The sequence below is a fragment of the Rhodothermus bifroesti genome, assembly GCF_017908595.1.
GTDB classification, from domain to species: Bacteria; Bacteroidota; Rhodothermia; order Rhodothermales; family Rhodothermaceae; genus Rhodothermus; species Rhodothermus bifroesti.
Window position 1 is genome coordinate 690,524 of record NZ_JAGKTL010000002.1, and the last position, 47,623, is coordinate 738,146.

38 protein-coding genes (1 of these 38 only partly in view) are annotated in these 47,623 nt (G+C 56.6%); 21 read left to right on the top strand and 17 right to left on the bottom strand.

The genetic code is table 11. The features are described 5' to 3' along the window. On the bottom strand, window positions 1-3,342 hold the 5' portion of the coding sequence (locus J8E65_RS06710) for a hypothetical protein (protein ID WP_210374863.1). It extends 117 nt beyond the left edge of the window; the window shows 3,342 of its 3,459 coding nt (coding positions 1-3,342); the start codon lies at window positions 3,340-3,342; its stop codon lies beyond the left edge, outside the window. 214 nt (window positions 3,343-3,556) lie between these two features. On the opposite strand from J8E65_RS06710, the gene J8E65_RS06715 reads away from it, so the two are divergent. Continuing rightward, window positions 3,557-3,766, top strand: coding sequence for a hypothetical protein (locus tag J8E65_RS06715; protein WP_210374864.1), 210 nt, complete (start codon window positions 3,557-3,559; stop codon window positions 3,764-3,766). Here J8E65_RS06715 and J8E65_RS06720 read toward each other — a convergent pair. The 4 genes from J8E65_RS06720 to mutS are packed head-to-tail and all read right to left on the bottom strand — an operon-like array spanning window position 3,739 to window position 9,136. Next, entirely contained in the window at window positions 3,739-4,500 is a 762-nt protein-coding gene (locus J8E65_RS06720) for an NHL repeat-containing protein (RefSeq protein WP_237181720.1), read from the bottom strand. The two genes, J8E65_RS06715 and J8E65_RS06720, sit on opposite strands and share 28 nt — an antisense overlap. Before the next feature lie 43 nt (window positions 4,501-4,543). After that, window positions 4,544-5,842 (bottom strand): phosphoribosylamine--glycine ligase, encoded by a 1,299-nt coding sequence (gene purD, locus J8E65_RS06725; RefSeq protein ID WP_210374866.1) that lies wholly within the window; start codon window positions 5,840-5,842, stop codon window positions 4,544-4,546. A gap of 38 nt (window positions 5,843-5,880) precedes the next feature. After that, window positions 5,881-6,450: a gamma carbonic anhydrase family protein gene (locus J8E65_RS06730; protein WP_210374867.1), complete on the bottom strand. Its 570-nt coding sequence runs from the start codon at window positions 6,448-6,450 to the stop codon at window positions 5,881-5,883. After that, on the bottom strand, window positions 6,440-9,136 hold the full coding sequence (gene mutS / locus J8E65_RS06735) for a DNA mismatch repair protein MutS (RefSeq protein ID WP_210374868.1): 2,697 nt from the start codon (window positions 9,134-9,136) through the stop codon (window positions 6,440-6,442). Before mutS ends, J8E65_RS06730 begins: the two co-directional genes overlap by 11 nt. Before the next feature lie 214 nt (window positions 9,137-9,350). Between mutS and paaA the strand changes: the two genes are divergently transcribed. From paaA to paaD, 4 genes are read left to right on the top strand one after another with little or no spacing between them, the layout of a single operon-like run. Further along, a complete protein-coding gene (paaA, locus tag J8E65_RS06740; protein ID WP_210374869.1) occupies window positions 9,351-10,301 on the top strand; it encodes a 1,2-phenylacetyl-CoA epoxidase subunit PaaA in 951 nt (316 codons plus the stop codon). Further along, window positions 10,294-10,587, top strand: a complete 294-nt coding sequence (paaB, locus tag J8E65_RS06745) for a 1,2-phenylacetyl-CoA epoxidase subunit PaaB (protein ID WP_210374870.1) — start codon at window positions 10,294-10,296, stop codon at window positions 10,585-10,587. Before paaA ends, paaB begins: the two co-directional genes overlap by 8 nt. 5 nt (window positions 10,588-10,592) lie before the next feature. After that, window positions 10,593-11,375, top strand: a complete 783-nt coding sequence (gene paaC / locus J8E65_RS06750) for a 1,2-phenylacetyl-CoA epoxidase subunit PaaC (RefSeq protein WP_210374871.1) — start codon at window positions 10,593-10,595, stop codon at window positions 11,373-11,375. Window position 11,376: 1 nt separating this feature from the next. After that, window positions 11,377-11,880 (top strand): 1,2-phenylacetyl-CoA epoxidase subunit PaaD, encoded by a 504-nt coding sequence (gene paaD / locus J8E65_RS06755; protein ID WP_210374872.1) that lies wholly within the window; start codon window positions 11,377-11,379, stop codon window positions 11,878-11,880. An 11-nt stretch (window positions 11,881-11,891) separates the two neighbouring features. On the opposite strand, the gene J8E65_RS06760 is transcribed toward paaD, so the two are convergent. Both J8E65_RS06760 and J8E65_RS06765 read right to left on the bottom strand, forming a co-directional pair. Beyond that, the gene (locus tag J8E65_RS06760; RefSeq protein ID WP_210374873.1) at window positions 11,892-13,574 is read right to left on the bottom strand and encodes a Rossmann-fold NAD(P)-binding domain-containing protein; all 1,683 of its coding nucleotides are present in this window, start codon (window positions 13,572-13,574) and stop codon (window positions 11,892-11,894) included. 16 nt (window positions 13,575-13,590) lie between these two features. After that, on the bottom strand, window positions 13,591-15,657 hold the full coding sequence (locus J8E65_RS06765) for an alpha-ketoacid dehydrogenase subunit alpha/beta (RefSeq protein WP_210374874.1): 2,067 nt from the start codon (window positions 15,655-15,657) through the stop codon (window positions 13,591-13,593). 193 nt (window positions 15,658-15,850) lie between these two features. Between J8E65_RS06765 and J8E65_RS06770 the strand changes: the two genes are divergently transcribed. From J8E65_RS06770 to J8E65_RS06800, 7 genes are all read left to right on the top strand, one after another. Beyond that, window positions 15,851-16,642: an enoyl-CoA hydratase-related protein gene (locus J8E65_RS06770; RefSeq protein WP_210374875.1), complete on the top strand. Its 792-nt coding sequence runs from the start codon at window positions 15,851-15,853 to the stop codon at window positions 16,640-16,642. A 4-nt stretch (window positions 16,643-16,646) separates the two neighbouring features. Beyond that, a complete protein-coding gene (locus J8E65_RS06775) occupies window positions 16,647-17,831 on the top strand; it encodes a 3-hydroxyacyl-CoA dehydrogenase NAD-binding domain-containing protein (protein WP_210374876.1) in 1,185 nt (394 codons plus the stop codon). Between the two features lie 20 nt (window positions 17,832-17,851). Beyond that, window positions 17,852-18,292 (top strand): PaaI family thioesterase, encoded by a 441-nt coding sequence (locus J8E65_RS06780; protein WP_210374877.1) that lies wholly within the window; start codon window positions 17,852-17,854, stop codon window positions 18,290-18,292. Window positions 18,293-18,330: 38 nt separating this feature from the next. Further along, entirely contained in the window at window positions 18,331-19,536 is a 1,206-nt protein-coding gene (gene pcaF, locus J8E65_RS06785; RefSeq protein ID WP_210374878.1) for a 3-oxoadipyl-CoA thiolase, read from the top strand. A 24-nt stretch (window positions 19,537-19,560) separates the two neighbouring features. Then, the gene (gene paaZ / locus J8E65_RS06790; RefSeq protein WP_210374879.1) at window positions 19,561-21,633 is read left to right on the top strand and encodes a phenylacetic acid degradation bifunctional protein PaaZ; all 2,073 of its coding nucleotides are present in this window, start codon (window positions 19,561-19,563) and stop codon (window positions 21,631-21,633) included. A gap of 60 nt (window positions 21,634-21,693) precedes the next feature. Then, the gene (locus J8E65_RS06795; RefSeq protein WP_210374880.1) at window positions 21,694-22,248 is read left to right on the top strand and encodes a hypothetical protein; all 555 of its coding nucleotides are present in this window, start codon (window positions 21,694-21,696) and stop codon (window positions 22,246-22,248) included. 77 nt (window positions 22,249-22,325) lie between these two features. Beyond that, the gene (locus J8E65_RS06800; protein ID WP_210374881.1) at window positions 22,326-22,721 is read left to right on the top strand and encodes a YbaN family protein; all 396 of its coding nucleotides are present in this window, start codon (window positions 22,326-22,328) and stop codon (window positions 22,719-22,721) included. A 9-nt stretch (window positions 22,722-22,730) separates the two neighbouring features. Here the strand turns inward: J8E65_RS06800 and J8E65_RS06805 are convergent, their stop codons facing one another. The 3 genes from J8E65_RS06805 to J8E65_RS06815 all read right to left on the bottom strand — a co-directional run bounded on the left by J8E65_RS06805 (window position 22,731) and on the right by J8E65_RS06815 (window position 27,770). Beyond that, complete coding sequence (locus J8E65_RS06805; RefSeq protein ID WP_210374882.1) at window positions 22,731-24,161, bottom strand: polysaccharide deacetylase family protein; 1,431 nt, start codon at window positions 24,159-24,161, stop codon at window positions 22,731-22,733. Between the two features lie 22 nt (window positions 24,162-24,183). After that, window positions 24,184-27,042, bottom strand: coding sequence for an alanine--tRNA ligase (alaS, locus tag J8E65_RS06810; RefSeq protein ID WP_210374883.1), 2,859 nt, complete (start codon window positions 27,040-27,042; stop codon window positions 24,184-24,186). A 110-nt stretch (window positions 27,043-27,152) separates the two neighbouring features. Then, complete coding sequence (locus tag J8E65_RS06815; protein ID WP_210374884.1) at window positions 27,153-27,770, bottom strand: DNA-3-methyladenine glycosylase; 618 nt, start codon at window positions 27,768-27,770, stop codon at window positions 27,153-27,155. Between the two features lie 52 nt (window positions 27,771-27,822). On the opposite strand from J8E65_RS06815, the gene J8E65_RS06820 reads away from it, so the two are divergent. Beyond that, the gene (locus J8E65_RS06820; RefSeq protein ID WP_210374885.1) at window positions 27,823-28,413 is read left to right on the top strand and encodes a tetratricopeptide repeat protein; all 591 of its coding nucleotides are present in this window, start codon (window positions 27,823-27,825) and stop codon (window positions 28,411-28,413) included. On the opposite strand, the gene J8E65_RS06825 is transcribed toward J8E65_RS06820, so the two are convergent. Together J8E65_RS06825 and J8E65_RS06830 are read right to left on the bottom strand one after the other, a co-directional pair. Beyond that, window positions 28,414-29,607: a thiolase family protein gene (locus J8E65_RS06825; protein WP_210374963.1), complete on the bottom strand. Its 1,194-nt coding sequence runs from the start codon at window positions 29,605-29,607 to the stop codon at window positions 28,414-28,416. Window positions 29,608-29,984: 377 nt separating this feature from the next. Further along, complete coding sequence (locus J8E65_RS06830; protein ID WP_210374886.1) at window positions 29,985-30,197, bottom strand: cold-shock protein; 213 nt, start codon at window positions 30,195-30,197, stop codon at window positions 29,985-29,987. A 153-nt stretch (window positions 30,198-30,350) separates the two neighbouring features. On the opposite strand from J8E65_RS06830, the gene J8E65_RS06835 reads away from it, so the two are divergent. Beyond that, on the top strand, window positions 30,351-31,082 hold the full coding sequence (locus J8E65_RS06835) for a DUF72 domain-containing protein (protein WP_210374887.1): 732 nt from the start codon (window positions 30,351-30,353) through the stop codon (window positions 31,080-31,082). Between the two features lie 20 nt (window positions 31,083-31,102). Here J8E65_RS06835 and J8E65_RS06840 read toward each other — a convergent pair whose 3' ends face one another. After that, the gene (locus J8E65_RS06840; RefSeq protein ID WP_237181723.1) at window positions 31,103-33,976 is read right to left on the bottom strand and encodes an SLBB domain-containing protein; all 2,874 of its coding nucleotides are present in this window, start codon (window positions 33,974-33,976) and stop codon (window positions 31,103-31,105) included. A 328-nt stretch (window positions 33,977-34,304) separates the two neighbouring features. Between J8E65_RS06840 and thiE the strand changes: the two genes are divergently transcribed. The 3 genes from thiE to J8E65_RS06855 are packed head-to-tail and all read left to right on the top strand — an operon-like array spanning window position 34,305 to window position 37,620. Further along, entirely contained in the window at window positions 34,305-34,961 is a 657-nt protein-coding gene (gene thiE, locus J8E65_RS06845; protein WP_210374888.1) for a thiamine phosphate synthase, read from the top strand. 59 nt (window positions 34,962-35,020) lie between these two features. Next, window positions 35,021-36,121: a DHH family phosphoesterase gene (locus J8E65_RS06850; protein ID WP_210374889.1), complete on the top strand. Its 1,101-nt coding sequence runs from the start codon at window positions 35,021-35,023 to the stop codon at window positions 36,119-36,121. Next, window positions 36,118-37,620 (top strand): leucyl aminopeptidase, encoded by a 1,503-nt coding sequence (locus J8E65_RS06855; protein ID WP_210374890.1) that lies wholly within the window; start codon window positions 36,118-36,120, stop codon window positions 37,618-37,620. Before J8E65_RS06850 ends, J8E65_RS06855 begins: the two co-directional genes overlap by 4 nt. 158 nt (window positions 37,621-37,778) lie before the next feature. Here the strand turns inward: J8E65_RS06855 and J8E65_RS06860 are convergent, their stop codons facing one another. From J8E65_RS06860 to J8E65_RS06875, 4 genes are all read right to left on the bottom strand, one after another. Continuing rightward, window positions 37,779-38,822, bottom strand: a complete 1,044-nt coding sequence (locus J8E65_RS06860) for an Acg family FMN-binding oxidoreductase (RefSeq protein ID WP_237181724.1) — start codon at window positions 38,820-38,822, stop codon at window positions 37,779-37,781. A gap of 138 nt (window positions 38,823-38,960) precedes the next feature. Then, window positions 38,961-39,872 (bottom strand): universal stress protein, encoded by a 912-nt coding sequence (locus J8E65_RS06865; RefSeq protein WP_210374892.1) that lies wholly within the window; start codon window positions 39,870-39,872, stop codon window positions 38,961-38,963. Between the two features lie 24 nt (window positions 39,873-39,896). Next, complete coding sequence (locus J8E65_RS06870) at window positions 39,897-40,679, bottom strand: energy transducer TonB (protein ID WP_210374893.1); 783 nt, start codon at window positions 40,677-40,679, stop codon at window positions 39,897-39,899. Between the two features lie 17 nt (window positions 40,680-40,696). Continuing rightward, window positions 40,697-41,659 (bottom strand): universal stress protein, encoded by a 963-nt coding sequence (locus J8E65_RS06875; protein WP_210374894.1) that lies wholly within the window; start codon window positions 41,657-41,659, stop codon window positions 40,697-40,699. A 146-nt stretch (window positions 41,660-41,805) separates the two neighbouring features. Between J8E65_RS06875 and J8E65_RS06880 the strand changes: the two genes are divergently transcribed. The 4 genes from J8E65_RS06880 to J8E65_RS06895 all read left to right on the top strand — a co-directional run. Continuing rightward, on the top strand, window positions 41,806-44,703 hold the full coding sequence (locus J8E65_RS06880) for a sensor histidine kinase (protein WP_210374895.1): 2,898 nt from the start codon (window positions 41,806-41,808) through the stop codon (window positions 44,701-44,703). A gap of 45 nt (window positions 44,704-44,748) precedes the next feature. Continuing rightward, window positions 44,749-45,396, top strand: a complete 648-nt coding sequence (locus J8E65_RS06885; protein WP_210374896.1) for a response regulator transcription factor — start codon at window positions 44,749-44,751, stop codon at window positions 45,394-45,396. A 63-nt stretch (window positions 45,397-45,459) separates the two neighbouring features. Continuing rightward, the gene (locus J8E65_RS06890; protein ID WP_210374897.1) at window positions 45,460-46,461 is read left to right on the top strand and encodes a T9SS type A sorting domain-containing protein; all 1,002 of its coding nucleotides are present in this window, start codon (window positions 45,460-45,462) and stop codon (window positions 46,459-46,461) included. 88 nt (window positions 46,462-46,549) lie between these two features. After that, on the top strand, window positions 46,550-47,623 hold a 1,074-nt coding region (locus J8E65_RS06895; protein WP_210374898.1), incomplete at its 3' end, for a hypothetical protein.

Below are 47,623 nucleotides of genomic sequence, written 5' to 3' on the forward strand. Positions count from 1 at the left end.
AACGCCGGCAATGAGGTTCCAACCATCGGCCAAACCGTCGGTCAGTAGATACCGTGCCAGTCCACTTGGGGGGCCGTTGGCCCATACATGGGCTGGCTCCAAGCGCAACAGGAGACGCCCTTGTCTGGCTTGAGACAGTTCGGCCGTTAGCGGCATGCGCAGCATCCACACCACCAGCCTTGCCTCATGCTCAGTGCCCTGGCTAAGCGCCACAGCCCCTGACAGCTGGCGTTGCGCCTCCAGGGTGTAGGTCGCCTCAAGCCGAAGGCGCCTTTGCATCAGGCGATAGGTGCGGCTGCTTAGCCCTTCGCTCATCTGACGGTCACGTTGCACTTCGGCCGTAAAACTAAGCTGCCAGGGGGCCAAAACCCGATAGCGCACGCCTATACGGCCATCAAGCCGGTGCTGCTTTTCTAATCCAATGGCCCGTCGGGCTAGGGTGCGCAGGCCAGCGATGGACAGCTCGGCACCATAATCTGGATGCAGGCGCCATAGGTACACCTCTTGCGCTAGGCGTAAGCGCCCCTCAAGGGTACGCGATGGATCCAGAAGAGAAAAGCGTTTGGCTGCAACGTCTTGGCTGCGATCATGAAGCTCTAGCGTTGTGACCAGCGTGAGCGGCCGCAACGTTGCCCATTGGCGGCCAGGCATCAGCTCTAGTCGCACCCTGGTCTCAAGCGCCGTCGCTGCCATGAACGTATCTGAAGGGATCAAGACGCGCTCATAAACGCCTTCGTCCGGTAGCGTCTCCGGCACGAATTCATCCACCTGCGGTAGCCCGTCGCCGTTAAAATCTATCCATATATACTGGCCGAATTCTGGACCCGTACGCACGTACACTTCTTGCAAAACCGGCGTGCGCTCGCTGCGCACCGCATAGCGCCAGGTTAACCGGGCAAACTGCCGAGGACTTTGGAAAAAGCCATCCCAGTGCAATGCGATCGTCTCTGTTAAAGGATAGCGAGCTGCAAAACGTGGGGGGGTCTGACGGTGCCGATAGCCTAGTTCGACCGCTGTCCGAAATTGCGGCCCTGGCGTATATTGCAGCCGTCCTTCAAGGGTCCATGCCTGTCCTGCAGCCTGTCGCGTCCCTTCCCAAACGTCTTGTTCCCAGCGCCATCCTAGGCCCACGTTTGCCTCAAGTTGCGGGCGCTGCCAAGAAAGGCCGGGTTGCAAGGCTACGTAAGCGATAGAGCCTACCCTTAAAGTGTCGCTCCCTTGAAGCCTTTGGCGGCGGTCCTCGTGCAAGACCTCCATGTAGGGCGTCCACCCCTCCCCAAGGGGCACGGCCAAGTGCCCTTCCTGCCGAACCCATCGGCCGATCTCCGCCCTTACCCAATCCCTGCTCTGGATATGCTCTATCTGGTAGCGAAGCTGCGCTAGGTCCGCTAGACCGAGCTGAAGCCCCATCGCCTGTCGGGTTCCACGAAACGTACCCTGCTGGCTTAGCCTTCCTAACTCGAAGGCAAGCTGGTTTTTATCGTTTATGTGCAGCACCAGTTGTCCTTCGTCGACTATTTGCGTCGTGGGTTGCAGAAAAACGCCACTGCTTTCTGCCTCATCTCGAAGAGCAACATTCCAGCGACGAGCAAACTCAACTGGCTGCACGCGGCTAAACGTGGCAAAGCGCGCTCCAAGATACTGCCGCTGCCAAGCCATTGTCACGTTTCCTAAAGGCACATGCAGCGTGTCGAGCTGGACCCGAAAGCGATAGGCATCAGCAACGCTGCGAGCAGCATCACGTAAAGAGAGGCGGTTAGCGTCGTAACGAGAGCGAGCCCATTCTCCCTCGAACGCCAGCCTTGGCAAAGGCTTTAAGCCTGCCCGCAGTCCGATCATTTGTTGGCGCATTGGCGTTGGGAGAAGCCGTACAGGTTCGTAATCGCCTAAGCCCGGACCGCGATAGCTATAGACCATGCCGTTGAGGGTCTGTCCAACCCGCACGTAACGCCCCTTGCCTGCGCCCACCCAGCTAAACGTGACGCGGTAGACGGTTTCGCCTGGCGGTGGTGCTGCCTGAAGCGCTACATAGACGGTATCCATCGAACCATCGGCAAGCTGGCGTACCTCGCGGGTATACAAGACGTAAGGAGCTTCGGGGTCAAATGGAACCGGTTCGGCACCAGGCCGCGTAGCCAATCCGTCTCCAGCAAGGCGGAGGGCCAGCGTGTCGGCGGCGGTCAAGCCAAAGGTTTTGCCGAAAGCGCGGCCATCACCCTCTTGCAAGAACGTTGCTTCCAGAAAGCCCACCTGTCGGCCTGCGCCCAATGCAAGATGCGCTTGGGTAGTTAAAAAGGTACGCGCACTGTTCCCCGTCGTGTACTCAAACTCCACGCTGATGCGTCGTTCTGCCGTTATCAGCCGCCGTGCAGTAAAGGTCAATGTGCCGGTAGCATAATCGATTAGGTAGTCGGTCCCCCGCACGAGCGGTTGGCCATCGAGATATACCGTTTCTGAGCCCGGCACCACCAAAATAAACGGCTCGCCTACAGCACCTGTTAATCGATAGGGCCCTTGGACGCCTTCGATAGGCACAATGACCTGTCGCCGGTACGTACCCCGGGCCACAGCGCCTGAGGTCCGTAGGGTCATGCCCTGTAGCAGTCCCTGGCCAGGAAGGTGGACCTCCAGCATGGCCCCTTGCAGCTTACGCCGCACTGCCATCAACGTGGTTTCTCCCAGCTGCAGCTGGTAGTCCCCCAGCTGCAGTTGCCCATGCTGGTTTTGAAGTCGCACGTAGATTTGGTCGAACGCTCGCAGCCGCTGTGTAGTCCCTTCAGGACTAAGCGGCACGTCGGCATCGCTCAGCAATGCCTCTAGCGTGAGTCCATCGGTTACTTCGCCCCGCAAAGCAAGTTGCAGCGCCGAAGCAATGGTTACGTCCTGCCGATTTCCAGTAACCACGCCACGCGTGATCCGTCCCTCAACGTTGAGCGATGTCTCTGGTGGGCTTACCGGTGCTTTGGCGGCTGCAGGCGCTTTTTGCTCTGAGTGAACCACTGCAGCGGGCACAAAGGGTAAGGCTTCATAACGTTGGTAAACAGGATTCAAGCGAAACGGCAGTGTACGGTAGCTTACGACAAGCTGCTGGCCTTGCACGCTATCGGCCAAGACAAGCACTCCTTGTACGGCATCAAGGTGATAGGCTGTGCTGTCGAGTGCTGCGCCGTCTAGCCAAACGCGCACCGTAGGCATCAGCATAAACGGGCGCAACACAAAAACCCGTGTGGTACCTACAGCAAGCGTGTCTTGCCAGAGGCCAACCGGCGGGAAAGGTTGCCCCTGCGCTACGGCGGCCCACAATAAACCAAGGAGCCCGACCAATACACCCGCACGCCACACAACGTCTCGCTTTGGATTCCAAAGATTCCTTTTGATGTAGTAGCCTTCTCCTCCACTAAGGTTTTGGGAAAGTGTCAGGCTCCGGATGACTACGCAGAATATCGTAAACGTAAGCACCTCACATCAAGAAACCGCAAAGCCTTTCTTTTCCGGCATACATCTTGTTTTGAAGAGAAGGCGGGCATTTGCTCCACCATTGGTTCATTTTGGGTCTATGAAGCCGGATATAGGAGAGCTGGCGCTGAAGGCGGCCGAACGTCAGATTCAAGAAAACCTTCGACTGTTGCAAGCTCAGCTGCGCAGCTTAAAAGACCGCATGCGTGCGCTGCGACGAGCCGGACTACTAACGCCTAAACGCAAGTATAAAATTACGGCTGAGATCCTTAGCACAACGGCTTACCTGCGTCCTGGAGTTTTAAACTGACGCCCCTGATACAAACGTGTGGGGGTAAGCACGTACACGATCCCCTGATGTACAGCAAGGCCCACCACATGGGGCATTGCTGTGCCCCATATTTCGAGTCCCATGGTCGGCACGTGACGGTATAGCCGGTGGTCGAGCACCATCCATAGCGTATCCCCAAGAGCAGTTAGGGCTTGGGGTTTAGCTGGAAGAGTTTCAATCCAGAGGCGCTCCACTACACCTAAGGCATCGTAAGCCAGCACCTTATTTTGACCGGCATCGGCCACAAACAGTCGGCCGCCACTGCCTGGAGCTAGGGCGATAGGCTGATGCATCCCCTGTGCCATTTTTTGCCAGCGGCCATCGGATAGGCGTTGCCACAAGGCAGCCCCTTGGGCATCCAGCACCCATACTTGCCTTCCTTGGGCACAAACTCCTGTAGGCATGACGCCCTCGGGTAAAGGGATAACCTCAAGGGGCGTGCCTTGCCAGGTTAGCCGTTGCAAGCGGTGGTTTCCTGCTTCAGCCACCCAGAGCCTTAATCCAGCCCCAACGTACAGGGCCACAGGCGTATCGAACTGTCCTGGTGCACTGCCGGGCCCACCTATGATGGCTTCGATTTGCCCTTCGGGCGAAAGGCGTACGACCACGTGACGTCCGGCATCGGCAACGTAGAGGCGGCCCTGCGGATCTACAGCAAGCGCCTGCGCCTGCACAAAGCTAGCTAGGGATTCCCATTGGAGCGAGTCTGGCACGTTGGTTTTTGCCACCCTCGGTCCAAGGGACGTGCCTAAGAAGCTAAGCATCCAGTAGAGCCAGGCGCAGCAGACCTTTCTGGCCAATGTCACGTCGTAAATATCGACCTTCGAAGTGAATCTGTTCGGCAGCGGCATAAGCGCGTTGCAGTGCCTCGGCCAGCGTAGCCCCTATAGCCGTTACGCCCAGCACACGACCGCCTTGCGTCACCAGCTGTCCTGTTTCCGTTCTGCGCGTGCCTGCATGAAACACGAGGACATTGGGCAATGCTTCGGCCGCCTCGAGGCCCTCGATAGGATGTCCCGTAGTGTACGTTCCGGGATACCCCGCGGAGGCTAAAACCACGCAGGCTGCAGCTCTACGGACGGGCGGCATCGTAAAACCGTGCAGCCGACCTGAAGCTGTCCGTTCGAACAGCTCAACCCAGTCCACTTCAGCCACGGGCAACACGACCTGCGCTTCCGGATCGCCCAGACGGCAGTTGAACTCTACCACTTTAGGTCCTTCGGCGGTAATCATAAGCCCGCAATAGAGCACGCCTTGGTAAGGATGACCTTCCGCTTCCATGCCGGCGAGCACTGGCTCAATAATCTCCTGGGCTACCCGTTTCAGCACGGTCTCATCCACGATGGGGGCAGGGGCATAAGCGCCCATACCTCCTGTATTCGGACCCGTATCCCCTTCGCCGATGCGTTTGTGGTCCTGTGCCGGAGCCAAAAGCACGTAGTCGCGACCATCGGTAAGTGCAAACACACTGGCCTCTTCCCCTTCCATAAAGGCTTCTACCACCACCTCGCTGCCTGCTTTGCCCAAGCCGCCTTCCTCGAGCATCCAGCGAAGCACACGTTGGGCTTCTTCGCGCGTGGCGCACACGACGGCCCCCTTTCCAGCTGCCAGACCACTGGCCTTGACCACCAACGGTTCTGGATGGGCTGCAACGTACGTCAGCGCTTCATCGAGCTGCGCGGCACTAAACGTCCGATAGAGGGCCGTTGGAATGCCATGCCGCCGCATGAAGGCTTTAGCAAAGGCTTTACTGCCTTCCAAGCGGGCTGCAGCTGCCGAAGGGCCGAGCACACTCACGCCTTCGGCACGCAAGGCCTCAGCCATCCCTTCGACCAATGGCTGCTCAGGACCGACAACCACCAGGTCGATATGCTGCTCCCGAACCAATTTACGCAAATTGGCCGCATCCGTAGCTGCAATTGGTACGTTCGTTCCTAACTGGGCCGTTCCCGGATTCCCCGGTGCGATGAACAGTTCTGGCTGCTGTGGACTTTGGGACAAGGCCCAGGCAAGTGCATGTTCACGTCCACCACTACCTAAAATTAAAATACGCATACGTGCTTCCTAACCGGTGATCCCTGTTGCGGTCTGCCCTAACGGAATCGATCTGGAGGAGTTTCCAAAGGGGTGTAAAACGGGTTGTGCTCAGGCCGCACCTCGCCTCGATAGATAGCACTGTACTCCAAATAGTTTTGAGCATAGCGGGCGATGCTCGCCACCTCATCGTCGCGCAGCGTGCGTACCACCCGGCCTGGAACGCCCAGCACCAACGACCGAGGCGGTACCTGCATGCCCGGGGGCACAAGCGCCCGCGCTCCAATCAGGCTATCGCGCCCGATCACCGCGCCATCGAGCACCACAGCCCCAATGCCAATCAGTACGTTCTCTTCTATAGTGCAGCCATGAAGCACAGCCCCATGACCTACGGTAACGCGTGGGCCAATTTGCGTAGGGGCTGTACCACGGGTTACATGGATGATGGCGCCGTCTTGAATGTTTGTAGCTTCACCGATGCGGATCCAGTTTACGTCTGCCCGCACCACAGCACCAAACCAGATGCTGGCATACGGCTCTAGCGTCACATCGCCAATGATAACAGCATTCGGTGCAATAAAATTGGTTGCGTCAAAACGCGGATACGCACCTAAAAAATCACGAATCATGTTGCATAACCAAGCGCTTAAGTTCATCCACTAAAAGCAAGGCTTCAATCGGCGTAAGGCGGTTGGGATCGATGCGGCGCAGGCGCTCTTTAAGCGCTTCTGTCACGGGATCAGGGGGTGTCGTTGCAAACAGCGACAGCTGCCAGATGCCTGGTTCGGCTGGAATGCGTGTGCGGCGCGGCACAGGCACTGCACGCACCGATTGTTCATCGCCAACAGGCGCTTCAACCATTAGGTGCTGGGCCTCTAAGTGCTGCAAGATTTCACGAGCACGCAGAACCACCGGCTCTGGGAGCCCAGCCATACGTGCGACCTCGATGCCATAGGAATGGTCGGCTCCTCCTGGCACAAGCTTATGCAGAAAGATCACCTTCCCCTCGTGCTCTTCCACTTGTACACGGTAGTTTTTCACGCGCGGCAAACGCTCGGCAAGCTCGTTCAGCTCATGATAGTGCGTGGCAAACAGCGTGCGGGCTGCCACCGAAGGTGTCTCGTGCAGATACTCCACCAAAGCCCAAGCAATCGATAACCCATCAAAGGTCGACGTCCCCCGTCCCACTTCGTCGAGCAAAATTAGCGAGCGGGGTGTAGCATTGTTGAGAATGTTTGCCGTTTCGTTCATCTCCACAAGAAACGTGCTTTCTCCCGCAGCCAGATTATCCGAAGCGCCCACGCGGGTAAAAATGCGGTCAACAATGCCAATGCGGGCGCGCCGGGCCGGGACGAACGAGCCAATTTGCGCCAAAAGTACAATTAGGCCTGTTTGACGCAGCACCACGCTTTTGCCCGCCATGTTGGGACCTGTGATGATGAGAATTTGCTGCGAGGTGGTATCCAGGTAGATGTCGTTCGGGATGAACGGCTCACCAGGAGGCAGCGTCCGCTCGACAACCGGATGACGCCCTTCTTCAATGAGCAACTCGGTACCTTCGTGGAGTTCAGGACGTCTGTAGCCGTAACGGTCGGCCACTTCGGCTAGGCTGCAAAATACGTCCAGCATCGCCAGCAGCGAAGCATTTAGCTGCAACTCGGCCGTAGCCTCGGCTACCTCAAGCCGCAACCGGTTAAACAATTCCCCCTCCAAGCTGACTATCTTCTCTTCGGCCGAAAGAATTTTTTCTTCGTACTCTTTAAGCTCGGGCGTAATGTAGCGCTCGGCATTAACGAGCGTTTGCTTACGGATGTAGTGCGCTGGGATTTTGTGGCGATGGGTGTTGGTGACCTCAATGTAGTAGCCAAACACCTTGTTAAAGCCCACCTTGAGCGAGGGAATACCCGTACGTTCAATTTCCTTTTGCTGTAGCCGTGCGACAAAGTCTTTCCCAGAGCGGGCAATTTCACGTAATTCGTCGAGCTCTGGACAAAAACCATCGCGAATCACACCTCCCTCACTAAGGGTAGCCGGTGGATCATCGACAAGGGCCTGCCGAATACGCTCAGTCACCTGCGCACACAGCGTGAGTTGCTCGGCCAAACGACGTAGCGTATCGCAGGCAACATCGGCCAAAGCTTGCTTGATTGGAGGAATTTGCTCAAGTGTAAGGCGCAGGTGCATCAAGTCACGTGGGGTAGCCCGACCAGTACAGACGCGCGCTGCCAGCCGCTCCAGGTCGCCTACCTGGCGCAGTTCTTCACGCAGCCGTTCCCGAAGCCGACGGTCTCGCACAAGCGCTTCGACAGCATCAAGGCGTTTCTCGATCTGACGAACGTTTTTCAACGGCCGCAGTAGCCAACGCCGCAAAAGACGCCCCCCCATCGGGGTGAGCGTCTCATCGAGGATTTGCACCAGTGATCCCTCCTGACGGCCATCCTGCAGCGAAGCGACCAACTCCAGGTTGCGCTTCGTCTGCGGATCGAGCACCATGAACTCTTCACTAGCGTAACGCGTCAGGCGACGTACATGCGGCAACCGGCCTTGTTGCGTTTCGTTCAGGTAGTGCAATGCTGCACCTGCTGCACGCAACCCCAAACGCAAATCGTCAACCCCAAAGCCTTTGAGCGAGTGCGTTTTAAAATGGCGCAGCAGCACTTCGTAGGCATACTCAAAACTAAACACCCAATCCTCAAGCGGCGTGAGCACAAACGCAACTCCCTTGACCCCCTGCAGGCGTTCACGCTGACGCTTATCAACAAGTACTTCGGCTGGACTAATCGTCTGCAGGAGCTCCTCCAGGCGTTGCACCGGGACCTCGGTTACCGAAAACTCGCCTGTTGAAGCATCCAAAAAAGCAAAACCTACCTGATCCCGCTCATGTCGCTCCGTACCCCAGACAACCGCTGCCAGATAGTTCGACCGCTTAGGATCCAGCAGATGCTCGTGAAGGGATACCCCCGGGGTAACAACCTCAACCACATCGCGCTTAACCACCTTGCGCGCCAACTTGGGATCCTCGAGCTGCTCACAGATAGCCACCCGGTAGCCCGCCCGGACCAGCTTAGGCAGGTAGTTATCTAGTGCATGATACGGGAAACCCGCCAGCGGCACATCAGCCGCCTGGCCATTGGCTCGCTTGGTTAGCGTAATGCCCAGTACGCGGCTGACAATCTGCGCATCCTCCTCAAAGGTCTCATAGAAATCCCCCATCCGAAACAGCAAAATGGCATTCGGATAGCGGGCTTTAATTTTGTAGTATTGCCGCATTAGCGGCGTCTGACCAGCCACTTTGTCCTCCCGTGCTGTGGCCATCCGCGGTAACCTGTTATCTCAAGCACTCTATTAAGGTAGCACGACCACGTTGGGCCCCGCAACGCATCCGGATTTATTTCAGCATTGGAACCCCTCGAGCCTCAACCGGTTCATACTTTTGGCAACGTATCTTCGCCTAATCTTAACAGGCGGAACCCTCAGTCAAAAGATCGCGCAAAGCGCTAGGATTTTTCACCTATTCGGAAGCGGTTTCATGATGGATCAACACCTGCACGCCTTTGAGGCACGCATTGCTGCGGGAGAAAAAATTGAACCGCGCGACTGGATGCCCGAGCGCTACCGCCAGCAGCTCATCCGCATGATATCACAGCACGCGCACTCCGAAATCGTGGGCATGCTCCCCGAAGGCAACTGGATCACGCGAGCGCCAACGTTGCGTCGCAAGATGGCGCTGCTGGCCAAAGTGCAGGACGAAGCTGGCCATGGCCTTTACTTGTACAGTGCTGTAGAAACCTTGGGCGCAGATCGAGAAGCCCTCATCCAAGACCTTCTTGCAGGTAAGGCCAAATATTCTAACGTTTTTAACTACCCTACGCTCACCTGGGCCGATGTAGGGGTGATCGGTTGGTTCGTGGATGGTGCGGCCATTGTCAATCAGACGATGCTAGCCAAATCGTCCTACGGCCCCTATGCCCGTGCCATGATCCGCATTTGTAAAGAAGAGGCCTTTCACAAACGCCAAGGCTACGAGATTTGCGTCACGCTGGCCCAGGGTACGCCAGCGCAGCGACAAATGCTTCAGGACGCCATCAACCGCTGGTGGTGGCCCACGCTGATGATGTTTGGTCCACCCGACGACCAATCGCCCAATAGCGCTGAACTCCTGCGCTGGAAGATAAAGCGTAAAACCAACGATGAGCTGCGCCAGCACTTTATCAACATCACGGTTCCTCAAGTGCTGGCCTTGGGCATGACACTGCCTGATCCACAGCTGCGCTACGATGAGGCGACAGGCAACTGGTGCATCGGACCTATCGACTGGGATGAATTTTGGCGCGTTATCCGCGGCTACGGCCCTTGCAACCGTGAACGGCTCGAGGCGCGTCGAGCCGCTTATGCAGAGGGCGCCTGGGTCCGCGCAGCTGCTCAGGCCTATGCCCGCAAATATGCTACCCGGCAAACAACCACGGTAAGCCATGCCTGAAGAGACCAACGGACTCAGGCTCTGGGAAGTATTTGTGCAGCCTCGTAGCGGAGCGCCCCACGAGCATGCCGGCAGCATCCGCGCTGCAAATGCTGCAATGGCACTTGAGCATGCCCGCGATGTGTATGCCCGGCGTGGACCCGTTGTAAGCCTTTGGGTCGTGCCCACCGATGCCATTCACGCTACTAGGCCCGAAGACGTGGGACCGTTCTTTGATCCGGCCGACGACAAACCCTACCGGCACCCCTTGTTTTACAAAGTGCCACACGGTACGCAAAACGTCTAGGCCTCATGGAAACGCCCGCTTTAGACGATACCCTGCGGGAGGCACTCTTTACCTACCTGTTGCGCCTGGGGGATGATGCGCTCATTTTAGGGCACCGGCTGTCGGAGTGGTGCGGCCACGGTCCATACCTCGAAGAGGATATTGCGCTGGCTAACCTGGCACTGGACTATCTGGGGCATGCCGAAGCGCTGCTCACGCTGGCCGGCGAGATCGAAGGCGCTGGCCGCACAGCCGATGACCTGGCCTTTCGCCGCGATGCCTTGGCGTTTTGCAATGTGCAACTGGTTGAGCTACCCCGGGGAGACTTTGCCTTCACCATCGCGCGACAGTTTTTGTTTTCTGCCTATGCCCACTTGCTCTACGGTGCCCTGCGTGCGAGCCGTCTTCAGCCGCTGGCCGGCATAGCGGCCAAAGCCCACAAAGAACTGACCTATCACCTGCGCCACAGCCGTACATGGATACAATGCCTAGGTGAAGGCACTGAAGAAAGCCACTGCCGCCTGCAGCGCGCTTTAGACACCTTGTGGATGTATACCGGAGAGCTCTTTGAAGTCGACGGCACACTGCAGGCGCTCATCACAGTCCACATTGCCCCCGACATGGCGACCCTCTACCCGCAATGGAAAGCAGTGGTTGAAACAGCGCTTCAGGAAGCTACCCTCAACATCCCAGACCCCCCTCCTTACATGGCTACTGGTGGGCGCCGAGGCCATCACACCGAGCACCTAGGGCATCTGCTCGCTGAAATGCAGTTTCTTCCCCGAGCTTATCCAGATGCCAAGTGGTAATATGACAGCAGCCGAAGTGCTCAACGTGCTTGAAGCAGTTCAGGACCCTGAGATTCCGGTCTTGAACATCGTAGAACTGGGCATCGTGCGCAACGTGCACCTGGAAAACAACAGGGTGCAGGTGGATATTACCCCAACGTACAGCGGCTGCCCAGCCCTGCAGGCAATCGAAGAAGCGATCGTGCGCCTACTCCAGGAGCAAGGATTCCAGCAAGTCATCGTACGCAAAGTGTTTCAGGAGCCCTGGACTACCGACTGGATGACCGAGAAGGCCCGTGAAAAGCTCCGTGCCTACGGCATCGCGCCCCCTGCACCACACCACGAGGAAGCACCTGATTTCATACCGCTCCCTTTTCTCAGCAAGCACACGCTTTCTGCTATTCCTTGTCCTTTTTGCGGTGCTACACAAACACGCCAGACCAGCGCCTTCGGCTCCACAGCTTGCAAAGCTCTCTTTTTCTGCGAAGCCTGCCAGCAGCCTTTTGAGTACTTTAAGGCCTGCTAGAAAGCTAGCCGCTACTTAATGCGATACCCCCCTTCTTCGTTAGCAAAGATCCAAGCCACAACTTCGCCGATCTCAATTGTGTCATGCAAATAGGTCGTACGCGTGATCGAAGCCGTGCCCTGCGTGTGCAAAAAGGGCTTAGCGGCCATCATGCGCGCAAAACGCTCCTGCCACCGCTGCATATTGACAGGACGCAGATCGACCCAGCCCTTACGTGCCCAGCGGTCGATGGCTTCTGGCGTAACCTCCACCGTATCGTAGATGCTCTCTGGAATGTTAATAAACGGCCCACGAATGAGCTGCTGGCCGTCTGGAGCCAAAACCGGCACACCGATAGAAATGATCTGGTTACACAAATCCGGATGATCTCCGAGATAGCGATACACCACCTGGGCTATTTCCTCGGATGATGCCTGACAAACGGCCCTCAGCGTCTTGTAGGTCAACTGAAGCAGGTAGGCCTCGTAGAGCAACTTAGAAAGTTCAGGGGGGCCCAGTTGACCCAAGGCTACACTATGCGTACCTGATTCTTTTTCGAGCTGACGCAATCGGCGCAAGGCCGTGTGGCGCAAGACGCCAGCCCGATAGCTGGGCACCATGACGTTACTGTCGATACCTGCAATGATGTCGTGTCCCGTGTTGCTGCCTTTAATCTCTAGCACGACCTGCTCGGCCACTTCTTCGGGCGTGAGAAACTCCATCTGGCCGATATGCGTGATGGTTTCAAACTCCCCCCGAGCAAAAAAGCCGTTCTCTCCGGTATCCACGCCAGCCATCATAAGCTCACCTTTTTGGTGATATCGGCATGGGTCTTCTCGGAGCGCCAAGCGGTCGTGCAAGGACACGACGCGCCCTTCATAAACAAACCTCGGCTTACCGCGGTGGCGTACCGGTTGCAATGCAACCCGACGGTAACCGATCATGGCGGCCGGCTTTACTTCCTTAACCAACGGTCCACCTGGCGTGCGCGCCATAAGAAACAGCAATCCCGTATGGGCGAAAGCCATGGCCGTCTTGGCCATGAGCTGCACACTTGGCCGGTCTTCGCTGTGCGTATAGGGAATATTTAGGCCCATGCCCCCTGTACCTGTCGTACCCACCTTGATGTACAGCCGAGTGCCCACTTCACACATTGCCTGGTGTAACAGGCGAACATGTCGAATGAGCTGCAGCGTAGCTTGGGAAATCAACAGCATGCCTACATCCTGGACAAGCTGCTCCCGGAGTATGGGATCATCGGGACTTTCATCTAGCTGCCGGAGCGCCTCATGGGTCTTTAGACTGATGCGCTCTACGTCTTGATAGCTGAGCGCTGTAGCCGTGTTGATACAGTCCACAATCACGTCCGGGCGATAGGTACGAATCAGGCCCACGAGCACCGATCGCTCGTAAGCAGCCTGAAAATCACCAAACAAGTCTTCGTAGAGCGCCTCGCGACATTTCGAATCCTTGAGCAACTCCTCCCGAGCAACTTCACGAAAGGCCTCCCGCACAAACACGTCGCCCCAAGTGCCCACAAAATCGATGTGAGGAAACTCCTGACGCACTTCAGCTAGAAATTCCGCAACTTCGACCTCATACAGACTCGAGACCACGATTTTTCTGGGCTGAAGCTGCCGAGCAACTTCGCGAACGATCTGAGAACCTACCAGACCGGCACCGCCCAGCACCAAGAAACATTCGTCGCGTAGCATGTTGGTTTTTTGATCGTTAAAAAGTTAAAAGCCCATGCATAGCGTCCGCGATACGCTCCACCTGGGGAAGCGCCGCCTCCATCAAACCTGGATTGTAGGGAATAGGGATGTCTGGAACCGCTAGGCGTTCGATAGGCGCGTCCAGGTAGGTGAACGCCTTGCTTGCCAGCACGGCGCTGACTTCAGCGCCAAAACCAGCCGTCAGCGTATCTTCATGCACGATGAGGCATCGACCCGTTTGCTGCACTGAGGCCACCACCGTTGTCTGATCCCAGGGCTTGAGCGTGCGCAGGTCCACGATTTCTGCATCTACTTCGGCCAGCTGGCAAGCTTGCTCGCAGCGGTAAACCATAGCTCCCCAGGTTACCACCGTAAGGGCTTTGCCTGTGCGCACAATACGTGCTTTTCCGAAAGGCAGCACAAAGTTGTCGCCAGGATAAGGCCGACGCGCTCTTGAATCGTCCAGCAGTAGTCGGTGCTCAAAAAAAATCGTAGGATTAGGCGAGCGCATTGCGGCTCGGAGCAAACCCACCGCATCCTCGGCATTGGAGGGATAGGCTACCTGCCAGCCGATGGCATGCACCCATCGCACTTCATCGGAAACGCTGTGCCAAGGATCCCCTACTTTTGCAAATCCACCGGGCATGCGCACCACCATAGGCGCCGCAAAGCGGTTAGCTGTACGCCAGCGGATCGTCCCACAGTTGCTGAGCTGCTCGGTGGCCGGATCTGCGTATTTCCGAAACTGGATTTCGGCTACCGGCATTAGGCCAGCCAGCGCCATGCCTACAGCCCTTCCAACGATGCCTTCTTCCGAAAGGCTGGTGTCAAACACACGGGCTGGGCCAAATTCTTCCTGCAGTCCCAATGTAGCGGTGTGCACCCCGCCTTTTTGACCCACATCCTCTCCCAAAACCACCAGTCGAGGATTCAGGCGCAGCTCATAGGCAAGTGTGCGCCGAATGGCTTCAACCATCGTCAGGCGCGGCGCTGTAGGCTGCGGTCGATCGGTGCCCGTAGGCAGGTGCAGCCCTTCTGGAGCTATGCCTCCGGCCTGTTGCACTTCAAGCGCACCTTCTTTATCCCTTTCAGCAAACACGTAGCGCGTAATTTGCGATGCATCAGGCTCTGGCCGGCCTAGGGCAGCTTCAAGGGCCGCATCAACATCCTGCTGCACCTGCGCTACAAGCGCCTCCCATGCTTCCAAAGTCAGGTATGCCGGTACCATAAACCTGCGCAGCGCCGGCAAGGGATCTCGGGCAACCTCGGCAGCAAGTACTTCTTGCGACTTGTAAGCCTGATTGTCTTGCCCCGAATGCCCTGAAAGCCGCGGCACCGTTAGACGCAGCAGCGCCGGTCCATGGCCAGCACGCACGTAGGCTACCGCCTCATGCAGCAGACGCGCAGTCTCTTGTGGCTGCGTTCCCTCTCCATCGAGCACCTGAAGGTTCGTAAACGCGGCCAGATTCTGAGCAATGTTACCCCCAGGCGTCTGCAGCACACCCGGCACCGAAATGGCATAGCCGTTATCCTCAATGTAAAAAAGCACAGGCAAGCGCAGCGTGGTGGCAATCGTCAGAGCTGACCAAAAGCCCCCTGTAGCCACAGCCCCTTCACCACCATGGGCCACGGCAATCGCACCCTGATAGACCTCCTCTCCTAGCACTTCCGCTCGGTACCTAATGGCCTGCGCCCAACCCACCGCTGGCGTAAACTGCGCCCCTACGTCCCCAGCCATTGGCAGCACGGTAGGTCCCTGTCTTCCGGGCAGGTTACCAATAACACCCACGTCTCGACCATCGCTGTAGCCACCTGCCTTTGCCAGTGCTGCAGCCAACGCCTCTTCCAAAGAAACGCCTAACGCGAGCAAAAGCGGGCGCGCACGGTAATACGTGCTCACGCCATCTTTGGGATGGGTTAGAAGCATCCCCAAGATCACCTGAGACAGCTCATGACCTCGCGCCGAAAATTGATACCGCACGCGACGTTCCGGCATCAGCCGCTCCTCCTCCAGCGCATCCATCCGGCGAGAGGCCAACACCCAATAGGCCACACGCTTCCAATTCAGTTGCTTTGCACCCATGCCCAATACGCTCTCCCAAAGTGCTTCCAAGTGAACCTTTCTAGCCTACACCCCAAAGCTGGAAGCGCTTCTATAATAGCACAACTCGTCTTCTTCTTCAAGGTAACCCTTCCCAAAAGTATCCAGATAGGCTTTCCGTTTTCCTTGCTTCTTGGTAACTTAACTTTGGAACCGCTTTCAAGACTAAACTGCCATGGCCTACCGCTTTATCAACCTCGATTTCGACACGGGCGTAGCTATTTTGACCCTCAACCGGCCTGAGGTCCTGAACAGTTTTCATCGACCCATGGCCGAGGAAACGCTTCAGGCATTGCAGCAAGCAGCCGAGGAGGCCTCCGTGCGGGCTATAGTGCTCACCGGCGCTGGGCGAGCTTTTTGTGCTGGACAGGACCTGCAGGCTGTGCTTCCCCATAAAGGCGCAGCAGCTCCAGACTTGGGCGAAATCGTGCGCACGCAGTACAACCCTATGATCCGCCTCATTCGCCATACCGAAAAGCCTTTCGTAGCTGCCGTCAATGGCACTGCGGCCGGCGCTGGTGCCAACATCGCACTGGCCTGCGACTTTGTCGTAGCTGCTGAAAATGCGACGTTTATACAGGCATTTGCGCGCATTGGTCTCATTCCTGACAGCGGCGGCACCTTTATGCTTCCCCGACTGGTGGGCTTGGCCCGGGCCACTGCATGCATGATGCTAGCCGACAAAGTGTCTGCTGCTGAAGCCTATGCACTAGGAATGATTTACCAGGTCTGCCCACCCGATAAACTGATGGAAGAAGCCATGCAACTGGCCCGTCGGTTGGCTGCCCTGCCTACGCAGGCACTGGGCTTAATCAAACGCGCACTCAATCAGTCTTTTGTAAACTCCTTAGATGCCCAGCTTGAGCTGGAAGCCCAGCTGCAAGGCGAGGCTGGTCGCACAGCAGATTATCAGGAAGGCGTGGCAGCCTTTTTGGAAAAACGCATGCCGGCTTTTCAAGGCAAGTAGCTAGATGTCCTCCTCTTTGCCAACAATAGGCGTTATCGGTGCTGGCACCATGGGGCGCGGAATTGCCCAGGTAGCGGCAAGCTCAGGGCACCCGGTCTTGCTCTACGACATCCGCCCACAGGCACTGGAAGAGGCCCAGCAACATCTCGAACGCATCCTGCATCGCCTGGTCGAAAAAGGCCAACTTGCCCCTGCCCAAGCAGCTGAAACGCTACGCCGCATTACGTTTTTGAGCGACAGTTTGGAGCCGTTCCGTTCGTGCAGCCTGCTGATTGAAGCGATCGCCGAAGACTTGGCAGCCAAGCAGACGCTTTTTGCACAATTAGAGCGATGGACAGCAGCTGAGGCTCTCTTGGCAACCAATACTTCGTCGCTTTCGGTTACGGCCATTGCTGCGGCTTGCCGTCATCCAGAACGTGTGCTTGGCTTGCATTTTTTTAACCCCGCTCCCCTCATGCCCCTTGTCGAGGTCGTGCCGGGCCTTGCTACAACCTCTGAAGTGATCGAGCGCGCCTATACCCTCATGGAAAGCTGGGGAAAGGTCCCGGTTATTGCGCGCGACACGCCAGGCTTTATCGTCAACCGCATTGCTCGACCCTTTTACGGCGAAGCTCTACGCCTACTTGAAGAAGGCGTAGCCGACGTACCCACAATAGATTGGGCCCTCTGCACCTTTGGTGGTTTTCGCATGGGGCCATTTGCCCTCATGGACCTCATCGGCAACGACATCAACTACAAGGTAACCGAAACGCTTTGGAAAGCCTTCTTTTATGAGCCGCGCTACCGGCCTTCCTTTATGCAGCAACGCCTCGTTGAGGCCGGAAGACTAGGCCGAAAAACCGGGAGGGGATTTTACGACTACCGAGAAGGCGCCCAAAACCCACCGCCTACTACCGATGCAAAACTAGGGCAACAAATTTTTGAGCGTGTGCTGGCCATGCTGATCAACGAGGCCGTCGATGCGGTTTTCTGGCGCATAGCTTCGCCAACCGACATTGACCGGGCCATGATTTTAGGCGTAAACTACCCCAAAGGTCTGCTGCACTGGGCCGAAGAGCTGGGACTAGCAACGGTGCTGCACTGGATGGAGACGCTCTACGCAACCTATCGAGAAGAGCGCTACCGGCCTAGTCCCCTATGGCAACAAATGCTGCAACAAGGCCGCCGTTTTTTTGAAGAAACGCCTTAATAACCATCCCTTACTCGCACATGAACCGTCCTGCAGGCGATTTAGCAGCCCAGCAACAAGCCGAACGCATCGTGTCCCAAATGATGGCCCATGACGCGTTTAGTCAATGGTTGGGGATTGAAGTGGTGTCGGTTGCTCCAGGTCGCAGCGTTGTACGCATGACCGTACGCGAGGAAATGCTAAACGGCTTTTCCGTAGCGCATGGGGGCATTGCCTATGCCCTGGCCGACAGTGCCCTAGCTTTTGCCTCGAACTCCTGCGGACTGGTAACCCTGACGTTGGAAAGCACGGTCTTTTATGCCCAAGCAGTCCATGTAGGCGAAGTACTGACCGCCGTAGCCGAGGAGGTCTCCAGCGGCCACCGCATGGCCCTCTACGACGTGGTCATCACCCGAGCCGACGGCAGCCGCGTCGCCTTTGTCCGCGGCACCGTGTACCGCACGAAACAGCCGCACCAATAAACCGTTTGTTCTTTCCGGAAGCGCTTTTACATCCAGCAATGTCCCAAGCTTACATTGTCGACGGCGTACGCACGCCTATTGGACGCCTAGGGGGCGCATTGGCAACCGTACGGGCCGACGATCTGGCCGCCCACGTGCTACGAGCTTTGCTCCACCGACATCCACAAATCGATCCTGCTGCCATCAACGACGTGTACTTGGGCTGCGCCAACCAAGCTGGTGAAGATAACCGCAACATAGCCCGAATGGCCCTGTTGCTGGCGGGCTTACCCCCCAGCGTACCTGGGGTAACCATCAACCGACTGTGCGCCTCAGGCATGAGTGCTGTTGTGGAAGCCGCGCGAGCTATTTGCTTAGGTGAAGGGGACCTCTACCTGGCGGGCGGCATCGAGCACATGACGCGCGCCCCGTTTGTACTTTCCAAAGCTAGCCAGCCCTTTGGACGCGACGTAGCGCTCTACGACACCACCTTGGGCTGGCGCTTCGTACACCCCGAAATCGAGGCACGCTACGGCGCCGAATCCATGGGAGAAACGGCTGAAAACCTGGTTGAACGGTACGGCATCTCTCGTGAGGCCCAAGACTGGTTTGCCTACTGCTCTCATCAGAAAGCAGCAGCTGCCCAAAAGCGCGGCCGCCTGGCCTTAGAGATCGTGCCGGTTGAAGCTCCCCAGCCTAAAGCACCCCCTCGGCGCGTCGTAGACGACGAGCACATCCGGGCAGATACTACGCCGAAGGTCCTGGCCCAGCTACCACCTGCATTTCGGCCCAACGGTACCGTCACTGCCGGTAATGCCTCGGGGCTTAACGACGGGGCGTGCGCCCTGCTCCTGGCTTCTGAAAACGCCCTTCGACGCTTCAACCTAACCCCCAAAGCCCGGCTTGTAAGCAGCGCTGTCGTTGGCGTTGAACCCAGGTTCATGGGGATTGGACCTGTAGAAGCCAGCCGCCGCGCACTTGCACGCGCCGGCCTAAACTTTGACGACCTAGACCTTATTGAGCTCAACGAAGCTTTTGCTGCTCAGGTCCTGGCTTGCTTGCAGGAGTGGGGGCTGGCTGCCGAAGACCCCCGTCTGAATCCGAATGGCGGCGCTATTGCCTTAGGCCACCCTCTAGGCATGACTGGGGCTCGCCTGATCTTAACCGCAACGATCGAACTGGAGCAGCGCCAAGCCCGCTATGGACTCTGCACGCTTTGCGTAGGCGTCGGCCAAGGCATGGCCATCGTAATGGAACGCATCTAACCTCTAAGCTACCTGCTACACTCCATGGATACGACCCTCTACCTCGGTAAAATTCAAAGTTTTGCCCAAGGACACTGGCATACGCCGCAAACCACAGGCCGCCCTGTTTACCACGCGGTTACGGGTGAACCCATCGCGGAAATCTCCAGCGAAGGGCTAGATTTCAAAGGCATGTTAGACTATGCCCGAACGGTTGGGGGCCCTAACCTACGCAGCATGACGTTTCACGAACGGGCCCGTATGCTTAAAGCCCTGGCGCTTTACCTCTCAGAACGCAAAGCCGCATTTTATGAAATTGCTCAAGCCACGGGAGCTACCCGGCAGGATGCCTGGCTCGACATTGACGGGGGGATCGGTACCTTTTTCGTTTATGCCAGCAAAGGTCGCCGTGAGCTGCCTAACGAGCACTTTCTGCTAGAGGGCGAGCCCGAAACCATCTCGCGAGGTGGCACTTTCCTAGGCCACCACCTGCTGGTACCCCTTGAAGGCGTCGCTGTGCACATCAACGCGTTTAACTTTCCATGTTGGGGTATGCTTGAAAAGCTTGCCCCTACGCTTTTGGCGGGCATGCCCGCGATTGTCAAGCCCGCTTCGGTCACGGCCTACGTGGCCGAGCGTATTGTGCGTGCCATGCTAGACTCTGGACTGTTGCCTGAAGGGGCCTTGCAGCTCATCTGCGGCAGTGTGGGGGATTTATTTGATCACCTGACGGGCCAGGATGTGGTTACGTTTACTGGGTCGGCCGAAACAGGTCTGCGTCTCAAAAGCCACCCCACCGTGCTGCGAGAGGCTGTCCGTTTTAACCTGGAAGCCGACTCGCTCAATTTCTCTATGCTTGGCCCAGACGTCACGCCAGACCTGCCGGAGTTTGAGCTTTTCATCCAGGAAGTCATCCGAGAAATGACAATTAAAGCTGGTCAGCGCTGCACCGCAATCCGACGTACACTGGTGCCGGCGGAAAAAATAGATGCAGTGCTGGAAGCGCTATCGGAGCGCCTACGACAAGTGATCGTGGGCAACCCTGCTCATGAGCGCGTCCAGATGGGTCCGCTGGTAAGCCGCGACCAGGTAGCCGAAGTCCGCTCGCGCCTAGAAGTGCTAGCCGAAGCAGGAGAACTGCTTTGCGGTGGCGGGCAAGACGGATTTCAGGTTGTTGGAGCTGATCCCAATCGCGGGGCTTTCTTTCCCCCAACGCTGCTCTACTGCGCCCGTCCTTTCGAACATGCGGCTCCCCACACGGTGGAGGCCTTTGGGCCAGTAAACACGGTCATGCCTTACCAGGACCTAGACGAAGCCATTCGCCTGGCCAAAATGGGCCGGGGCAGCTTAGTAGGATCCCTCATTACCACCGATCCTGAGATCGCGCGCACCGTTGTGCTGGGCACCGCTGCCTACCATGGGCGCCTGCTGGTACTCAACCGTGAATGCGCTCGAGAAAACACGGGGCACGGTGCTCCCCTGCCCCACCTGGTGCACGGCGGCCCCGGACGTGCCGGCGGTGGCGAAGAGCTAGGAGGCCTCCGCGGTCTATTACGCTACATGCAACGCACTGCCCTGCAAGGCGCCCCCACCATGCTCACCGCAATCTGCAAAGAATGGATGCCTGGAGCTGCACAGCCAACTTCCGAAGTGCATCCCTTCCGAAAATATTTTGAGGACCTCACCATTGGCGAAACGCTAACCACTGCCCGGCGCACCGTTACCGAAGCCGACGTGGTCAACTTTGCCGGCATCAGTGGCGACTTTTTCTATGCCCATATGGACGAGCTGGCCGCTTGTGAAAGCCCGATCTTTCAAGGGCGCGTGGCGCACGGCTACTTTGTGCTGTCAGCAGCAGCTGGCCTATTTGTCGATCCCCGCCCAGGGCCAGTGCTAGCCAACTATGGCCTTGAAAACCTGCGCTTTACCAAACCCGTCAGACCAGGCGATACCATCCAAGCTAAGCTCACCGTGAAAAAGAAAATCCCACGCGAAGGCGATCCCCCCAGCGGCATTGTTGTCTGGCATGTGGACGTCCTCAATCAGCACCAAGAAGTGGTGGCAAGTTACGACATTCTCACCCTTGTTGCCCTACGGCCTAATGCGGCTACTGCATAGCAACAGAACCGAATCGCTTTCGCAACGTAAACATTTCGTGAACACTGAAGCGGCGCACTCATGCCGGAACGCTACGAGACGTTCGACGATCTGGGCACGCTGCACCACATCCGCTACCAGGTTGCATGGACGGTTGCCCTTACGCTAATAGGTCTGGTAAGCGGATTGGTACTGCTGGGGCTTACGCGTCAACACACCCCAGCCGATTTGCTAATTGCCGGTCTGCTCTGCATCAGTTGGGGCATACTGGCCGCGTGGGCAGCCTTGCGCCTCCACCGGCTACAACAACTCTTTTGGCGCATCACGTTTTCTGACACAGCAATCACCGGCTACGACTACAGCCGTCACGCCCACACGATCGGGTGGCATGCCATAGAACGTTTGGAACTCACGGATCAGGATTTACGCCTGCATACCGAAAATGGCCGCCAGTTGATTATCCCAAACTATCATGCCGCTTTTCCCGTTTTAGGTCGAATCTTGATCGACTGGGCAGAACGCACAGGATGCCCGCTATACTTGAATGGCCAACCTTTTGAAGCAATTAATATCCGTAGCTTTCTAGCTTTACCACCCGATATTACATTGCCGGCCGACTCGGCCAGTACTTCTTGAGCGCATTTCAAAAACAGGTGAGAACGGTCGCTGTGGTGCAGCGTTGTGCTTTACCAAACAAAGACACGGTAGCGCCTATGCGGGTTGTTTGGCTAGGAAGTGGTCTGGTGTGCACTGGTTTGGGCTTTCTTGGGATTATCCTGCCCATTGTGCCAGCCACACCCTTTTTCTTGCTGGCTGCTTATGCTTTTGCCCGTAGCAGCCCACGTCTAGAACAGTGGCTGCTGGATCTACCTCGCGTTGGGCCATCCATTCGTGCCTACCGTGCCGGCTTGGGCATCCCGCGCCGCACCAAGCGCTGGGCTACCCTAATCATTGTACTTTCGCTGATGTTCAGCACTTGGCGCCTGCCGATCCTGGAAGCTAAGCTCCTGGTACTAGCCTTGGGAGCTGTAGGTCTTTGGTACATCTATCGACGCGTACCCACCCGCGAAGACGTTTTGGCCCAAGGTGCGCGTAGTCACGAGGGCTAAACCCCAAGGCTAATACCAGCCCTCAAGCGCAGATCGCAGATTTACGATACATGCATCTTGTGCAGCAACCTGCTTTAGCGTTTGCGTAAAATGGGTTTTCCAACCCGGAAAATCCATTTCATCCCATAGCGTATTGTGCCAGAGTGCCACGCACAGGCCGCCATAACGGCGGCAGTTAGTCAGCAGCGCATCCGTAACCTGAATCGCTTCAGGTAGGCTCAGCCCACGTCGAACAAACAGCGTTGACTCCATCATAGCTAAGGGAAACTCCCAAAGCGGCAGTGGGGCATTGGCCTCGATGTCAAAAAGTTGAAAAGGCAAGCAGGTACCGTGCCGAAATCCTTCATGCTCAGCCCAACCCAAAGAACTATCAATCCGAAACCCAGCAGCAGCAAGCAGCCGAGGAGTGGTGGGGGTAATCCAGCGCAAGTAATGCGTACGCACCGAAACGAGCGGTTGCTGCAGCCTCTGCGCAAGTCGCTCTTGTTCTCGAAACAGGTGCTTAGCATGCGTTGCAGCATGATAGCTAGGATGTAAGCCCACTTCCATACCCGCTGCTTCAAGCCGATGCAGCCAATTTTGCAGGTGTCGATCTATCTCATAAGGGACATCATAAGCGCTGGTCGCACCGGCTTTCAAAAAAAATGTAGCGCTACCTAGGGGCTGCACTTGTTCCATCATGCCAATCAGGGCTTTGCGGAAAGGATCTTGCCCGCCCAGCCATGACTGGAGCACCTTGAAGGCGCGCCGGAGTCGCCTAGAAATAGGTTGTTGCAATTGACCGCGCAGCAAATACCCCCAAAACTCGCGGTATAGCATGCCGGGTCGCCATTTACGCACGTAGTCGATATCGAACGTTGGGCAAAATGCCCAGCGATGTCCACGCCAGCGGCGCACGCGCAGCGGTAGACCGTGTTGAGCGAGCTGGATTGCCAATGCCATGCGCGTCGCCTCGACAGGCGGTTGCGTAGCCAAACCCAGCATGGCTTGCAGCGAGTCGGCATAGCGCACGCGACCATGCACGTCGCGCGGCCGCAGGACATACTCCTGCCATCCTGAAAGCCAGAAAAACGCAGAGGCTATTGGATCTGCCGCGCCATCGGGACTTCCGAACAACACAGGCCAGCGCCCTGCCCCAGCGTGCTGCCAGCGTACCCTGCGGGCATCGTAGGGCTGGTAGCCGGCAAAATAGGCCAAGGTAGTTTCATGCAACGCAACGCTGATTACACCTTTAGGCCAGCTGTTGCCCTCCGGCCCATAGTACAAACCCTGGCCAAGCGCGCGAAGCGTATCCCGATCGACCCAGCGTGGGGCCAATCCCAGAGGCAACAGCAGCATGCGAAGGGCATAAGCGGCCTTGGGCAACCAAGCATCTGGCCCTTCAACGCAGCAGGGCAGATAACCGACAGTGGGCTTCGGATCGGGCCAAACGTTTGACATGCACCAAAGCGTGAAGCAAAGCTCAGCTCACCATTTGCTGCACCAGCCTAGGGACGGCCTGGAGAGCCTCGGGCAGTTTGTCAGGCATTCGCCCACCGGCTGTAGCCAGCGTCGGCCGCCCACCCCCTCCTCCACCCACAATGCGCGCCACTTCGCCCACCAAGCGTCCAGCCTCTAGACCGCGCCCCACCACATCGTCGGTTACGGCTGCAGCCAGATAGACTTTGTGGCCTTCTGGATCAACTGTTCCCAGCACGGCCACACCTTCACGGCCAAGCTGATCTCTAAGCGCCTGCGCTAGCTCGCGCAGCTCGTCCATAGAAGTCGGCGGGAGCTGACCGGTGACCACCCGCACACCATCCACACGGTGGGCTGCTTCAACCAATGCAGCCAATCGCATCTGCTGCTGCTCGCGCCGCAGCGCCGCTAACGCTTTTTCTAAACGCCGCTGCTCTTCCAGCAGTGCTGCAATTTCATCGGCCAAGGGGCGCTGCAAGCTTTTAAACTGCTCGCGTGACCGCTCCAGTTCTTCAAGCTGCCGGTTAATCCAAGCTAAAGCATCCTGGCCAGCTAAAGCCTCTATGCGTCGAATGCCGGAAGCAACTGAGCCTTCGGAGACGATACGCAACACACCCAACTCCCCAGTGGCTGCCACATGCGTACCGCCGCAGAGTTCTACGGAAAAGTTGGGGTCAAACGTAATTACGCGCACCCGGTCACCGTACTTTTCGCCAAAGAGCGCCATAGCCCCCCGCGCGATAGCTTCGGCATACGGGACGTCGCGCTCTTCGATGCGGGGCACGTTGCGCTGAATTACTTCGTTTACGCGGGCTTCAATCCGGCGTAGCAACTCGGGGGTTACGCGCTCAAAGTGGCTGAAGTCAAACCGCAAGCGGTCGGGAGCCACCAGCGAGCCTTTTTGCTGCACGTGGGTTCCTAAAATTTCACGTAATGCGGCATGCAGCAAATGCGTAGCCGTATGGTGCTTCTGAATGCGCTCGCGCCGAGCGACATCGACCACTGCTTCAACCGGGGCATCCAAAGCAGCTGGGAGCCGGTCTACCACGTGCACGATGTGGCCTGTTTGTTTCTGCGTATCCAGCACATGCAGGGTTTCCTCACCCACACGCAGCAAGCCGGTGTCGCCTACCTGCCCGCCACTTTCTGCGTAGAAAGGCGTTTGGTCCAGTACCAGTTCGTATCGAAGTCCTTCAGGCGTCTTAAGGGTACGTACAGCTCGGATGCGTGCTTTGTCTACGCGGGTTGTGTCGTATCCTACAAAAACCGAGTCTTCCCCATCACTGATGCGTTGCCATCCGGCGGCTTCTTCATCGGCCGGGAGCCCTGCAATCCCAAAGGTAGAAGCTGCGCGTGCCCGTTCGCGTTGGCGATGCATGAGCGCTTCATACTGTGCCATATCCACACCTAGCCCCTCTTCACGGGCCATCAGTTGCGTCAAATCGACCGGGAAGCCGTAAGTGTCATGCAAAAGAAAAGCCAGTTCACCAGGCACATTCTTTTCAGCAGCGCTCTTTAGAAAGGCCGCGACAGCAGCCTGGCGATCGGTTGTTCCATAGGCCTTCTCCAGCAGGTCAAGCGCCGGACCATCGCGCAGCAGCTCAGTCCGGACGACCTCAAGCGGCTGACCCTCAGCCGTTGCTTTAAGATAAGGGATTAACCGCTCAAAAAATGCCAGTCCAGTGCCTAGTGTGGCCAAGAAGCTCTCCTCCTCAGCCCGAATGACGCGCTCTATGTACGTACGGTGGCGTTCAACTTCTGGGAAAACGCGCCCCATCTTGTGTGCCAGGGGTTCGACAAGCTGGTATAGAAAAGGCTCCCGAAACGCCAGTATCTGATAGCCGTAGCGAACGGCACGACGCAAAAGTCGCCGAATAACGTAGCCACGGCCAGCCGGGCCAGGGACTACCCCATCGGCAATCGCAAACGCAATGGCGCGGATATGATCCGCCACCACGCGCAATGCTACGCGCACCCGCTCACGCTCCCGATCGTCTGCTATGCGAAGATCGTCGTAGCCGCGCACGTCTTCCCGCGGTGAAAGCTGTGCAGCCCGCTCTAGCAGTGGGGCAAACAGGTCAGTGTCGTAGTTCGACGTCTTGCCCTGAAGCACCGCCACAATGCGCTCCAGCCCCATGCCGGTATCGACATGCTTGGCCTTAAGTGGCTCTAGGCGACCATCAGGCAGGGCATTGTACTGGATGAATACCAGGTTCCAGATTTCCATCACCCGCGGATCCCCCGCGTTAACCAATGCAATACCCGGTAGACGACGCCGCTCTTCTTCAGGCCTAAGGTCGATGTGAATCTCACTGCACGGACCGCAGGGCCCGGTATCGCCCATCATCCAGAAGTTGTCCTTGGTTGGGCAAAATTTGATGTGTGTGGGATCGATCGAAGTCTCTGTCTTCCAAAGCTCAGCTGCCTCAATATCGGGCTCTAAACCCAAAGCCTCATCCCCTTCATGAACCGTAGCATAGAGCCGGTCAGGATCTAAGCCCCAGCGTTCAACAAGCAATTCCCAAGCCCAGCGGATAGCTTCCCGCTTGAAGTAGTCGCCAAAGCTCCAGTTACCCAGCATCTCGAAGAAGGTGTGGTGGTAGGTGTCGTGCCCCACCTCTTCAAGATCGTTGTGCTTTCCCGAAACCCGCAGGCATTTCTGCGTATCGGCAGCGCGCTTATAGGGCCGGCTACCCGTGCCTAGAAACACATCCTTGAACTGGTTCATCCCCGCGTTTGTAAATAGCAGCGTGGGATCGTTCTGCGGCACTAACGGCGCGCTAGGGACAATTTCATGGCCCTTTTCGCGGAAAAAGTCCAAAAACGACTGGCGAATCTGCTCGGAGGATTTATAGGTGCTCATGGGCAAGTTAACGCTCCTATAGGTCAACTTTCCTTTTAGGACAGCAAGAAACGCTGCATTTGCCGGCCAGGTGCCCGCTGTTCAAAACTACGTTCATTGCGGCAATGAGCCTAACCACGAAAAGCGGGTGACACATAGGGGGAATTTCGCACAAAAAAACGCCAGGGCAGGTCGTTACCACGGGAGAGGCCAATCCGACCTGATGTCGCTACAAGGGCATCGGACACAGGCTCACCAGCTGCAAAATACAAAGGTGGACAGGTCAATGGCCTGCGGTGATAGCGGCCATCGATGTCAAAAGCCATCGTCAGGCGCCCCGGCCCCCCGGTGAGCTCATGCGGACGGCGCGCACGCGGCCGCTGCTTCTGCATAAATGTTAGCCCTTCCAGGGGCTCCACAGCCCGAATAAGCACAGCGCCACCCACACCTTCAGGTTCAGTGACCACATTCAGTAGCCAGTACATACCGTAGTTTAGGTATACATAGGCTGTCCCCGGCGGCGCAAACAGATCATAGGCACGCCCCTGGGGCCGCACCTGACCCGTCTCCGGGTCCACCAAACGCCACCCATGAAAAGCAGGATCATCCTGGCGATAAGCCTCAGTCTCTACAATACGTCCTATCAGACGCACGCCACAGGGATGCTCATGCACCAACCATCGCCCCAATAAGTCGCGGGCTACTTCGAGCGTTGGACGCGCAAAAAACGTATCCGACAGCCGCTCCATGGCTGATTTGTCCAACATATTGACTAATTCAATCTGCACGCCTAAACTATGTATGCACCATGCAGCCGATCTTATGCTTCGCCAATTGATCGTTCTTGTCGTAGGGTGTTTTGCAGTCCTGACGGTGCTGGCCCAGCCTTCGGACTGGTCAACGCTGTTTGTCCAGGCCATGCGCCTCAAGGATGCCGGGCAATTTGACCAAGCCGCACCGCTAGCTGAGCAAGCGTTGGTGCTGGCACAGGCCCAATACGGGCCCGAAAACCGAAGTGTCGGCTTGGTACTCAACCTTTTGGGCATCATTTATACCGAGCAAGGAAGATACGCAGAAGCCGAGGTCTTTCTCGAGCGTGCGCTAAGGATCTACGGGAAATGGTTTGGAGAGACATCGCCCGAGCGGGCTGGTGTATTAAATAACCTGGGGCGCCTTTATTTCAAGTGGGGACGCTACGCGCATGCCGAAGCAATACTGCAGCAAGCGCTGGCATTTTTTGAGCAGGCTTACGGGCCCCATAGTCACCGCTTGCGCTACTCTTTAGAAAGGTTGTCCGAAGTCTACCAAGCCATGGGGCGCATCGAAGAAGCCCGGCGTTATGCCGAGCGGGCAGCGCAACTTCCGCCGCCCCCACAGGCATCGCAGCCGTAGCTACCTTAGGCGCTCAAGGGCCATAGCGGTGCTACCGCCCATACCATGGCAAATCGCGGCCAGACCAAACGTTTTGTCGTGTTGGCGCAGCGCGTGTACAAGCGTTACGAGAATGCGTGCTCCCGAACAACCGATCGGATGGCCCAGCGCAATAGCCCCACCGTGCACGTTGAGTTTTTCATAGGGCACGCCCAGCAGTCGATGAAACAAGATATTGTTTAGCGCAAAGGCCTCGTTGTTTTCGAACAGGTCGAAGTCCTCTACATTGCGCCCAATGCGACCCAGCAGTCGACGTACGGCAGGCACCGGCGCTTCTGGAAAACGCCAAGGTTCTCCAGCAGCCCAGCACCCCCCTAGCAGCCGGGCTATGGGCTTCAGCCCATAGCGTTCAACAGCCGCTCGGCTAGCCAGCAGAAGCGCCGCGGCACCATCGCTAAGCTGACTGCTGTTGCCGGCCGTAAGTACGCCATCGGGTTTAAAGACCGGGCGCAGTGCCGCTAGCGCCTCGCGCGTCGTGTCTGGTCGGATGCCTTCGTCCCGATCGAGCATTTTTGTTTCACGGCCTTCGCAGTACGTAAGCGGGACGATCTCTTCCGCAAACGCACAGCGAGCTGTTGCCTCAGCCGCCCGCTGGTGCGACATCAAAGCGATTTCGTCCAGGGCTTCCCGGGGAACGCCATGTTCGGCAGCTAGACGTTCGGCCTGCTCACCCATGGCCTCACCGCTCAGGGGATCTGTCAGGCCATCATAAAGCAGCAAATCGACAAGTTGCTCTGGAGCCCCGAGCAGAAATTTGTATCCCCAACGTGCCCGAGCCGAAAGGTAAAATCCAGCACCTGACATCGACTCCACGCCACCAGCCAGTAGTAAATCGGCTTCTCCAGCCCGGATCATCGTGGCAGCAGTTAAAACACTCATCATACCCGAGGCGCAAACCATATCAACGGCCAGCCCATCTACTGCTTCTGGAATGCCTGCTTTAAGCGCAGCTTGGCGTGGAATGAGCTGGCCATGCCCACCACGCAGCACATTACCGAAGATGTAGCCATCTAGAGCCTCACCTGCTACACCCGCTCGGGCTAAAGCAGCTTTCATCACCTGAGCAGCCAGCTCAGCAGGACTGTAACTTTTTAAAGCGCCACCAAACTTTCCAATCGGCGTGCGTACGGCAGCAACGATATAGACTTCTTGCATAACTTGCCACGTCATTTGGAAGCGGTTTCAAAACACGACCTAAACCGTTCTCTCTTACAGCTTGTTTCTCTTAAGCGCAGATCTTGGCCCTGCTGTGCGCCCACACCTGCCTAAAATACCAGAGGCCAGATGACCCACAGTTATTTGCTTTGAAAACTAGCCCAAAGCCAACCTCAGGCACAGGCGCTACTAAACGAAGCCGGTGCCCATACGCAATAGCACCACAATGCGTGGGGCAAACGCAGCTCACCTGAAGAGAGGAATCTTGTGTCTCGCTGTTATTTTAGCGCGTACGGCGCAGATAAGCGACCCCTCAGGTCTTTCTTAGCCAAGAAGGCCCAGCAGTAACTGGGCCTTCTTGTTTAGACGTTTGCGCTTTAGACGTCCAGTCGTTTCACATCGACTGCCTGCAAACCCTTTGGTGTGCGACGAATTTCAAAGCTAAGCCGCTCACCTTTGCGCAATTCTTCTCCGTAGCCCAGGCCGACTACCGCACTTCGATGTACAAAGACATCTTCCCCCCCATTCTCTTGTTGGATGAAACCATAACCCTTCTCGGCGCTGAACCATTTGACAATACCCCGAGGCATAACCTAAACCTGTACTGGGGCCGGGAGTCCTTCGCCCCGCAAAGCCAGAAGTGCGATGCAGTCAACGACGGGCAACCGGCCGGTGGAACAATACTGTGAACAGAAAACTGCAACAGTTAGTTTGCCTTATGGTTCCTTGCAACAGCTGTTTTGATGCTTGGAAACGTACGCATTGGCACTTCTGGCTGGGCTTACCGGCACTGGCGGGGCGTGTTGTATCCCGCCCAGCTCCCCCCGCGCCAATGGTTATCCTACTACGCTCAGGAATTCACAACGGTCGAGGTCAACAGCACATTTTACCATATACCCCAACCGACCACCGTGGCTCACTGGTGCAGCCAGGTACCCGAAGCCTTTCAGTTTGCCCTTAAGGTCAACCGACGCGTTACCCACCAACACCGTCTTCTGGATTGTGCTGACGTGCTTAAGGCTTTTTTTCAGGCCATTGATCCGCTAAAGACCAACCTTGGGCCTTTGCTGTACCAATTGCCTCCCAGCTTGCAGTGCGACCTCAAGCGCCTTGAAACGTTTGCCAGCCAGCTCCCTACCGACTGGCTTCATGCCTTTGAGTTTCGTCACCCAAGCTGGTTCACCCCAGCCGTGCACGCGCTACTGCACCACCATGGCCTTATTTTCTGTGTGCACGATTGGGCACGTATGGAGGTACCTTCTTGGGCCACCGGACCTGCTGTCTACGTGCGGCTGCACGGCACCACCGGTCGTTATGCAGGAGGCTACGCCAAGGCCGCACTGGCACTATGGGCTGAACGCATCCGCCACTGGCAAGCCGAAGGAAAAGCTGTGTACATCTACTTCAACAACGACATCGGTGGCCACGCCATACATAATGCCCGCACTTTAAAAGCCCTTTTGACGGCTGGTTGACGTCACCCATGGGCTCTAGTTTACAGCGTCCGCGCTAACGCAATGATTGTTAACGCACTAGCAGCAATCGAGGCAATATCGGTCAACGTTTTGCCTACGTCAAACGTTATCTGGCGTTTTTCCTCTGGAGGTCTGCGTACTACCTCGATGCGTGCCCCTTCGTCGACGACTGGGTCACGCTGAAACCACCCCTTCAAGCCTAAATACACCGGATAGGTTGCGCCGTTAGCCTGGGTGACCAGAATCACCCGCGAATCTTCGTCCAGGCCACCCGCGCGCTCAATGTAATACCCCACCCGCCGGCCAGGAATATATTTGATTAAACCAGGTCGGCGAACATTGCCGTCTACCAGTACGGTGCCTGGCTTAAGCGGGACGCGTATTTCATCGCCCGGCAATAGCACCACATTATGGCGCGGGTCGCGGCGTAGTGCGCGCTCCATATCCACCACCACAGGCAGCCCATTCCGCAACAGCTGCGCCCCTTTTAGGTAGCCTGTCGGCAAAACGCCACCAGCCCGCTCTAGCACATCGGCAAGCGTTTCGTTTTCCCTTAAAATCGTATAGCTGCCCGGATAGCGGACCTCGCCGCTAACCGTAACCGTTTGCTGCGGCCGAAACAGGGGGTTGCTCCGGATATAAACGCGGTCACGGTGTTCCAAACGAAACTTACGTGCGCCTTGTAAGGCTTGCGCCGTGTCATCTAAAGCAAAAGAGACCGCCTCTACATCGCGGAGCCCTTCGGCCATAGGCACTTGAAGCCGCACGGCCAGGACTTCGGTGTTGCTCGACGCTAAGTCACGAGGCAGCCGTGTGACTTCAGCCCAGTCAAGCAGCGCATCTTCGGTAAACCCACCGGCCTGGACGATCAAGTCCTCCAGCGTCATGTTTTCCTGCAAACGATAGGTCCCTGGCCGCTTCACGGAGCCACTGATCGTGACAAACTTATCCCGGATTTCTTGCAGGTCGACCGCATAGACGTGAATACTATCTCCTGGCGCTAGTAAAGCCTTCCCTGCTCCCTCATTACGAAGCGCCTCGGCCAAATCAAAAGCAATGATGATCTCTCCTGTACCATGCGGCACTTTACGAATGAGGTCAGCGCGCTCAAGATAGACCTCCTTGCGGAATTCTTCATCGAACAGCCCGCCACCTAGGAAAAGCAAGTCATAGACGGTCATGCTGTCGCGCCAAACGTAAAAACCAGGACGACGCACTTTGCCACCGATAGCAACGGTACGTGGGGCATTAAGCTCCAACTCAGAATACACGTGCAGTCGGTCTCCCGGCTGTAGGGGCAAGTTGTGCGCCGGGTCTCCTAGCATAATGCGGGAGAGGTCCAACGAGAACATGCGCTCGATGAGGGCCAGCGTATCCGTCGTGTCGTTTGCTATCGGTCCCCACTCCTGGAGAAAGCGCGAAGGCGGCCGCTCAGCTGGGTTTTGTTTAAAGCGAATGAGCTGAACGCGCCCTTCGTACACATCGCTGGTGACCCCTCCAGCGCGCTCAATCAGATCGCGCACCGTGCGCACCTGGGTATCGATTTCATAAAGTCCGGGATGGCGCACCGCACCACCGATATGTACCGCATTGCGGTTTACCTCAAGCACCGACAGCACCTCAACCCGGTCTCCGTCGTAGAGCGGCACACTCCGAAGTCCATCGAGCACACCATCAAGCGGAATCGTGATCACCTCGCGTACAATAGAAGGATCTAAGCGCTGGGCTGGTGGAATAATGCGCTCGACGCGGACGTACTGTGTAAAGGCTTCTGGTTTTAGCCCAGCTGCAAACTGAATGAGCTCGCGCAGGCCTTCGGTATCTTTCAGTTCATAAATCGCTGGACGCCGCACTTGACCCCGAATGGCCACAGTTTTACCTCGCGGAGGCACAAAAAGCTGGTCATTGTTTTGCAAGCGCACATCTTCACGCCCCTCGCCGCGCAATAGGTAGTCGTAGAGATCTACTTGGGCGATCGTTCGTCCATTGCGGACGACGCGCACCTCGCGCAAAGAGCCAGAAAGCTTAGGTCCCCCAACAGCATAGAGCGCCTGAAAAACGGTCGACTGGCTGGCAATGACATATCCACCGGGCTGCTTGACCTCACCAAGGGCATAAATATACACAGGCTGCAGACGCGTTACGGTAAGATCCATAAAGACGGTAGGGGGGTCTTCGAGTAGGCCTGCATAGCTCCGCGCAAGCCAACGCTTGAGCTCTTGGCGCAGCTGCTCAAGCCGTTTACCAGCAGCCATAAACTGACCCACGTTGGGCACAAAGATGCGGCCTTCCCGGTCAACGGTCAGGTCATAGGTAAATTCTGTAGCACCCCAGACGATCAAACGGAGTTCATCGCCTGGCCCCACCAAGTACTGGTCGTCGACTGGTCCCAGCTGATTGGGTTTAAAAGCATCGGGGATTTGCTCGAAAAGATCATAGCCAAAGTAAGCCAGCGTGTCGGGTTGCAGCGCAGGTCGGCGCAAGGTATCGCGACGGACACGCAAAGTATCGCGGCGGGCACGTAAGGTATCTGCTGGCCGCACTGGAATGGTATCCAAAGCAGCAGGAGCTACTCCTGGTGGTAAGGTCGCTGGCCGTAGGCCAGGTTGGGTCTCTTGACGCACCGCTTCCAGCAGGGCTTGGATTTGGCTTTCCGGAATACCCAACTCCCGAGCGCGCTGGGCAGCTTGTTCGGGATTAGACAGATCAATACCCAGCCGTTCAGCTTCCCGCCGCGCTTCTTCGGGAGTCAGCCCACGCCGGCGCAACTCTTCCCGAACCTGGGGAGGAATGTTCTGTGCGTTAAGCTGCTGCGGTACCAGTCCATAAAAACATACCAAAACAGCCCATCCGGCCAGCAGTTGCCGGCAGAACCAACGTGCACGCATCATCATTGCAAAATTTCCGAAAGGAGTAACGTACGCGCTGAAAAGAGATTCACCAGGAACGCGCCTTAAGATACAACGCTTTGTTCAAAGATTCGTCACAATGGGAAAAATCCTGTATAAAACTTCGCAAAAGCGTATATCGCTACGTGGACGTAAAACAGTTAAGCATACATGTTCTTTGCAAGAAACGCGTTTTTATTGGGGCCGTGTCTTGGTGGGAATCTGCATAAACGCTAGCGCTTCATTTAGGGCAAAACGGGTTCAAATGCTATCCCCAAGGGCTATCAAGACGTGCCTATGCGTTTAAGCTACAAATACCAGCAGCTGTTAGGCCATGAATACCCAGCATAAGCCAATTGGACGGTTACACGTGCTAACCGATTTTTACTTTCAGCAGCGCTATGGGCATGCTGAATTGGCCCGACTCGTAATTGAGGGAGGGGCCGACACGATCCAGTTCCGACAAAAATTCGGTAACGTTCGCCATAAGCTCTACGAAGCCCGGCGCACAGCTGCTGTCTGTCGCCAGGCCAGAATACCTTTGCTCATTGATGATCACCTGGAAATTGCGCTAGCTGTCGGAGCAGATGGGGTGCATTTAGGCCAGGAGGATTTCCCAATAGCCGAAGCCCGACGGCTTTTAGGTCCCTCAGCAATTATCGGCGCAACCGCTACCACCATTGAAGAGGCTGTGGAAGCCTGGCAGGCTGGAGCAGATTACATTGGGTTTGGCCCGGTTTTTCCTACAGCTTCAAAGGCTAACCCAGCATCGGTTAAAGGCCTTGAAGGATTGGCGGCCGTTTGTGCGGCGGTTCCCATACCGGTTATTGCCATTGCAGGCATCAATGTGCAGCGCGTTTGGGCTGTGCTGGAAGCCGGTGCTTATGGTGTTGCGGTGATGACAGCCATCACTACTGCCCCAGATCCACGCGCAGCCGCAGCCCAATTTCGGGCAGCGATTGAAGCCTTTTTGCAGCAACATCAAAGATGAACTTGAAAGCCCTTGGGGCGTTAAGCAAAAGCTATTATTTTGTGATTCACCACAAACTTATGTCCAGTCGCCGGGCTGTTCTGCAGTGTTTTCGTCGCCATAGGCGCTTTTTGCTCACCACGCACATTCGTCCCGATGGGGATGCGATCGGATCTGAGTTAGCTTTGGGGCAGCTGCTTGAAAAGCTGGGCTGCGCTGTGCGGATCATCAACAGCGACCCTCCCCCCTCAAACCTTAGCTGGATGCCGGGTATTGCACACGTAGAGATCTTTGACGGCTCGCTCGAACAGCGCGGCTGGATCGACCAGGCAGAAGTGATTTGTGTACTAGACACGAACACGCTTGGTCGTCTAGGAGCGCTTGCAGCGGCTGTAGAAGCCAGTCCAGCCCGTAAGCTGCTGATTGATCACCACACGGCACCCGAAAGCTGGTTCGATCTCGCCTACGTTCGCGACACTGCTTCCTCAACCGGAGAGCTCGTCTATGAGCTCGTGCGCGCCATTGATCCAAACCTGATCGACACCGAGCTGGCCACCGCGCTGTATGTAGCCATCATGACCGACACCGGCTCGTTTCGCTTCAACTCGGTCACGCCTGCGGTGCACCGCATTGCTGCCGACCTGCTGGCACGCGGCCACCTCAGTACAGAAGCCATCCACAGCGCTATTTTCGACACGCGCACGCCTGAAAGCATGCGACTGCTGGGATGGGCACTGCGCGACCTCGAACTTCGCTATGATGGACGCCTGGCTTATATAGCCCTTTCTCGACGCATGTTTAACAAAACCGGGGCTTCTACCGAAGATACCGAGGGCTTCAGCAACCTATTGCTTTCCATCCGAGGCGTCCAAGTAGCCCTGCTGTTTACCGAAATCGACAAGGGCGTCAAAATCAGCTTCCGCTCTAAAGGGGATTACCATGTGCACACATGGGCACGGGCTTTTGGCGGCGGAGGCCATCGGAATGCGGCTGGTGCATTCGTTACAAACACCCCCCTACCTCAATTAATTGAAACTGTGCTGGCTGCAGCTCCGATCTACCTGCCTCAGTTGACAAAAACTCCCATAGAACCTGCCTCTGGCACCCTTTCGGCGGAAGATGCGTCGTATCTTTCGGCACTCCTACACCAAAAGTCGAATGCATCCCCCGCGACGTCATGAAGGTATCGGTCACTACAATCCCTTTAAATGAACTGGATATTGACTTGCTACTTATTCCCGTTGCTGAAAACGTTGTAGCCGACGCGCTCCATACGTTGTCGGAGCAGTTTGGCGAAATTGTGCAACGGGCCGGCGCTGACTTTTCTGGAGCGTTTGAGGAAACGCTCTGGCTCTACCCCGAAGCTGGGAGAGCCCGGCGATTGGCCCTGTTGGGCATGGGCGCCCCAGACCGTATTGACCTAGAACGGCTGCGCCGCGTAGCTGCACGAGGAGCCGAGCTGGCTCGCGAGCGGAAAGTGCTCACCGCTGCGATCTTACGTCCTGTAGTGCCGCTCGATGTGGAAGCCACCAGCCAAGCCCTCGTTGAAGGCTTCCTGCTGGCTGCCTATCGTTTCACCCGCTACAAGACCGAAGCTGAGCTGCGCGATATTGAGCGCCTGGTGCTACACGAAACCCCCGACGACGAAAAGGCCAGTCGCCGCGGAGCCGAACGCGGCCGCATTATTGCGGAATGCGTGATGACCGCACGCGACCTAGTCAACCTCTCTCCCGACGAAAAAACCCCTACTAAACTAGCCCGCCTCATAGAGCAGTCGGCCAAAAAGTACGGCTATGAAGCCGACGTGTGGGACAAGGCGCTCATCGAAGAAGAAGGCATGGGTGGACTATTGGCCGTCAACCGAGGTAGCACCGAACCCCCTACCTTCACCATACTGACCTGGCGTCCAGAAAATGCACTCAACGAGCGACCGGTAATTCTGGTCGGGAAAGGGGTGGTTTTCGACACCGGGGGCCTGTCGCTCAAGCCAACCAAAGACAGCATGGATTACATGAAGTCTGATATGGCTGGAGCGGCAGCCGTCGTGGGCACCATGGAGGCGCTTGCCCGCCTGAAGCTACCCCTTTACGTTATCGGCTTGATTCCAGCTACCGACAACCGACCCGGAGAAAATGCCTACGTGCCCGGCGAAGTCATTCGCATGCACTCGGGCAAAACCGTTGAAGTACTCAATACCGATGCCGAAGGGCGCCTCATTCTGGCCGATGCCCTTTCATACGCCCGCACCTACCGACCCGAACTGGTCATCGACCTGGCTACGCTTACTGGAGCCCAGATCATTGCCCTGGGGACCGAGGCCGCAGCCGTCATGACCAACCCTATCGGCGACCCCCAAGCCCGACTCGAAGCCATAGTGGCAGCTGGTGAACGCAGCGGCGACCGCGTACATCCCCTACCTATGTATGAAGAATACGCCAAACTGCTCGAAAGCGACGTGGCCGACCTAAAAAACATTGGCGGCCGCGAGGCAGGCTCTATTACCGCAGCTAAGTTCCTAGAACACTTTGTCGACTACCCCTGGATTCATATCGATATGGCCGGACCCGCCTTTCTCAAAGAGCCTAAACCCTATCGTCCTAAAGGCGGCACCGGCTTTGGCGTGCGGCTGCTGGTAGAGTTTTTGCGCGACTATGCCTCACCGCACCGCCGGGCTTTCTAAAAAGATTTCTAAGCCTCAAGGTAACAACCGGACGTGCTGGGGTGTCTTTTTACCAGAAGCACGTCCTGGAGGCTTGCACCTTCAGGTCCTTTCTTGCAAGTCTCCTTTACACATGGTGGGGCAGCCGGCGCAGCTCCAAGAGGACTGCGCCGGTTTTTTTACATATAGCGATGCTGCAGGATGACTTCATGAACGGGACGGCGCGGCGTAGGTGGCACTGGAGGCCCATAGCCTAAACGCAGGATGACCTGGGGATAAGCTTCGGTAGCCAACCAACGCCGCAACATACTTCGCACTTCCGGGACCTCAATAGGTTGGTTAAGGAAGGAGGCAGAAAGGTTATAATCAGCGGCCTGAAGCAGCAAGCGATCCAGTGCCTGCCCAGCCGTAAGCCAGGCTAAGGGCGTATCGGCATTGGTCAATAGCACGAGTAGCACGGGCGAGCCTTCGGCCAATTGCCGATCGCGCGCCACTTGTCCTTTTGCCCAGAAAAACGTGCGCACCATCAAAGGTCCAGCAGGACCCAGCCATTCACTTAACCCCCGTGCCGTGATCGGCAGGCCATCCCGGCTTTGCTTACGAGCAGGGTGCGTCCACGCAGCCAACTCCCGTCGAAATCGCGGATCAGCCATCTGTCGGCGTTCAGCCTCAGCAATCAGTTCCGCTAAGGCGTAGCGTGCTTCCTGATCTTGCACGATCCGAAGCTGCGCACCTTCTTGCACCACGGCCCGCTCCAACGCATGCAGCTCAGCCTCAGGTACAGAGCGGCCTTCAAACGGCAGCCGATTGGTTCGCCGTTTTTTGATGGCTTGAAACAAACGATGGTCCAGCAAAGTGGCCGGCTCAGGAGGCCCTTGTCGAATAAAAGCCAATAAGTCCGGATCTTCTGGGTCTGGGAAAAGCCGCACCTGAGGTTGATAGCCAAAATGCCGCATGGCCACCTGCAGATGAAACAGCGCTGCACCACAACTGATGATGAGCTGGCGATCTTCAGGGTCTACAACAGCCAGCGACCGCGTCCGATCCGCATAGAGTTCCACTTCACTACCCACAATGCGAAAACGCCAAGGCTGCGTGTTATGTATCGAAGGGGCGAGTACAGCATAGTTTAACAAAAAGCGCAATTGTTGCTCTGGCAGAGCAGCGCGTGGGAAATCGTGTTCCGCTACCTGCCAAGGATCTTCAACCCATGCCGTCGACATGCCGAAAGCTGCACTTGCCGGTTTAAAAGCACATCCCATCAACTTGCTCTAGCATACAACAAACCAAGGGCTTATCTCTTCCGGCAAAGGATGCCCAACGTCGCGGGGGATTTATGGGTTTTGGTGTAGGGGAATCCCCTACACGTCTGTTTTCAGAGGCCAAGGAGCAGCACGCAAGGTAAGTACGGGAACAGGTGCCTGGCGAAGTACGCGCTCGGTCACGCTTCCCAGAAGCCAACGGGCTACGCCCGAGCGACCATGCGTTGCCATAAAGATAAGATCGGCAGCATCTCGACGGGCTTGCTCAAGAATGGTCAGATCTACCGGCCCTTCTTCGATACGCGCGGCAGCTTCTATGTCCGGCGACAGTTCGGTTTCAAGCCACAGGTTTAGCGCTGCTACCAGACGCTGCTGCAACTCAGGCATAAGGTCATAGGCGGCAGCAACTTCTGCCACCGGAATAGGCACCCAAGCCGGCATGAGCACATGCAGCAGCGTTACCCGGGCCCGAAAATGCACCGCCCACCGGACGGCTTCTCGCAGCGCAAGGCGCGCCTCTTCTGAAAAATCGGTAGGTACCAAAATATGATGAATCGCCTCAGGGACCTCGACCTGCCCACGCAGGGTAAGCACAGGAATGGAAGCCCGACGCACAATAGCTTCAGCCACACTGCCAAGTAAAAAGCGCTTTAGCCCTCGATGGCCATGCGTTCCCATAACAATGAGTTCTGCCGCAATAGTGTCGGCATAATCCAAAATAGCATCAACGACGTCTGAACTGCGCCGCCAGGCAGGTGCAATCGTTATCCCTTCTTTTGCTACCTCCCGACAGAGCTGTTCAAGCAGTTCCTGGGTTATTTCTTCTGGGAAACGTCGACGCGCCTGCACTTCAGGTCGTAAGCGCACCGGGCTGTACGGGTCTGCTTCCACTGGGGTAATCACGTGCATCAGATGCACCGTACAGCCCGGTGCAACCAACCGCATCGCCAGCTGGAGCGCCTTTCGCGCAGCTCCTGAAAAATCTGTGGGGACCAGCACATTGCGCCACATGGCCCGTGTTCTATGGCCCGAGGGTTATTGTGCTGCTTGCAGCCGGAAGCGAATCGGCAGTGCAAACCGCACGCGCACCGGACGTCCACGCTGCTTTCCAGGCTTGAACTGCAATTGCTGCACCGCCTTGATGGCCGCTTCGTCCAACAACCGCCCCGCAGAGCGCACCACCTCAATGTTACTCACGCGGCCATCTGGCTCTACCACAAACTGCAATACCACAAGTCCCTCCATTCCGGCCTTACGTGCCAGCTCCGGATACTCTAGCAAGGCATATAGCCGCTCAATCCCACCGATAATCTCCGGCATCTCTTCGACCACAACGAAGATTTCTGCCTCCTCTTCTTCCACAACGGTCTCTTGCTTTGGGGCTGGGGGAGGCGGCGGAGGAGGGGGCAGTTGCGTCACAGCCTCTCCAATATCCAACGCTACGTCGAAGCTCAATGCCTCCTCTTCTAGTATCGCTTCATCCGGCACAGCCACAGGTACGCTGGGACGGGGCGGCGGAGGAGGGGGAAGCTCCTGGCGCGTTTGCACAATCTCCTCCATATGCACCACCTCTTGCTCGGTCACAGCCAGCGCAAGTTGCGCTTCCGGACGCCAAGGAATCCGGAAAAGCACAATCATCAAGGCCAACGTTAAGGCCAATCCAAAGAGAATAAACAGCCGGTAGTAAGACCGCAGATCAACTTCCGGCATTTTGTAGGGCGCGCGCCGCCGCGGCAATTCCCGAGAGGATTCCGCAAGCTTTCCCATTGCTTCCTGCTGCGCCCGTGGCGGACGCCACCGATGCAAACGCGTCCTCATGGCCAACCTCCTATAGTTTACGTTGCCGACGAGGCTTGCATAGCTGCTTTGGCTTCCACCGACCGAAAGAGCGACTTGCCAAAGGCCTTGGTTACTAGCACAGGGCATGGCGCCTGCCGCACCACACGCTCCGTTACACTGCCCAAAAGCAGGTGCTGCAACCCCGTAAGCCCATGCGTCGACATCACAATTAAGTCGGCCGGCTCTCGCTCAGCCTCGTGCAGGATCTCGCGTACCGCCTTGCCATGCACAACACGGTACTGAATCGGCACCCCCGGCCCATCGGTACGCACCACAAATTCCTCAAGCGCCTTTTTTGAGCGCTCCTCTACATCAGGCATAATGTCATAAATCGAAAACACGCCCGTATTGTAAAACGCTGGATGCAGCAACTCTTCAATCACATAAAGCACCGTCAATCGCCCACCAAACTGCGCCGCAAGCTCACGCCCATAGCGTAAGGCCATGCGGCTGTGCTCTGAAAAGTCTACCGGCACCAGCAACCGCCGCGGCGGATGCACATTCCAGGGATCAACCTGCTGACGCGTCGTGATGACCGGGCACCGCGCTAGCCGCACCACCTCTTCTGCCACACTCCCCATCAGAAAGTGCCGAAACCCCCGCCGACCATGCGTGCCCAAAACAATGAGGTCAACATTGTGCTCTTCAGCGTAATCCAAAATGCCTGGCGCTGGCGCAATGTCTCGCTCAACAGCCAACACGGTTTTTATAGCCCCTGCAACATCCTTACGGGTAAGCCTCCTGGCCTCGTCGAACCGCTCCTGCATACGCTGCTTAAACTGGCTTTCCTGCGCTTCAGTCAGCGCCGAAAGTCCACGTGCTTCCTCATAGGGCACCACAACGTGCAGCAGATGCAGCTCTGCCTCATGCGCCTGCGCTAACGCCAAAGCAATAGGAAGCGCTTTTTCAGCGCATTCAGAAAAATCATCGGCAAACAAGATGCGTTTAATTTCCAGCATGGCGCCCTCCGTCTTTATAGATGGCTTGCTACAATTACATACGCCAAAGATGCAAAAGGATCTCACATGAAAGGTTATATCTTTCTTACAGAAAAAGGCGGTTTTGGCTGTAGGCATCTGCCCTACAAGAAAAGTCTTTCTACCATATGTGGGTGGGCTTTATACTCGGTCTACTGGCCGTCATAGGCCCCGATACGCTTTTGTTTTGGAACGTACCGGTCGAAGGGAAACTCCCCCAACTCTCTATCTATAGCCTGGCAGCTGATAGCACAGGGTTCCTGTGGATGAGCACGCTCGAAGGCATAGCCCGTTGGGATGGAGAAGAAGTGCGCACGTGGAAAACCTACCGATTGCCTGACGGGAGCGAACGCCCACTGAATAACACCGTCAAACTGGCTGTTGATCGCTTTAACCAAGTTTGGGCATGGCAAGACCAATACCTGCTTGTCAAAACACCCCAGAGCGAAGCTTTCGTGGCCTATCGCATGCCTCCACTTACGCTGGCACCCAACGGTACCCCTTGGTTCTGGACACGCTGCGGTCCACTTCCCTATGCGCTTGCTATGTCTGCAACAGCATGCCTCGATACCGCAGCTACAGCGCCCCTATACTGGACCGTCGATGCACTTGGGCAAGCTTGGTGGCTTCGTGGCGACACCCTCTATTGCCAAGATACTACAGCTGCCCTCAAGCCTATTGCCCAATGGCCACAAACGCAATTTCTCTATGCCGATCGACAGGGCCAACTTTCGGTGCAGCAGGGGGACCAACTTCGCGTTTTTCAAACCCAACCCGCCTGCCAGCTCACTTTACACCGCACGTTTTCTGTAAGAGAAACCATCCGTGGCGCGGTAAGTGATCACCTCGGCCGCCTATGGATTGCTACCCGATCGGGTGGCTTCCTGCTCAGCCAAGAGGGAACACTACGACGCTTTACATTACCCCTCCCTTACCGCACGCAGCTCACACGCTATTTACTTTCAATGACAAGCGATGGCCAAGGCCGCATTTGGATAGGCACCGTAGGAGGCCTATACGTCTGGGATCCCTGGCGCCCAGCCTTTCGCCTACTTGGACGCCCCCAAGGCCTAGAAAGCGGCTACGTGTCGGCCATCCTGCGCGACCGAACTGGTCGCCTATGGGTAGGCACCATTGGAGGCGGTTTGTTTGTTTTCCACCTCCAGGGAAGCGACTGGCGGCGCCTAGAACCAAGTTTCTTGCCCGAAGAATTTGTCTGGGCCTTAGCTGAAGATCCTCAGGGCCTCGTATGGGCGGCAACCGACCAGGGACTCTTTTGCCTCACCCGTCCCTACCACCTACGCCCCCACGCCACCGAAACAACCACTCCTGGTCCAAACACCTTTACAGCATTACTAGCTTTCAAAGATGGACTCTGGGCAGGTACCTACACGGGAACGCTCTACTTCGTGCGCAACAACACCCTAGAGGCACGCTATGAGGCCGGAGCTCCCATACGCAGCCTACTTCAAAACGGGGATACGCTTTGGATAGGACTTCAAAATGGACTGCTACGCTTGGTGGTCGACCACCAAGGTCAGGTGCGCCAAGCCCAACGCGAACCCTTACCCCAAAGTCCAATCGTCTGGAGCCAACGTTTGGATCCTGAAGGGCATTGGCTTGGCACTAACCTAGGGCTCTGGCTGCGCTCCGGCAAACGTTGGCTACATTGGGACGAAGCTGATGGCCTCCCCTCTCGAACTATCTATGGACTGCTACGCACAAATCGCGATCTCTGGCTAACCACCAACCGCGGCCTCGTACGGGTCGACCTTACAACCTTTCCCCAATTGCACTTTCGGGTCTACACCGCAGTAGAAGGATTAGGAATCACCGAGTTTAACCGCGGAGCCTACCACATCGACGCGCAAGGCTACCTCTACGCCGGTGGTACCCATGGGCTCGTTTGGTTCGATCCAAAAGAAATCCAGCCCTATCCGTTTGCTCCCCAACCCGTAATCCTCGCCATCTGGCGCTTCCAAAATCTTCAACGCGAAATTATACCTTTTAACGGACAGCCTATTGTACTTCCTCCTTCAGAACGCACGGTGGGTTTTGTCTTCCGCGGCCTGTTTCTTTCCTATCCTCAAGGCGTACGCTACCGAATCATACTCCGCAGCAAAAAACAAGAACTCATCGAACTAGGAACGCAAAACCAGCTCTTACTAAGCGGCCTGCGCCCTGGAACCTACCAGCTTGAACTTGAGGCTATCGGTCCTGAAGGACAACAGGGGCGCTTACTTCAACCAATCCTTTTTACCATCCGCCCCTATCTTTGGGAAACCACGGGATTCCGCATCGGCATTTTTGCATTGACCTTAGCTCTTACGGCTGGGCTTGTCTTTTTTGTGCTCTCGGAACGCTACCGACGCCTAACGCTCACCCGACAGGCTTTAGAAAATGAACGGCGTCGACTTAGTCGTGACCTGCACGACGAGGTAGGTGCTACCTTAACGAGCATCTATTTTTTGCTGACCACAACGCTGCGACAAGCGCTCTATGACCACACACTCAAAACACGCCTTCAGCAAGCCGCAGAACTCACCCGCACTGCACTGGATCAGCTCCGAATCCTACTCTGGTCGACAAACCCAGAAAATGATCGCCTGCCTGTAGTGCTAAGCTACCTGCGCGAAACCGTCCGACAGATAGCAGAAACCGGCAACCTACAGGTCCACTACGACCTCCCCCAACAGGTACCCGACCTTCCGGTCGATGCCGAACGCCGCCACCATCTCGTTTGCATCACCCGCGAAAGCTTACGCAACGTGCTCCAACACGCCCAAGCGACCACAGTCACGTTTCAGGTCCAGCTTACAAACCACACCCTCACGCTAAAGCTCTGCGACAACGGCCGTGGTTTTGATCTCCAAACCGTCGAGCAACGCGGCCTGCGCTACCTCCAAGAACGCGCCATCCGCCTAAACGGCACCCTGCAGGTTCTTACCCAACCCGGCAAAGGCACCTGCATCGAGGTCTGCATGCCTCTTCCAAAATCACCCAATCGGGTGATTGACAACGCCTAAACTTCGGCATACCCTTTAACCCACCAATCACCCCCAGTAGCTTCCATGATTCGCGTTGCCCTTGTAGACGACGAAGCCGTCGTCCGACAAACCGTCACTTTACTCCTCCAAGAAACAGGCACTTTTGAACTCACGGGATGCTACACCAATGCCCATGAAGCGCTTGCTGGCCTGCGCCAATCCCCTCCTGATGTCGCCCTCATCGATATCGGCCTGCCCGATGGCTCAGGCCTTACGCTTATCCAAACCCTGCGACCCGAACTGCCCAGCACAGAATTTTTGATCCTTACCATCTTCGATGACGATCACCACATCCTAGAGGCTATCATGGCTGGCGCTTCAGGCTACCTTCTGAAAGGAGATCTACTCGAACAGCTCCCTTGGGCAATCCAAACCATCCGTAGTGGAGGCTCGTGGATGTCGGCCAGCATTGCCCGCCGCATACTTACCCTTTTCCAACAACGACTTCGAGCACCCCAAGCCACAATTCCAGAACTTCGTCCCCGAGAACGCGAAATCCTACACCTCCTTACCCAAGGACTCTCCAATAGCGAAATCGCGGAGCAGCTCCACATTAGCCCCGAAACCGTCCGCACGCACATCCGGCACATCTATCAAAAACTTCAAGTCCGTAACCGCACCGAAGCTGTTGCTCGCTTGTTTTTACCTACGCAAAATCACCCAAACGGGTGATTGCAGCCCTTCAACTGCCGCAGCTAACTTTCCGGACAGCTCAAAAACAACCCTTCCATGGTCATGGAAAGGCGCTGGCTCTTACTCATCACCCTATGGCCCCTGCTGCTCCAAGCGCAATCCCTTCCCCTAAACCGTACCCTCTATCGCATCGAGATCACAAACGGCAGCTACACTTGCAAGCTCACCGAGGAAGGCTACGAGTATGACTGCAAAGTCTGGCCTGCCCCTACACCTTGGATGGAACTCCACTGGGATAGCCAAGCTCAAGCCTACGAGCTCCACGTACCACGCCAGATCAACTACGCCTATACAACCGTCCCCTCGAACCTGTACGTCGATAATCAGTGCCGCTTTACACAAGCCTCTTGGGAAGCACTGCATCGGAGTTTCTGCGAAGCAGCTGCCCCATTTGGCGGCTGCAGTTTCTACGATCCCTTCCTGCAAGCCTGGCCACTTTACACCTTCTACTGCCCCTACGACCCTCAATTACCCAATATGTGGGCCGTATGGCTATCCGACTTTGTCTATCCTATCAACCTAGGCCCGCAAAGACTCTCCCGTGTGGCTGTAGACTACGACCCCGACCGAGACGGAATCGTTAACGAACCCGGCTATCCTTACCTTAGCGATTCTCGAACCCTGGCCCTCTACCTATTTACCTATCACCACGACAAAAGAGATCTTAAATACGCCGCCATTATCACCCAAACGTCAAGCATGCGCTGGCTCGACGTCCTACTCTTTACCGTGCGTGCCGAAGGCAATCTCATCAATCCAGTAGCAGCTGAACCTGCCCCTAACTTCACCCAATCCCCTATCGACGTCTATCCTAATCCAGCCCACGAAGCGTTATACATCCGCTTTACCCTTGATAGGCCAACCTCAGTGGCCCTAGGCCTCTACGATCTGCTGGGCCGACCTGTTTACGAACAACCAACGCAACCCTATCCACCCGGAACACACCAACTCACTATTCACCGCGGGTCCTGGCCCGCGGGCCCCTACTTATTGCGCTTAACCCTAGGCCAGCAGCACTACACCCAAACCGTGATCTGGCCCTAAAAATCACCCAAACGGGTGATTGACCGCCTCTTGGCAAGATCATTATTAATTCAGCCATCAGGTCCTGAGCTCTAAGCCCAAAAGAAGTATGCGGCGAGTAACGGTTATTACCCTTTTGTGCTTACTCCTCAGCGACATCTCCTTAGCCCAAACGACGTACACTTTCACTGGAGAAGGGGGCACGCCAAACTGGAACGTACCTCAAAACTGGAATCCTCAAGGCGTACCTGGACCCAACGACATCGCAATCATTCCCGACCGGGAGCCTGGCCGTATCTATGACGTCGGCTTAACAAGCAACGTTACGGTAGGCAAGCTCATCGTAGGGCGGGATAACACGTTCGACCTGCGCGGATATAACCTCACCCTACAACAGGGGGGAACTATGGCCGAAGGCTCGCGGCTCTTTTTTGGTAGCAGCGGCACCCTAACAGTAGCGGCCGACTCGTTTGTAGTGCACGGAGAAGTGAACTTCATAGGACGTATTGCCGGAACAGGACAGTTCATCAACCGCGGACGACTCTATACCTCTAACACTGGCGCCACCATCGCCGGCAATTTGATCAACTATGGCACCGTCGACGTCTCTAACGGCTATTGGCGGTTTGCCCAAGGCGGCTCCTACACCAACTACGGCTCCACTACCATCACCCTCTCCTCGGGTCGTTATGATTGGCACACCACAGACAGCAGCCAGCCCCTGTCAACCATCCGCAACTACGGCCGCTGGCAGCTCCAACTAGGCCAAGGTGCCCATTGGATGGTAGGATACTACAACCCTAGCTTGCTACGCTTTGAACTCTACGGCGACACCCTCTACGGCCGCGGCCAAAACAGCACTGTCCGTATCTACAGCCAAGCCCTGCTAAGCGGCAACCCTACCATCCGCCTAGACTCCATCGCCTGGTACTTCCAAGGCCAAACCACCATAGCCGACTCCGTTAGCGGCTCAGCCACCACAACGTTCTTCTTTGGTCAATGGGGCGGCACGCTCAGCTCAGCCGACTCCAGCCGCGGCGCCGTGCTGCACATTGAAGGCTCCGGCTTCGGCCTGGGTGGCGAGACCCGCCTTAGCGGACGCATCCTCAACCGCGGACGACTCTATACCTCTAACACTGGCGCCACCATCGCCGGCAATTTGATCAACTATGGCACCGTCGAC

What these genes read in the sequence shown, in the direction of transcription:
- J8E65_RS06715 (WP_210374864.1), top strand. Translation starts at nt 3,557, where the DNA reads ATGAAGCCGGATATAGGAGAGCTGGCGCTGAAGGCGGCCGAACGTCAG.
- purD (WP_210374866.1), bottom strand. Translation starts at nt 5,842, where the DNA reads ATGCGTATTTTAATTTTAGGTAGTGGTGGACGTGAACATGCACTTGCC.
- J8E65_RS06730 (WP_210374867.1), bottom strand. Translation starts at nt 6,450, where the DNA reads ATGATTCGTGATTTTTTAGGTGCGTATCCGCGTTTTGACGCAACCAAT.
- mutS (WP_210374868.1), bottom strand. Translation starts at nt 9,136, where the DNA reads ATGGCCACAGCACGGGAGGACAAAGTGGCTGGTCAGACGCCGCTAATG.
- paaA (WP_210374869.1), top strand. Translation starts at nt 9,351, where the DNA reads ATGATGGATCAACACCTGCACGCCTTTGAGGCACGCATTGCTGCGGGA.
- paaB (WP_210374870.1), top strand. Translation starts at nt 10,294, where the DNA reads ATGCCTGAAGAGACCAACGGACTCAGGCTCTGGGAAGTATTTGTGCAG.
- paaC (WP_210374871.1), top strand. Translation starts at nt 10,593, where the DNA reads ATGGAAACGCCCGCTTTAGACGATACCCTGCGGGAGGCACTCTTTACC.
- paaD (WP_210374872.1), top strand. Translation starts at nt 11,377, where the DNA reads ATGACAGCAGCCGAAGTGCTCAACGTGCTTGAAGCAGTTCAGGACCCT.
- J8E65_RS06760 (WP_210374873.1), bottom strand. Translation starts at nt 13,574, where the DNA reads ATGCTACGCGACGAATGTTTCTTGGTGCTGGGCGGTGCCGGTCTGGTA.
- J8E65_RS06765 (WP_210374874.1), bottom strand. Translation starts at nt 15,657, where the DNA reads ATGGGTGCAAAGCAACTGAATTGGAAGCGTGTGGCCTATTGGGTGTTG.
- J8E65_RS06770 (WP_210374875.1), top strand. Translation starts at nt 15,851, where the DNA reads ATGGCCTACCGCTTTATCAACCTCGATTTCGACACGGGCGTAGCTATT.
- J8E65_RS06775 (WP_210374876.1), top strand. Translation starts at nt 16,647, where the DNA reads ATGTCCTCCTCTTTGCCAACAATAGGCGTTATCGGTGCTGGCACCATG.
- J8E65_RS06780 (WP_210374877.1), top strand. Translation starts at nt 17,852, where the DNA reads ATGAACCGTCCTGCAGGCGATTTAGCAGCCCAGCAACAAGCCGAACGC.
- pcaF (WP_210374878.1), top strand. Translation starts at nt 18,331, where the DNA reads ATGTCCCAAGCTTACATTGTCGACGGCGTACGCACGCCTATTGGACGC.
- paaZ (WP_210374879.1), top strand. Translation starts at nt 19,561, where the DNA reads ATGGATACGACCCTCTACCTCGGTAAAATTCAAAGTTTTGCCCAAGGA.
- J8E65_RS06795 (WP_210374880.1), top strand. Translation starts at nt 21,694, where the DNA reads ATGCCGGAACGCTACGAGACGTTCGACGATCTGGGCACGCTGCACCAC.
- J8E65_RS06800 (WP_210374881.1), top strand. Translation starts at nt 22,326, where the DNA reads ATGCGGGTTGTTTGGCTAGGAAGTGGTCTGGTGTGCACTGGTTTGGGC.
- J8E65_RS06805 (WP_210374882.1), bottom strand. Translation starts at nt 24,161, where the DNA reads ATGTCAAACGTTTGGCCCGATCCGAAGCCCACTGTCGGTTATCTGCCC.
- alaS (WP_210374883.1), bottom strand. Translation starts at nt 27,042, where the DNA reads ATGAGCACCTATAAATCCTCCGAGCAGATTCGCCAGTCGTTTTTGGAC.
- J8E65_RS06815 (WP_210374884.1), bottom strand. Translation starts at nt 27,770, where the DNA reads ATGGAGCGGCTGTCGGATACGTTTTTTGCGCGTCCAACGCTCGAAGTA.
- J8E65_RS06820 (WP_210374885.1), top strand. Translation starts at nt 27,823, where the DNA reads ATGCACCATGCAGCCGATCTTATGCTTCGCCAATTGATCGTTCTTGTC.
- J8E65_RS06825 (WP_210374963.1), bottom strand. Translation starts at nt 29,607, where the DNA reads ATGCAAGAAGTCTATATCGTTGCTGCCGTACGCACGCCGATTGGAAAG.
- J8E65_RS06830 (WP_210374886.1), bottom strand. Translation starts at nt 30,197, where the DNA reads ATGCCTCGGGGTATTGTCAAATGGTTCAGCGCCGAGAAGGGTTATGGT.
- J8E65_RS06835 (WP_210374887.1), top strand. Translation starts at nt 30,351, where the DNA reads ATGCTTGGAAACGTACGCATTGGCACTTCTGGCTGGGCTTACCGGCAC.
- J8E65_RS06840 (WP_237181723.1), bottom strand. Translation starts at nt 33,976, where the DNA reads ATGATGATGCGTGCACGTTGGTTCTGCCGGCAACTGCTGGCCGGATGG.
- thiE (WP_210374888.1), top strand. Translation starts at nt 34,305, where the DNA reads ATGAATACCCAGCATAAGCCAATTGGACGGTTACACGTGCTAACCGAT.
- J8E65_RS06850 (WP_210374889.1), top strand. Translation starts at nt 35,021, where the DNA reads ATGTCCAGTCGCCGGGCTGTTCTGCAGTGTTTTCGTCGCCATAGGCGC.
- J8E65_RS06855 (WP_210374890.1), top strand. Translation starts at nt 36,118, where the DNA reads ATGAAGGTATCGGTCACTACAATCCCTTTAAATGAACTGGATATTGAC.
- J8E65_RS06860 (WP_237181724.1), bottom strand. Translation starts at nt 38,822, where the DNA reads ATGTCGACGGCATGGGTTGAAGATCCTTGGCAGGTAGCGGAACACGAT.
- J8E65_RS06865 (WP_210374892.1), bottom strand. Translation starts at nt 39,872, where the DNA reads ATGTGGCGCAATGTGCTGGTCCCCACAGATTTTTCAGGAGCTGCGCGA.
- J8E65_RS06870 (WP_210374893.1), bottom strand. Translation starts at nt 40,679, where the DNA reads ATGAGGACGCGTTTGCATCGGTGGCGTCCGCCACGGGCGCAGCAGGAA.
- J8E65_RS06875 (WP_210374894.1), bottom strand. Translation starts at nt 41,659, where the DNA reads ATGCTGGAAATTAAACGCATCTTGTTTGCCGATGATTTTTCTGAATGC.
- J8E65_RS06880 (WP_210374895.1), top strand. Translation starts at nt 41,806, where the DNA reads ATGTGGGTGGGCTTTATACTCGGTCTACTGGCCGTCATAGGCCCCGAT.
- J8E65_RS06885 (WP_210374896.1), top strand. Translation starts at nt 44,749, where the DNA reads ATGATTCGCGTTGCCCTTGTAGACGACGAAGCCGTCGTCCGACAAACC.
- J8E65_RS06890 (WP_210374897.1), top strand. Translation starts at nt 45,460, where the DNA reads ATGGAAAGGCGCTGGCTCTTACTCATCACCCTATGGCCCCTGCTGCTC.